At 41.2% G+C, this 57,671-nt stretch carries 57 protein-coding genes, 1 tRNA gene, 1 rRNA gene and 1 other RNA gene (1 of these 60 running past the window's edge); 54 read left to right on the top strand and 6 right to left on the bottom strand.

Going from position 1 to position 57,671, the window contains the following annotated elements:
* From ACRX5O_RS11980 to ACRX5O_RS11965, 4 genes are all read left to right on the top strand, one after another.
* A protein-coding gene (locus ACRX5O_RS11980; protein WP_433906162.1) for a beta-glucoside-specific PTS transporter subunit IIABC crosses the window boundary here: on the top strand, positions 1–879 show its 3' portion. Its footprint begins 1,035 nt before the window's first position; the window shows 879 of its 1,914 coding nt (coding positions 1,036–1,914); its start codon lies beyond the left edge, outside the window; the stop codon is at positions 877–879.
* A 67-nt stretch (positions 880–946) separates the two neighbouring features.
* Complete coding sequence (locus ACRX5O_RS11975; protein ID WP_433906161.1) at positions 947–2,368, top strand: 6-phospho-beta-glucosidase; 1,422 nt, start codon at positions 947–949, stop codon at positions 2,366–2,368.
* Between the two features lie 126 nt (positions 2,369–2,494).
* Complete coding sequence (gene licT, locus ACRX5O_RS11970; RefSeq protein ID WP_433906160.1) at positions 2,495–3,325, top strand: BglG family transcription antiterminator LicT; 831 nt, start codon at positions 2,495–2,497, stop codon at positions 3,323–3,325.
* A 61-nt stretch (positions 3,326–3,386) separates the two neighbouring features.
* Positions 3,387–3,524: a hypothetical protein gene (locus tag ACRX5O_RS11965; RefSeq protein WP_162927823.1), complete on the top strand. Its 138-nt coding sequence runs from the start codon at positions 3,387–3,389 to the stop codon at positions 3,522–3,524.
* Positions 3,525–3,660: 136 nt separating this feature from the next.
* Here ACRX5O_RS11965 and ACRX5O_RS11960 read toward each other — a convergent pair whose 3' ends face one another.
* Together ACRX5O_RS11960 and ACRX5O_RS11955 are read right to left on the bottom strand one after the other, a co-directional pair.
* Positions 3,661–4,572 carry a TIGR03943 family putative permease subunit gene (locus ACRX5O_RS11960; RefSeq protein ID WP_433906159.1) on the bottom strand — a complete coding sequence of 304 codons (912 nt, stop codon included), beginning with the start codon at positions 4,570–4,572 and terminating at the stop codon, positions 3,661–3,663.
* 13 nt (positions 4,573–4,585) lie between these two features.
* Positions 4,586–5,581, bottom strand: coding sequence for a permease (locus ACRX5O_RS11955; protein WP_433906158.1), 996 nt, complete (start codon positions 5,579–5,581; stop codon positions 4,586–4,588).
* A 212-nt stretch (positions 5,582–5,793) separates the two neighbouring features.
* Between ACRX5O_RS11955 and ACRX5O_RS11950 the strand changes: the two genes are divergently transcribed.
* From ACRX5O_RS11950 to ACRX5O_RS11935, 4 genes are all read left to right on the top strand, one after another.
* On the top strand, positions 5,794–6,213 hold the full coding sequence (locus tag ACRX5O_RS11950) for a universal stress protein (protein ID WP_433906157.1): 420 nt from the start codon (positions 5,794–5,796) through the stop codon (positions 6,211–6,213).
* Positions 6,214–6,368: 155 nt separating this feature from the next.
* Entirely contained in the window at positions 6,369–6,806 is a 438-nt protein-coding gene (locus ACRX5O_RS11945; RefSeq protein ID WP_433906156.1) for a MarR family winged helix-turn-helix transcriptional regulator, read from the top strand.
* A gap of 24 nt (positions 6,807–6,830) precedes the next feature.
* Complete coding sequence (locus tag ACRX5O_RS11940; protein WP_160549629.1) at positions 6,831–7,229, top strand: DoxX family protein; 399 nt, start codon at positions 6,831–6,833, stop codon at positions 7,227–7,229.
* A gap of 201 nt (positions 7,230–7,430) precedes the next feature.
* Positions 7,431–9,794, top strand: coding sequence for a sensor domain-containing protein (locus tag ACRX5O_RS11935; protein WP_433906155.1), 2,364 nt, complete (start codon positions 7,431–7,433; stop codon positions 9,792–9,794).
* A gap of 108 nt (positions 9,795–9,902) precedes the next feature.
* On the opposite strand, the gene ACRX5O_RS11930 is transcribed toward ACRX5O_RS11935, so the two are convergent.
* Entirely contained in the window at positions 9,903–10,184 is a 282-nt protein-coding gene (locus ACRX5O_RS11930; protein ID WP_433906154.1) for an alpha/beta-type small acid-soluble spore protein, read from the bottom strand.
* Positions 10,185–10,305: 121 nt separating this feature from the next.
* On the opposite strand from ACRX5O_RS11930, the gene ACRX5O_RS11925 reads away from it, so the two are divergent.
* The 28 genes from ACRX5O_RS11925 to ACRX5O_RS11790 all read left to right on the top strand — a co-directional run bounded on the left by ACRX5O_RS11925 (position 10,306) and on the right by ACRX5O_RS11790 (position 37,488).
* On the top strand, positions 10,306–10,533 hold the full coding sequence (locus tag ACRX5O_RS11925) for a CsbA family protein (protein WP_433906153.1): 228 nt from the start codon (positions 10,306–10,308) through the stop codon (positions 10,531–10,533).
* Between the two features lie 295 nt (positions 10,534–10,828).
* On the top strand, positions 10,829–12,808 hold the full coding sequence (gene uvrB / locus ACRX5O_RS11920; RefSeq protein ID WP_433906152.1) for an excinuclease ABC subunit UvrB: 1,980 nt from the start codon (positions 10,829–10,831) through the stop codon (positions 12,806–12,808).
* 7 nt (positions 12,809–12,815) lie between these two features.
* Positions 12,816–15,695: an excinuclease ABC subunit UvrA gene (gene uvrA / locus ACRX5O_RS11915; RefSeq protein WP_433906151.1), complete on the top strand. Its 2,880-nt coding sequence runs from the start codon at positions 12,816–12,818 to the stop codon at positions 15,693–15,695.
* A gap of 112 nt (positions 15,696–15,807) precedes the next feature.
* Positions 15,808–16,134 carry a magnetosome magnetite crystal formation protein family gene (locus ACRX5O_RS11910; protein WP_433906150.1) on the top strand — a complete coding sequence of 109 codons (327 nt, stop codon included), beginning with the start codon at positions 15,808–15,810 and terminating at the stop codon, positions 16,132–16,134.
* 21 nt (positions 16,135–16,155) lie between these two features.
* Entirely contained in the window at positions 16,156–17,262 is a 1,107-nt protein-coding gene (locus ACRX5O_RS11905) for a DUF4097 family beta strand repeat-containing protein (protein WP_433906149.1), read from the top strand.
* 15 nt (positions 17,263–17,277) lie between these two features.
* A complete protein-coding gene (locus tag ACRX5O_RS11900) occupies positions 17,278–17,640 on the top strand; it encodes a phage holin family protein (RefSeq protein WP_433906148.1) in 363 nt (120 codons plus the stop codon).
* Between the two features lie 515 nt (positions 17,641–18,155).
* On the top strand, positions 18,156–19,760 hold the full coding sequence (locus ACRX5O_RS11895) for an alkaline phosphatase (RefSeq protein ID WP_433906147.1): 1,605 nt from the start codon (positions 18,156–18,158) through the stop codon (positions 19,758–19,760).
* A 130-nt stretch (positions 19,761–19,890) separates the two neighbouring features.
* A complete protein-coding gene (gene hprK / locus ACRX5O_RS11890) occupies positions 19,891–20,829 on the top strand; it encodes an HPr(Ser) kinase/phosphatase (protein ID WP_433906146.1) in 939 nt (312 codons plus the stop codon).
* Positions 20,830–20,850: 21 nt separating this feature from the next.
* Complete coding sequence (lgt, locus tag ACRX5O_RS11885; protein ID WP_433906145.1) at positions 20,851–21,669, top strand: prolipoprotein diacylglyceryl transferase; 819 nt, start codon at positions 20,851–20,853, stop codon at positions 21,667–21,669.
* 117 nt (positions 21,670–21,786) lie between these two features.
* Positions 21,787–22,731, top strand: coding sequence for a nucleoside recognition domain-containing protein (locus tag ACRX5O_RS11880; protein ID WP_433906144.1), 945 nt, complete (start codon positions 21,787–21,789; stop codon positions 22,729–22,731).
* Positions 22,721–23,374, top strand: coding sequence for a pyrophosphatase PpaX (ppaX, locus tag ACRX5O_RS11875; protein ID WP_433906143.1), 654 nt, complete (start codon positions 22,721–22,723; stop codon positions 23,372–23,374). The genes ACRX5O_RS11880 and ppaX overlap by 11 nt, the downstream gene beginning before the upstream one ends.
* A complete protein-coding gene (locus ACRX5O_RS11870) occupies positions 23,371–23,910 on the top strand; it encodes an acyltransferase (protein ID WP_433906142.1) in 540 nt (179 codons plus the stop codon). Before ppaX ends, ACRX5O_RS11870 begins: the two co-directional genes overlap by 4 nt.
* Before the next feature lie 225 nt (positions 23,911–24,135).
* Positions 24,136–25,314 (top strand): ATP phosphoribosyltransferase regulatory subunit, encoded by a 1,179-nt coding sequence (locus ACRX5O_RS11865; RefSeq protein WP_433906141.1) that lies wholly within the window; start codon positions 24,136–24,138, stop codon positions 25,312–25,314.
* Positions 25,315–25,316: 2 nt separating this feature from the next.
* Positions 25,317–25,955 (top strand): ATP phosphoribosyltransferase, encoded by a 639-nt coding sequence (gene hisG / locus ACRX5O_RS11860; protein ID WP_119709982.1) that lies wholly within the window; start codon positions 25,317–25,319, stop codon positions 25,953–25,955.
* 5 nt (positions 25,956–25,960) lie between these two features.
* Positions 25,961–27,226 carry a histidinol dehydrogenase gene (hisD, locus tag ACRX5O_RS11855; RefSeq protein WP_433906140.1) on the top strand — a complete coding sequence of 422 codons (1,266 nt, stop codon included), beginning with the start codon at positions 25,961–25,963 and terminating at the stop codon, positions 27,224–27,226.
* A 116-nt stretch (positions 27,227–27,342) separates the two neighbouring features.
* On the top strand, positions 27,343–27,930 hold the full coding sequence (hisB, locus tag ACRX5O_RS11850) for an imidazoleglycerol-phosphate dehydratase HisB (RefSeq protein ID WP_433906139.1): 588 nt from the start codon (positions 27,343–27,345) through the stop codon (positions 27,928–27,930).
* On the top strand, positions 27,931–28,566 hold the full coding sequence (hisH, locus tag ACRX5O_RS11845) for an imidazole glycerol phosphate synthase subunit HisH (RefSeq protein ID WP_433906138.1): 636 nt from the start codon (positions 27,931–27,933) through the stop codon (positions 28,564–28,566).
* Entirely contained in the window at positions 28,563–29,291 is a 729-nt protein-coding gene (hisA, locus tag ACRX5O_RS11840) for a 1-(5-phosphoribosyl)-5-[(5-phosphoribosylamino)methylideneamino]imidazole-4-carboxamide isomerase (protein WP_433906137.1), read from the top strand. Before hisH ends, hisA begins: the two co-directional genes overlap by 4 nt.
* A gap of 1 nt (position 29,292) precedes the next feature.
* Positions 29,293–30,051 carry an imidazole glycerol phosphate synthase subunit HisF gene (gene hisF / locus ACRX5O_RS11835; RefSeq protein ID WP_119709977.1) on the top strand — a complete coding sequence of 253 codons (759 nt, stop codon included), beginning with the start codon at positions 29,293–29,295 and terminating at the stop codon, positions 30,049–30,051.
* Positions 30,048–30,689 (top strand): bifunctional phosphoribosyl-AMP cyclohydrolase/phosphoribosyl-ATP diphosphatase HisIE, encoded by a 642-nt coding sequence (gene hisIE, locus ACRX5O_RS11830; protein ID WP_433906136.1) that lies wholly within the window; start codon positions 30,048–30,050, stop codon positions 30,687–30,689. Before hisF ends, hisIE begins: the two co-directional genes overlap by 4 nt.
* Before the next feature lie 173 nt (positions 30,690–30,862).
* Positions 30,863–32,344 carry a tetratricopeptide repeat protein gene (locus ACRX5O_RS11825; RefSeq protein WP_433906135.1) on the top strand — a complete coding sequence of 494 codons (1,482 nt, stop codon included), beginning with the start codon at positions 30,863–30,865 and terminating at the stop codon, positions 32,342–32,344.
* A gap of 102 nt (positions 32,345–32,446) precedes the next feature.
* A complete protein-coding gene (trxB, locus tag ACRX5O_RS11820; RefSeq protein WP_119709974.1) occupies positions 32,447–33,397 on the top strand; it encodes a thioredoxin-disulfide reductase in 951 nt (316 codons plus the stop codon).
* 118 nt (positions 33,398–33,515) lie between these two features.
* Positions 33,516–33,659: a hypothetical protein gene (locus tag ACRX5O_RS11815; protein ID WP_433906134.1), complete on the top strand. Its 144-nt coding sequence runs from the start codon at positions 33,516–33,518 to the stop codon at positions 33,657–33,659.
* A gap of 195 nt (positions 33,660–33,854) precedes the next feature.
* Positions 33,855–34,313 (top strand): NUDIX hydrolase, encoded by a 459-nt coding sequence (locus ACRX5O_RS11810; protein ID WP_066058777.1) that lies wholly within the window; start codon positions 33,855–33,857, stop codon positions 34,311–34,313.
* A 12-nt stretch (positions 34,314–34,325) separates the two neighbouring features.
* Positions 34,326–35,219 carry an RNase adapter RapZ gene (gene rapZ / locus ACRX5O_RS11805; protein WP_433906133.1) on the top strand — a complete coding sequence of 298 codons (894 nt, stop codon included), beginning with the start codon at positions 34,326–34,328 and terminating at the stop codon, positions 35,217–35,219.
* The gene (locus ACRX5O_RS11800) at positions 35,216–36,199 is read left to right on the top strand and encodes a gluconeogenesis factor YvcK family protein (protein ID WP_119709971.1); all 984 of its coding nucleotides are present in this window, start codon (positions 35,216–35,218) and stop codon (positions 36,197–36,199) included. Before rapZ ends, ACRX5O_RS11800 begins: the two co-directional genes overlap by 4 nt.
* Before the next feature lie 37 nt (positions 36,200–36,236).
* Complete coding sequence (gene whiA / locus ACRX5O_RS11795) at positions 36,237–37,190, top strand: DNA-binding protein WhiA (RefSeq protein ID WP_433906132.1); 954 nt, start codon at positions 36,237–36,239, stop codon at positions 37,188–37,190.
* 40 nt (positions 37,191–37,230) lie between these two features.
* Positions 37,231–37,488 carry an HPr family phosphocarrier protein gene (locus tag ACRX5O_RS11790; protein ID WP_119709969.1) on the top strand — a complete coding sequence of 86 codons (258 nt, stop codon included), beginning with the start codon at positions 37,231–37,233 and terminating at the stop codon, positions 37,486–37,488.
* A gap of 51 nt (positions 37,489–37,539) precedes the next feature.
* On the opposite strand, the gene clpP is transcribed toward ACRX5O_RS11790, so the two are convergent.
* The gene (gene clpP, locus ACRX5O_RS11785; RefSeq protein ID WP_433906131.1) at positions 37,540–38,181 is read right to left on the bottom strand and encodes an ATP-dependent Clp endopeptidase proteolytic subunit ClpP; all 642 of its coding nucleotides are present in this window, start codon (positions 38,179–38,181) and stop codon (positions 37,540–37,542) included.
* Positions 38,182–39,030: 849 nt separating this feature from the next.
* On the opposite strand from clpP, the gene ACRX5O_RS11780 reads away from it, so the two are divergent.
* The 11 genes from ACRX5O_RS11780 (at position 39,031) to ACRX5O_RS11730 (ending at position 49,702) form a co-directional block, all read left to right on the top strand.
* Complete coding sequence (locus ACRX5O_RS11780) at positions 39,031–39,579, top strand: DUF6241 domain-containing protein (RefSeq protein ID WP_433906130.1); 549 nt, start codon at positions 39,031–39,033, stop codon at positions 39,577–39,579.
* 90 nt (positions 39,580–39,669) lie between these two features.
* Positions 39,670–39,741, top strand: a tRNA-Arg gene (locus tag ACRX5O_RS11775).
* 106 nt (positions 39,742–39,847) lie between these two features.
* Positions 39,848–41,161 carry an RNA polymerase factor sigma-54 gene (gene rpoN, locus ACRX5O_RS11770; RefSeq protein ID WP_433906129.1) on the top strand — a complete coding sequence of 438 codons (1,314 nt, stop codon included), beginning with the start codon at positions 39,848–39,850 and terminating at the stop codon, positions 41,159–41,161.
* A 13-nt stretch (positions 41,162–41,174) separates the two neighbouring features.
* Positions 41,175–41,423: a glutaredoxin family protein gene (locus tag ACRX5O_RS11765; protein WP_433906128.1), complete on the top strand. Its 249-nt coding sequence runs from the start codon at positions 41,175–41,177 to the stop codon at positions 41,421–41,423.
* 127 nt (positions 41,424–41,550) lie between these two features.
* Positions 41,551–42,570 carry a sugar-binding transcriptional regulator gene (locus ACRX5O_RS11760; protein ID WP_433906127.1) on the top strand — a complete coding sequence of 340 codons (1,020 nt, stop codon included), beginning with the start codon at positions 41,551–41,553 and terminating at the stop codon, positions 42,568–42,570.
* 51 nt (positions 42,571–42,621) lie between these two features.
* Positions 42,622–43,629, top strand: coding sequence for a type I glyceraldehyde-3-phosphate dehydrogenase (gene gap, locus ACRX5O_RS11755; protein ID WP_433906126.1), 1,008 nt, complete (start codon positions 42,622–42,624; stop codon positions 43,627–43,629).
* 154 nt (positions 43,630–43,783) lie between these two features.
* Positions 43,784–44,968, top strand: a complete 1,185-nt coding sequence (locus ACRX5O_RS11750; protein WP_433906125.1) for a phosphoglycerate kinase — start codon at positions 43,784–43,786, stop codon at positions 44,966–44,968.
* A gap of 23 nt (positions 44,969–44,991) precedes the next feature.
* Positions 44,992–45,753, top strand: a complete 762-nt coding sequence (gene tpiA / locus ACRX5O_RS11745) for a triose-phosphate isomerase (protein ID WP_119709961.1) — start codon at positions 44,992–44,994, stop codon at positions 45,751–45,753.
* Positions 45,746–47,281, top strand: a complete 1,536-nt coding sequence (gene gpmI / locus ACRX5O_RS11740; RefSeq protein ID WP_433906124.1) for a 2,3-bisphosphoglycerate-independent phosphoglycerate mutase — start codon at positions 45,746–45,748, stop codon at positions 47,279–47,281. The genes tpiA and gpmI overlap by 8 nt, the downstream gene beginning before the upstream one ends.
* A 143-nt stretch (positions 47,282–47,424) precedes the next feature.
* Positions 47,425–48,720 carry a phosphopyruvate hydratase gene (gene eno / locus ACRX5O_RS11735; RefSeq protein WP_066058826.1) on the top strand — a complete coding sequence of 432 codons (1,296 nt, stop codon included), beginning with the start codon at positions 47,425–47,427 and terminating at the stop codon, positions 48,718–48,720.
* Between the two features lie 154 nt (positions 48,721–48,874).
* Positions 48,875–49,702, top strand: coding sequence for an MIP/aquaporin family protein (locus ACRX5O_RS11730; RefSeq protein ID WP_433906123.1), 828 nt, complete (start codon positions 48,875–48,877; stop codon positions 49,700–49,702).
* Between the two features lie 343 nt (positions 49,703–50,045).
* On the opposite strand, the gene ACRX5O_RS11725 is transcribed toward ACRX5O_RS11730, so the two are convergent.
* The gene (locus ACRX5O_RS11725) at positions 50,046–51,002 is read right to left on the bottom strand and encodes a nuclease-related domain-containing protein (RefSeq protein ID WP_433906122.1); all 957 of its coding nucleotides are present in this window, start codon (positions 51,000–51,002) and stop codon (positions 50,046–50,048) included.
* Between the two features lie 195 nt (positions 51,003–51,197).
* Between ACRX5O_RS11725 and secG the strand changes: the two genes are divergently transcribed.
* The 5 genes from secG (at position 51,198) to ssrA (ending at position 55,750) form a co-directional block, all read left to right on the top strand.
* Positions 51,198–51,428 (top strand): preprotein translocase subunit SecG, encoded by a 231-nt coding sequence (gene secG / locus ACRX5O_RS11720; protein ID WP_433906121.1) that lies wholly within the window; start codon positions 51,198–51,200, stop codon positions 51,426–51,428.
* Positions 51,429–51,567: 139 nt separating this feature from the next.
* On the top strand, positions 51,568–52,314 hold the full coding sequence (locus ACRX5O_RS11715; RefSeq protein ID WP_433906120.1) for an alpha/beta hydrolase: 747 nt from the start codon (positions 51,568–51,570) through the stop codon (positions 52,312–52,314).
* Between the two features lie 19 nt (positions 52,315–52,333).
* Complete coding sequence (gene rnr, locus ACRX5O_RS11710) at positions 52,334–54,688, top strand: ribonuclease R (RefSeq protein ID WP_433906118.1); 2,355 nt, start codon at positions 52,334–52,336, stop codon at positions 54,686–54,688.
* A 99-nt stretch (positions 54,689–54,787) separates the two neighbouring features.
* Positions 54,788–55,252: an SsrA-binding protein SmpB gene (gene smpB / locus ACRX5O_RS11705; protein ID WP_433906117.1), complete on the top strand. Its 465-nt coding sequence runs from the start codon at positions 54,788–54,790 to the stop codon at positions 55,250–55,252.
* Between the two features lie 162 nt (positions 55,253–55,414).
* Positions 55,415–55,750: a transfer-messenger RNA gene (gene ssrA, locus ACRX5O_RS11700) on the top strand.
* Positions 55,751–56,348: 598 nt separating this feature from the next.
* Here ssrA and ACRX5O_RS11695 read toward each other — a convergent pair.
* Positions 56,349–56,489 carry an LAGLIDADG family homing endonuclease gene (locus ACRX5O_RS11695; protein ID WP_433906116.1) on the bottom strand — a complete coding sequence of 47 codons (141 nt, stop codon included), beginning with the start codon at positions 56,487–56,489 and terminating at the stop codon, positions 56,349–56,351.
* 250 nt (positions 56,490–56,739) lie between these two features.
* On the opposite strand from ACRX5O_RS11695, the gene ACRX5O_RS11690 reads away from it, so the two are divergent.
* Positions 56,740–57,120 carry a cupredoxin domain-containing protein gene (locus ACRX5O_RS11690; protein WP_433906115.1) on the top strand — a complete coding sequence of 127 codons (381 nt, stop codon included), beginning with the start codon at positions 56,740–56,742 and terminating at the stop codon, positions 57,118–57,120.
* Between the two features lie 380 nt (positions 57,121–57,500).
* A 16S ribosomal RNA gene (locus ACRX5O_RS11685) occupies positions 57,501–57,671 on the top strand; the annotation flags it as partial.

The raw sequence follows: 57,671 nt of genomic DNA, 5'->3' as shown, positions 1-57,671 counted from the left end.
TTTGCACAAACGGGTGCAGTACTAGCAATCCTATTAAAAACAAAGAACCAAAAGTTAAAATCTTTAAGTATCCCAGCATTTATCTCAGGTATCTTTGGTGTAACTGAACCAGCGATTTACGGAATCACACTTCCATTAAAGAAACCGTTTATCATCAGCTGTATCGCTGCAGCTATCGGTGGTGCTATTGCAGGTGCTACAAAAGTAACGGGTTACATTATTGGTGGTCTAGGGATTTTCGGAATTCCATCTTATATTAGCCCTGAAGGAATTGATTTCGGATTCTATGGTGCAATCATTTCTATCGTAGTAGCATTCATCGCAGGTTTAGTTCTAACATTATTATTCGGTGGAATTAACAAAGAACAACAAGCTTCTAAAGAAACAACGTCAGCAGCAAGTGAAGTAGCAGCAACAAAGGTTCAAAATGAAGAAGTAGTTAGTCCATTAAATGGTGAAGTTATCGCTTTATCAGAAGTAAAAGACGCAGCATTTTCATCTGGTGCATTAGGTCATGGTGTAGCAATTGAGCCAAGTGAAGGGAAATTAGTTGCTCCGGTAGCTGGAACAGTTTCCGCACTATTCCCAACAAAGCATGCAATTGGTATTACTACGGATGCAGGTGCTGATCTTTTAATCCATATCGGTATGGATACGGTTCAATTAGAAGGGAAATTTTTCACGGCTCATGTGTCTCAAGGTGATTACGTGAAAGTAGGTCAATTACTAATTGAGTTTGATATGGAGCAAATTAAAGAAGCTGGTAAGCCGTTAACAACTCCTATCGTTGTAACAAACCATAAAGAGTTCCATTTACAACTTGCTGATTCAAAACAAGTGAAAACGGGTGCTCCATTATTTACACTAGATAGTAAGTAATCAACATGTAGGAGAAAGGAAAATACGTTTCCTTTCTTCCTGCTGTTTTAAAAAAGGGAGGATATTTATGGCATTTCCTAAAGGATTTTTATGGGGTGGCGCGATTGCCGCAAACCAAGCAGAAGGTGCGTATTTAGCAGATGGAAAGGGTTTAACAACTGTTGATTTAATGCCAACCGGAAAATTACGTTGGGAGATCTTGCTCGGTAATTTGCCATCTTATGAACCACTTGAAGGCGAATTTTATCCTTCGCATGAAGCGATTGATTTTTACAATCGTTATAAAGAGGATATCGCGCTATTTGCAGAAATGGGCTTTAAAGCATTACGTTTATCGATCTCTTGGGCGAGAATTTTTCCCAATGGAGACGATGCAGAACCAAACGAAGCAGGACTAAAATTTTACGACAATGTATTTGATGAATTATTAAAGTATGGCATCGAGCCAGTTGTAACGATTGCTCACTTTGACGTACCAGTGAACTTGGTGAAAAATTACGGCAGCTGGAGAAACCGTAAGCTTGTTACTTTCTTTGAAAACTATGCGACCACTCTTTTCAAACGATATAAAGATAAAGTAAAGTATTGGATGACATTTAACGAAATCAATATGCTTTTACACTTGCCATTCGTTGGAGCTGGTCTTGTATTTGAAGAAGGCGAAGATAAGAAGCAAGTAAAGTACCAAGCAGCACACCATCAATTGGTTGCCAGTGCTTTGGCTGTAAAAGCGGGTCATGAAATCAATCCAGATATGAAAATTGGCTGTATGCTAGCAGCTGGTCAAACGTATCCATATTCTTGTAATCCAGATGATGTATTTGATGCAATGGAAAAGGATCGTGATTCATTCTTCTTTATCGATGTTCAATCTCGCGGCCAATATCCTGGATATGCGAAGAGATTCTTTAGAGACAATAATCTGAACATTGTGATGGAAGTAGGAGATGAAGAGCTTCTTAAGAACCATACAGTAGATTATCTCGGCTTTAGTTACTATGCGAGTCGTACGACAAGTACAGATCCAGAAATCAACAAGACTACAGCTGGAAATGTATTTGGTTCCATTGAAAATCCATATTTAGAGAAGTCCGAATGGGGATGGACGATTGATCCGAAGGGCTTCCGTATTACTGCGAATCAATTATACGATCGTTATCAAAAACCTCTTTTCGTTGTAGAAAATGGACTAGGTGCGGTTGACGTTCCAAACGAAAACGGTGAAGTGAACGACGATTACCGCATTGAATACTTACGCAAGCATGTGTCTGAAATGTCTGAAGCGATTGAAGACGGCGTAGAAATCCTTGGATATACGAGCTGGGGCCCAATCGACCTTGTTAGTGCATCAACGGGTGAAATGAAAAAACGCTATGGCTATATTTATGTTGACAAGGACAATGAAGGAAATGGAACATTGAAGCGTTCTAAGAAGAAGAGCTTTGACTGGTACAAAGAAGTTATTGCTTCAAACGGGGAAAAACTATAAGTTGGATAAAAGTGGGAAAGCTTGTAATTAGCTTTCCTTCTTTTGAATGTCTAAAAGATTTTATAACGCTCACTATTTCCATTATAATAATAGTAAGAGAACCATAATAAACTTATAGGTGGTCAAATGAAAATAGCCAAAGTATACAATAACAACGTCATCAGTGCGTTTAATGAAAAAAACGAAGAGTTAGTGGTTATGGGAAGAGGACTGGCCTTTCAAAAAAAGCCAGGAGATTCTGTAGACGAAGACAAGATTGAGAAGATTTTTGCTCTCAAAAATAATGATATGTCAGAGAAATTTAAAACTCTTTTATATGAAGTTCCGATTGAATATATGGAAGTAACCGAGGATATTATCAAGATTGCCAAAAGTAGATTAGGTAGAAACCTAAACGATAGCATCTATATTTCTTTAACCGATCATATTCACTTTGCGGTCGAGCGTAATCAAAAAGGGTACGACATTAAAAATGCTCTTTTATGGGAAATCAAGAGATTTTATAAGCAAGAATTTGTCATTGGTATGGAATCCTTGAAGATCATTCAGGAGAAACTCGGGGTCCTTTTACCAGAAGATGAAGCAAGCTTTATCGCAATGCATATCGTCAATGCTGAGCTTAATCAGGAAATGCCGAATGTCGCCAATATAACTAAAGTCATGCAGGATATTTTAAATATTGTTAAATATCATTTTAAAATGGACTTCGACGAGGAATCATTAAATTATTTTCGATTTATTACGCATTTAAAGTTTTTTGCCCAACGACTATATAGTAAAACATATATCGAAGATGACGACCCGTTCTTATTCGAAACGGTGCGTGAGAAGCATAAAGCAGCTTTTGAATGTACGGAGAAGATTAATGAATATATCGAAAATCAATTTGACTACAGCCTTACGAATAACGAGAAATTATACTTGATTATTCATATTCAACGAGTGGTGAACCGCTAATTGCATAATTGAGATCCCACATGGAAAAAATCTAATTATCACCATAGAAAGGGGTACTTAGATGAGTGTGTATGAAAATTTCCCTGTAGCCAATCTAGATAAAGGTCAATTAGACAAAATTACCTCACTTGAGAAGGAATTGCGGAAGGAAACAAACGAAAATATCGTGTTAATCGCCTATGATGAAAAAGATGAATAATATAAAAGGAGGGGAGAATGACTAATCGATGCCATTCTCCCCTCTTGTTTATTACATGGTTGATTGGAATGCATGAACGAGCCTTTATTACGTTAGGAATAACAGTGAAGTGAGGGCATTCCAATCAACCTTTCATTTATAAAATCCTCACATTTAACGGAAATAGATATGGTTCGGATGGTTCCTCAATCGTTTTCCAGTCGGTAATTTTGATCAAAGGCATCTCTGTACCATTGTAAGTCGTCACATCGAGTACACCAGTGGCTTCTACCCATGTGTCTTTTTCAAGAGTAGCTGCCTCATCAAATTGTGTTAAAAAACCGATAATGCTTGCATCAGCCACACAGTGAGTGATCAAGAAACGGGAGATAACGAGCTGATCCGATTGAAACCCATCCTCTTTATAAACGAACCCCTTTAAGGTAATTTCTTTTCCTTTATAAGATGCTACGTCCTTACTAATTTCTTCATAGTTTAAATAATATACATAATCATCCATGTCAATTGGATCACTTTGCTTTAGTTTTTGCACAAGAGAATTCATCTCATCCTGAGTGATTTCTCCATACGGATTCGGAAGTACCTCCGTATCGGATGGTTGAGTTACTTCTTCATTTGTTGACTCATCGGTTGAAGGTTTTTCACTTTTACCTGTAATCACCGCCATTCCCCCTTTTTTCTCTGCGATAGAGGAATCGAGCACTTTTGCTGGTATGGTAAAACCAGTAACGAGAGGAAAGGCAATAATGACGTACGAGACCACTTTTTTTAGTGTCATCGGTGTATTTCCATGGTCATGGTTATGATCGCAGTCGTGATTATGGTTGCACTCATGGTCATGATGATGGTGATGAGTCTTTTTCTCCCAAATTCGCGTAATCTGGATGAAGAACAAAATAAGGAACAGAACAGACGCAATCTGACTGAGTCCGATGTATTTCGGATTAATAAATTTTGTAATCTCACCCGTATAGTGAAATTTGAAAATTAATATCGTGAAAAAAAGCAATATGGCTGCACGTACAGCTTGTTGGGCTTGGAAGACCACCTATAATCCCTCCTTATAAAAAGCTCTGCACGAGCACAATGGATAGAAACACAGTCGTTGCAACAAAGAACAGTACACTAAACACAAATTTTGCACGAAACACACTTAGCATCATAAGCGTGTTTTTTAAATCGATCATCGGTCCGAAAATAAGAAAGGCTAGGACAGATGGTGTTGGAAAAATGCTATTAAAGGATGAGCCGATAAAAGCATCTGCTTCCGAACAAAGGGATAGTACATAAGCAAGACCCATCATGACAGCGATGGAGGAAAAAGGACCATCTCCTGCTTCTAATAGGGATTTTGCTGGCATATACGTTTGAACAGCGGCAGCAAGAAATGCTCCAAAAATTAAAAACTTCGCCATATCGAAAAATTCATCAATGGAGTGGGTAAGCATCGAGAAGAAACGCTTCGTAAAAGGTTCTTTTTTTCTACTTGCTAAAAGGGTTTGTGTGCTGACCAAAGCCTGCTTGAATTGATGTCCTCTAAAGAAAAAGCTCACTAGAAACGCAACAATGAGAGCAACCGCAAATCCAAGTCCCATTCTCCACCCAGCAATGGCCCCATTATTTCCAAAAGCCATATACGTGGATGCAATCACGATCGGGTTAATAAGTGGTCCAGTCAGCATAAAACCAATGGCTGCATAGAGAGGAACCCCTTTTGATACAAGTCGTCTAACAATCGGTACAATTCCACATTCGCAGGCAGGAAACAATGCACCGACTACACAACTCATGATAATGGCCTTCGTCCTGCTTTGAGGAATCCACCGCTGAATATGTTCTTCTGTTACAAAAATTTGAATCACACCTGCAATCAAAACACCAATAAGCACAAAGGGAAAAGCTTCTATTAATATACTTAGAAAAATGGTATTAAGATTTAAAAAGGAAGAGGGAAGAACGTCCCCAACGTCTAATTTTAATGATAGTAAAAGAAAAGCAGCTGCTAATAAAGTCAATCCAGTAATATCAAACAAGTTCGTTCGAACAATTCGATTCATATGTCCCTCCTATGTATTGGTTAAACCGTAACAATTACGTTTTATATTCTACCTTAAAATATATGGGCTTGTACATGGGAATATGTCTCTCTTTTTTGAATGACTCATATGTGAATATAGGAGAGGGTGCGGTGAGGAACATCACTGCGATAATGATGCATTTCACGCATAATTAACATATTAGACTGTTTTAAAAAGAAGGAGGTCATCCATTGTATAAAAATATCATCCTTGCCACCGACGGATCGGATCATGCGAAAAGAGCAGCAGAAAACGCCATGCATATTGCGAAATGCACTCCAGGGTCTTTAGTAGAGATTGTCTTTGTCGTTGATGCTGATAAAGTGAAATCAGAAGTACTGAGCCATTGGAACTCAGCAGATTTAGACGGAAAGCGTAAGGAACGAATAAGAGAAGTCGAAAAAATGGCCAGAACGTATGAGGTATCCTACAAGGTCACGATTCTTCAAGGTGATCCGGGCCCTGCGATTGTTGAATATGCAAACAATCATCACGCGGATATTATCGTGATTGGCAGCAGAGGATTAAGCGGCTTACAGGAATTTGTACTCGGAAGTGTGAGTCATAAAGTAGCAAAACGAGCAAACTGTCCGGTGTTAATTGTGAAATGAACATCAAGCATTTAAAAATGCTTGGTGTTTTTTGTATTAACGAAATTCATAAAAAAACTCTACAAACACCCATTGACAATATCTCGAATTCGTAATATTATTATCTCATATTCAAGATATTTGAATCAAAGATAAAGAGGCAAGGGGGTGAGCATATGGATAAGATTTGTTCTAATGAACCTTTTCTGCTCCTCATGCAAACAACAAAGGCGATTCAAGAATGTATAAAGGCAAATGTGACAAAACATGATCTAAGCGTGACAGAGTTTTCAGTTCTTGAAGTTCTTTACCATAAAGGGACTCAGACGATTCATCAAGTGGGGAGCAGCATTCTTGTTGCTAGCGGTTCGATGACGTATGTAGTTGATAAGCTGGTACAAAAGGGTTTTTTAGAGCGAAATATTTGTCCAGGAGATCGACGAGCCATTCATATTTCTTTATCGGATAAAGGGAGAATATTAATGGATTCCCTAATTCCAGAGCATCAAGTACTAATTGATTCCATGTTTGCTTCATTAGATCGTCATGAGGTAAACAGTTTAATAGATGTACTAAGAAAAACGAAGAAGAAAGTAGTAGAACTATCAAATTAACAAACAACTAGGAGGAATTACAAGATGTTAGATTTAGGATTATTATTGATTCGTGTGGTTATCGGGTTATTATTCATTGGTCATGGTGCACAAAAATTATTTGGATGGTTCGGCGGTTACGGATTGAAAGGAACAGGTGGCTGGATGGAGTCGCTTGGATTAAAGCCAGGTGTAACAATGGCTCTTCTTGCTGGATTAGCTGAGTTGGTGGGAGGATTATTCTTTGCTGCTGGATTCTTAACTCCACTTGCAGGTCTACTTATTGCTGCAACTATGGTCATGGCAATTGTAAAAGTTCATGCTGCCAATGGGTTATGGTCAACAGCAAATGGATATGAATACAACCTAACATTATTAGTCGTAGCCATTGGTGTTGCATTAACAGGTCCTGGAGCATACGCAATCGACGCATTTATTTTCTAAACTATCTCGACTTTGAGAATCATGAAAACAAGGCAAAGACCCTCCTCTAAAAAGGTGGGTCTTTCATTCGCTGGTCGAATAAATAATCCTTTTAACCTGCGAAAATAGTAGGATATTACTGTCGAATCGTGGTAAAATGGAGTCCACAGTAGGTAGGAAAAGGGCAGTCTACTGAATTTTGCTCTGGGATGAGGGGTTACTTTGCTTGGGTCTGCCACATTTTATGTGTTCAATTTAAGCGATGTGTTGATTGCTATCTTCATTTCGATAATATGCTGTACATTAGGGGCAGAATTTTGTCGTCGGTTGAAGCTAGAAAATTATACGTTTACGAGAAGATTATTATACTCGTTAATGCTAGGCTTTACTTTTTGGTTAGCATTGTTATTGGTTTGTTTTTCAATTGAATTACCGTACTCTACAGGGAATATCAATTTATACTTTCAATTAAGCTTTTATTTCTGTTTTATCGGATCTTATATTGCTCTTGGGGTAACGAAGCAGCGACTAAATAGTTCGATTCAATACCTATTTGCAGGCCTGTTCATTACGCTTTGTATTTTAGGTACACTTGGTCTTGGCTTTTATCTTCTTTACTCGGACCATCTTGATATAAAGCCGATGCTTGCGATCATGACTGCATTTCTCACATTAGCAACGATGTTCTCCTTGCTTCGGTTCCTAATTCAAATAACGAATTCGGATATTTATCAATTTCTGTCTAGATGGAAGCTTGTTGGCAGTATTCTTGGTGGAGCTGCTTTTGCGGGAATTCCTTTTATGGTCGTTGTATCCATGCTGAATCTTGAAGAAATTGGTGCGGGTAATACAAAACCATTGGTCATGCTTTTGCCTTTTACATATAGTGTCATTACGAATCTTGCCTTAATGCTTGTTCCTGACCTGTTTGGCGAACGTTTATTGATGCGTAACATTCAATCGTACTTATCGCTATTTAATCATAATCCTGATGCTGTATTTGCCGTAAATTTGTCAGGGAACATCATGCATGCGAATAAGGAAGCCTTTAAGCTTACGGGCTATGATCAAAAAGCGATTAAGGGTATGCATTTCAAAGAGCTATTAATCTACGACGAAGAGGAAATCAATCGCTATCTACAAAGTGTCCTTCAAGAAGAAATACAATCGGTAGAAGTAAAACTTCGACATCGAGATGGTTTTTTTATTGATGTTAGAATTACGCCTGTTCGAATCATTGTGAAAGAAGAACTGATTGGGGTCTATGGAATTGTCCGTGATATTACGGAGAAGACGCATGCGGAGGAGACGATTCGCTACCTTGCTTATCACGATGATTTAACCAACTTACCGAATAAACGGAAGCTTGAAAAAGTGGCAGCAGAGGCGATTGGTGAAAATAAACCTTTTTATCTTTTTTATATTGATTTTGATCGTTTTAAACGGATAAATGATACTTTTGGTCATTTTTTCGGTGATAAAATTCTTCAAGAAACCGGGAAAAAACTTGAGGAGCTTATGCCTGAAAATTGTACGATTGCAAGGCTTGGGGGAGATGAGTTTGCAGCTTTACTACCTCATCCAGCAGACTATGATGAGATTGCTCAAAAAATTATCAAAGGTTTTCGTACCCCCATCGTACTCGATGGCTTTGACTTTTTACTTACAGCGAGCATCGGTGTTGCTTATTTTCCAAAAGATGGAGAGTCGATTTTGGAATTATTAAAGGCAGCAGATCTTGCGATGTATCGAGCGAAAAATCAAGGGTCAAATCGATATGTGGTGTATGAAGCTACGATGAAGGAGCAATCACTAAATAAAATTAAGATAGAAAGTGATCTTCGCAGAGATATTGCGAATCGCAAGCTAACGGTGTATTACCAACCGAAATTTGATACAGGTTCAAACCAATTGGTTGGGTCCGAGGCACTTATTCGTTGGAAACATGAAGAGAACGGATTTATTCCACCAAGTAAGTTTATTCCTATCGCTGAAGAGAGCAATTTAATTATTGATCTCGAAAGATTTGTGATTACAGAAGTATTTGAGACGATTGGGGAGTGGAAGCGGAAAGGTATGCCGGTGCCAAGAACTTCTATAAATATTTCCGTCATTCATTTTTACCAAGAAGACTTTGTCGATTTTATCATTAAAAATCTAGCCACCTATGAAATTGTTGGTAGTGATATAGAGATTGAAATTACCGAAAGTGTTATTATGCGTGGGGAGGAACGAGTCAATCGAAACCTGCTTGCGCTAAGAGAAGTCGGGATTGAGATCAGTGTCGATGATTTTGGTACAGGGTATAGCTCCTTAAGTTATTTGCAAAAGCTATCTGTTGATCGTTTGAAAATTGACCAATCCTTCATCGCTGATTATGAAAGCAATAAAGAAATCATTTCTGCTATCATTTCAATGTCTCACAACCTAAATCTAAAGGTAATTGCGGAAGGCGTGGAAACGTCGAATCAAATCGGTTTCCTGCAAAACATGAATTGTTTCGAGGTTCAAGGTTATTTCTACTCACCTCCAGTCGAGCGTTCTAATTATGAAGATATTTTATCTAAATACGGTACTGCTAGCTAAAAATGCCTCTAGGTTTAGAGGCATTTTTTATGTGTTCGTCCTTACAAAAATATTAACTGCTTCTATTTGAATTTGAAATTATTCGTACTAATAGGAGCTTGCACTTTTCTATTCTGACGATTGATTTCTCATTCTTTCTTGTGCTAGTCGGACCATTTCTTTCACCATGCTTCCACCGATTTGACCACCGATCTTTCCTGCTTGATGGGAGGTGAGATTTCCGTTATTGCCTCTACTTAGTGGAATATGCATATCCGCTGCCACTTCGTATTTAACCTGGTCTGGGTTGTCCTTAGACACCACATATCCTTTCTGTTTCATGACATCTGCTTTTAACGAATCTAATGCCTCTCTAGCCTCCGGGATTAACGGACGTCTTTTTCTAGCCATATTCGTCATGCTCCTTTCATTTTTTTCTTAGTATGCACTTTCCTTAAGTGAAATACTTGTGCAACAGGAGTTGACCATATATTCTAGAAATATAAGTGGTAACAAAGAGGGGTTGAACGAGATGAAGTATGTATTGGGTCTTTTTATCCCTGGTGCTCTCGTTATTTTTTTCACAAGAGTTACATACAGCCATGTGATTGGTTTATTGCTTACAGTTGCACTAATTGCTGCATCGGTTTATAAGGGTTATACCGATTCCTTATCGCTCATTATTGTGGATGCATTGTCATTAACGGTTGGGTTTGCGTACTCGAAATTGGTTCGAGAGAGGGCAAAAAAGCGATCGTAGGTAGAAAGCTTGTCGATGAAATTTTCGACAAGTTTTTTTATGTGCTTTTTACTTATAGAGGGTGTTTGGGTCACTTCAATCAAACGTTTGATTGACCTTTTTTCGACTAGGACTGACAGACTTCATCGCTAAAAGAAAAAACATCGAATATTTGTTCGTATATTGTTGGTTTGTTTTCCCTTATTTGTGGTAGAATGATTAATATGAAAATATAGGTTTTTTGCTCAGCTAGGTCCGTCGCAGCTAGTTACTATAGATGAAATTCTAATTGATACTTTTAATAGGAGGAGTACTTGTGAAGGACCAATTTGAATTAGTCTCTAAATACTCACCACAAGGAGATCAGCCTGCAGCAATTCAAAGGATTGCTGATGGAATACATAACGGTGAAAAACGTCAAACGTTGCTCGGAGCAACAGGGACTGGAAAAACATTCACGATCTCCAATGTCATTAAAGAAGTGAATAAGCCGACACTTGTGATCGCTCACAATAAAACGCTTGCTGGTCAGCTTTATAGTGAGTTTAAGGAGTTTTTTCCGAATAATGCCGTTGAGTATTTTGTTAGCTATTACGATTACTATCAGCCAGAAGCGTATGTTCCTTCAACGGATACGTTTATTGAGAAAGATGCTAGCATCAATGACGAAATTGATAAGCTTCGTCACTCAGCTACATCCTCTTTGTTTGAAAGAAAAGATGTCATTATCATTGCAAGTGTTTCATGCATTTACGGTCTCGGTTCTCCTGAGGAATATCGAGATCTTGTGCTGTCACTAAGAACAGGGATGGAAATTGAGCGAAATCAACTCTTGCATCGCTTAGTAGATATTCAATATGAAAGGAATGATATTAACTTTCAGCGCGGAACGTTCCGTGTTCGTGGCGATGTGGTCGAGATTTTCCCGGCTTCACGTGATGAGCATTGCTTGCGTGTGGAGCTATTTGGTGATGAAATTGATCGCATTCGAGAGGTCGATGCATTAACAGGGGAGATTCTTGGAGAAAGAGAACATGTTGCTATTTTCCCAGCTTCCCACTTCGTTACACGTGAAGAAAAGCTGCTTGTTGCCATTGAAAATATCGAAAAGGAGCTCGAAGGATGTCTTGCGGACATGCGGGAAAACGGAAAGCTTCTTGAGGCACAGCGATTAGAACAACGAACACGTTACGATTTAGAAATGATGCGCGAGATGGGCTTCTGTTCGGGAATTGAGAACTACTCCCGACATCTAACTCTAAGACCACCTGGGTCAACTCCGTATACATTGATCGATTATTTTCCAGAAGACTTCTTGATTGTCGTCGATGAGTCGCATGTAACGTTGCCTCAAATACGTGGGATGTTCAACGGGGACCAAGCACGTAAGCAGGTTCTCGTGGATCATGGCTTCCGCCTGCCTTCAGCAAAGGATAACCGACCATTAACGTTTACTGAATTTGAGGAAAAGATCAATCAAATTGTGTTTGTTTCGGCAACGCCGGGACCTTATGAACTCGAACACACGCCAGAAATGGTTCAACAAATCATTCGTCCAACAGGATTGCTTGATCCAACGATTGATGTTCGTCCGATCGAAGGGCAAATTGATGACCTCATCGGCGAAATTCACGAACGAATCAAGAGAAATGAACGTATTCTTGTGACGACATTAACGAAAAAGATGTCCGAGGATTTAACAGATTACTTGAAAGAAATCGGCATCAAGGTACAATATCTACACTCTGAGGTAAAAACACTTGAAAGAATAGAAATCATTCGTGAGCTGCGACTAGGAAAATATGATGTTCTCATAGGGATTAACCTGTTAAGAGAAGGACTGGATATTCCTGAGGTTTCGTTAGTAGCGATTTTAGATGCGGACAAGGAAGGCTTCCTTCGTTCAGAACGTTCATTGATTCAAACCATTGGTCGTGCGGCGCGTAATTCCCGCGGTCATGTGGTTATGTATGCGGATCGAATGACCAATTCAATGGAGCTTGCAATCTCAGAAACGAAACGTCGTCGTGCCATCCAGGAAGAATACAATGAAAAGCACGGCATCACACCGATGACGATTCAAAAAGATATTCGAGATGCCATTCGTGCAACGCATGCGGCAGAGGATGAAGCAGAATATAAGACAACGGAAAAGCTTACAAAGCTTACGAAAAAAGAGCGTGATAAGCTGATTGAAAATATGGAGAAGGAAATGAAAGAAGCTGCGAAGGCGCTAAACTTCGAGAGAGCAGCAGAGCTTCGCGATTTAATATTAGAGTTGAAAGCGGAAGGATGACGAACCAATGGCAATGGAAAAGCTCATAGTTAAAGGGGCTAGAGCTCATAATTTAAAAGATATCGATGTGACCATTCCGCGAGATAAGCTCGTCGTACTGACAGGACTTTCAGGCTCAGGGAAATCCTCACTTGCATTTGATACCATTTATGCAGAGGGGCAAAGGCGGTATGTAGAATCACTATCAGCGTACGCAAGACAGTTTTTAGGACAAATGGATAAGCCTGATGTTGATATGATTGAAGGACTATCACCCGCTATTTCGATTGACCAGAAGACAACCAGTCGTAACCCTCGATCGACCGTCGGAACGGTAACGGAGATTTATGATTATTTACGTTTATTATATGCAAGAGTGGGCAGACCGACCTGTCCGAATCACGGGATTGAAATTAGCTCACAAACGATCGAGCAAATGGTCGACCGAATTATGGAGTATCCTGAACGAACAAAGCTTCAAGTGCTTGCCCCAATTGTTTCGGGTCGTAAAGGTACTCATGTAAAGGTTTTTGAAGATATTAAAAAGCAAGGCTTTGTTCGTGTACGTGTGGACGGAGAAATGCTCGATCTTTCAGACGAAATTGAGCTGGAGAAAAATAAAAAGCATACGATTGAAGTGGTAGTTGACCGGATTGTTGTCAAGGAGGGGGTCACTGCCCGTCTTGCAGATTCCCTTGAAACCGCTCTTGGTCTTGGTGAAGGAAAAGTGATTATTGATGTCATCGGCGAAGAGGAGCTGCTATTTAGCGAACACCATGCCTGTCCATTATGTGGCTTTTCAATCACGGAGCTTGAACCTCGTATGTTCTCCTTTAACAGTCCGTTCGGTGCATGTCCCGACTGTGATGGATTAGGATCAAAGCTGGAAGTGGATGTGGACCTTGTTGTTCCGAATAAAGAGTTATCTTTAAAACAGCATGCCATCGCACCGTGGGAGCCGACAAGCTCTCAGTACTATCCGCAGCTATTAGAAGCAGTATGTAACCACTTTGGAATTGATATGGATATTCCTGTGAAGGATATTCCAAAGCAGTTGTTTGAAAAAGTGCTATATGGATCCAAAGAAGACGATATATACTTCCGTTACGAAAATGACTTCGGTCAAATTCGTGAAGGCTATATCCAATTCGAAGGTGTAATTCGAAATGTGGAGCGCCGTTACAAGGAGACAAGCTCAGATTTTATTCGTGAGCAAATGGAAAAGTACATGGCTCAGCATCACTGTCCGACTTGTAAAGGGGACCGCCTGAAGAAGGAAACATTAGCGGTGCTAATCAACAATCATCATATTGGTAAAGTGACGTCCTTCTCGATTCAAGAAGCTCATCATTTCTTTGATCATCTCGATTTAACGGAAAAAGAAACAAAAATTGCAAACTTAATTCTTCGTGAAATTAAAGAGCGTCTTGGTTTCTTAATCAATGTCGGACTTGATTATTTAACATTGAACCGTGCGGCGGGAACTCTATCTGGTGGAGAGGCACAACGGATTCGCTTAGCCACACAAATTGGTTCTAGATTAACCGGAGTGTTGTACATTCTAGATGAGCCTTCCATTGGTCTTCACCAACGTGACAATGATCGCCTGATTGAAACGTTGAAAAATATGCGTGATATCGGAAACACCTTAATCGTTGTTGAGCATGATGAAGATACGATGCTTGCTGCGGACTACTTAATTGATGTTGGTCCAGGGGCAGGAGTTCATGGAGGACAAATTGTTTCTGCAGGAACACCGCAGGAAGTAATGGACGATCCAAACTCGCTAACCGGCCAGTATTTAGCAGGTAAGAAATTTATTCCGCTACCGATTGAGCGGAGAAAAAGTGATGGTCGATTCGTCGAGATTAAGGGTGCCAAGGAAAACAACTTAAACAATGTGAACGTAAAATTCCCGCTTGGCATGTTCATCGCAGTAACCGGTGTTTCCGGTTCAGGAAAAAGTACATTAATCAATGAAATTCTTCATAAGTCATTAGCTCAAAAGCTAAATCGTGCAAAAACAAAGCCTGGACAGCATCGAGAACTCAAAGGGATTGAGCACCTGGATAAGGTCATTGATATCGATCAATCACCGATTGGCCGAACTCCAAGATCGAACCCAGCGACTTACACAGGGGTGTTCGACGATATTCGTGATGTGTTTGCAGCAACCAATGAAGCGAAGGTTCGAGGCTATAAAAAAGGTCGCTTTAGCTTTAACGTCAAAGGTGGCCGTTGTGAGGCGTGCCGTGGAGACGGAATTATTAAAATCGAAATGCACTTTTTGCCGGATGTTTACGTCCCTTGTGAAGTGTGTCACGGCAAACGCTACAATCGTGAAACGCTAGAAGTAAAATATAAAGGCAAGAATATTTCGGATGTACTAGATATGACGGTGGAGGATGCACTCGTTTATTTCGAAAATATCCCGAAAATTAAGAGGAAACTTCAGACTATCTACGATGTGGGTCTTGGTTACATTACACTCGGTCAACCTGCCACAACTTTATCTGGTGGGGAAGCGCAGAGAGTAAAGCTTGCGTCTGAGCTTCATCGCCGTTCCACTGGTCGCTCGTTCTATATTCTCGATGAGCCGACCACAGGGTTACACGTGGATGATATTTCACGATTACTGGTTGTCCTACAGCGCCTAGTGGAAAACGGAGATACGGTGTTAGTCATTGAGCATAATCTCGATGTCATTAAAGCGGCTGACTATGTCATCGACCTCGGACCAGAGGGTGGCGATAAGGGAGGTACCATTATTGCTATGGGAACCCCAGAACAAGTATCAGAGGTACCAATATCGTATACAGGAAAATACTTAAAACCGATTCTCGACCGCGATCGTGAGCGAATGAAGAAGCAAATTCAACAAAAGGAAGAGCAAGTAACTAACGCTTAAGGGCGGGAGCAGTTCCGAATAGGGAATTGCTCCTTTTTGTATCCATCTCCTCAAAATTCATGAAACTTTTATTTATTAAGAACGTACATATGAGCAGAGGAGATGAAGGAAAATGAATACGAATAAAGTTTTGGCCGGTATGAGTTACTTGAGTATCTTTTTCGCTGGGTTTATTTTTCCATTGGTCGTATTTTTGGTTTCATCCAGTTCTTATGTCAAACAGCATGCGAAGAAAGCCTTTTTGTCGCATTTAATCCCAATTGTTCCCGTTCCGTTTCTAGTCGGTTCAGCGGTTTATCTAGATATGACCAACCAGTTAACAGACACAGCACCGATGGCTATTATTGTCGGCGCACTTTTAACTGGATTAATCGCCATCATCGTTACGATTTGGAATCTTGTAAAAGCGATCAAAGTCTTTGCAAATGAAGATTATTAGTTCATTGGGGAGGGTATAGACATGAAAGAAGAGAGAAAACGGATTTTACAGATGGTAGAGGAAGGAAAACTTAAGGTAGATGAAGCGTTGCTGCTATTAGAAGAGTTGGAAAAATCCAATACCTCCATGGAAGAAAAGCAACAAAAATTATACAATGAGCTTTCAACGGTTGTGAATTTTGAGGAAGGGAAAAAGTCGTCAGGTTTTTCTTATCAAAAGGCTCAATCTGCCAAAGAAAAAATACTAGAGTTTGTTGATGTCGCGTTTAAAAAGATTAAAGATTTTGATCTTGATTGGAATTTTGGTCAATCGGTAGATGTTTCTCATATTTATCAACAAACCCACGTAAGAGTAAAGGATATTGATATTGACGTGGCCAATGGCTCGGTGGCCCTTATTCCGTGGGATCAATCGGATGTTCGCGTCGAATGTGAGGCAAAGGTGTACCGTGTGGAATCACCAGAGGAAGCGAAAAGCCTTTTTATCAAAGATGTGTTATTTTCGGTGGAAGGGGATAAACTACGTTTCGGAGCACAACAAAAATGGATGAAGGTTCAGGCAAAGGTATACGTGCCTTCTACGGATTTTGACCATATTCGCATTCGCATGTTTAACGGGCCGATTACAAGTGAAAACCTTGTGGTGGCGTCGTTCAAAGCAAAAACAGCAAACGGAAAAGTGGATGTGTCGAACATTAAGGGGTCAAAAGCAGAACTGGAAACAGCGAATGGGCAGATTTCCGTTCAACACAGTCAAATCCTAGACTTGGAAGCGGAAACGATAAATGGAGCTATCAGGGCGGATGGTACTTTTAAAAAGCTCGACCTCCAATCCTTTAACGGTAATATTGAATGTGAGCTGGTTGGAGACCAAAGTGATGTGGTGGTAGCCAAAGCAACAACAGGCTCCATCAAGGTGAAGGTACCCGCTTCATGGGCATTAAGCGGTGAACTAAAGTCCAATCTTGGTGGCTTTCAAGTAGACGTTGACGATATTTCAGTTGTAGAAAATAAAAGTGAAGTCGTTCAAAAAATGTTTAGTTTTAAATCTACAAGACCGTTGGATACCTATACAACGATTCTTGCAGATACAAAGACCGGTTCGATTTCGTTGAAAAAAGTGAAATAAGAATGGATGATTGCGATGAGATGGCTTATAGGAATAGGAATTAATGCGATTTTGTTTATCGCACTGGCAGGCTATTTTGAAAACTCCTTTTATATAGAAAGCTTTGGGGCGGCATTGGCCGCGAGTTTCATATTAGCGATCCTAAATATGCTGGTAAGGCCTATTTTAATCATATTAACTCTGCCGATCACGATTGTGACCATTGGTGCGTTCTTGCTAGTAATCAATGCATTGACGCTTCTGTTCACCGATGAATTGGTCGGTTCCTCCTTTGAAATCGAAGGATTCTGGATGGCCTTCTTCATCGCGCTCATCATGTCGGTAGTAAATGTCATCCTTCAGAAAACTGTTTTTCGAGAAAAGAAGGAAAATAACTAAGTTTCCACCCTCCTTTTTAAAGCAAAGGAGGGTTTTTTATATGGAAAAGGGGGGATTTTAGTAGAAACAATGGTTTTATGTTCGCTTCAGAAGGTTATTGTTAATTTTACTTGCGATTGTGGAGATATTTTTGCTATTAAAAAGATTTATTTGCGATTCTAGAAATGTATTTGCTATTTTAAAGATATTTTTGCGATTCTAGAAATTTATTTGCTATTTTAAAAATATATTTGCGATTCAAGAAAATTACTTGCGATCCGAAGTGGATATTTGCGATTGTGAGGAATTACTTGCGATCATAAGAAGATATTTGCGATGATGAGGAATTACTTGCGATCCCAAGAAGATATTTGCGATGATGAGGAATTATTTGCAATCCCAAGTACATATTAGCGATTCTAAAAATTCATCCACTATTCCCCGAAAATTCAAGTTTTCCATCACGAATTTCTATTTTCCCGTTTACTTTCCAACAACATGAGTAAAATAAACAACGATTGGGAAAGGAGGCTTTTATGAGTAAGAAACTGCTGATCACAACCTTAGCATGTATCGTTTTACTTGGGAGTGTTGGTTGTACAGAGATGAAAGCCCAGCAGCCGCATACCGAGTCCCCGAGAAATGTAATTATGATGGTGATGGACGGAACAAGTTCGGGAGCGGTCGCATTAGCCCGCTGGTATAAAGGAAGAGATCTTGCGTTAGATCAAATTTTAACGGGAGGCGTGCGAACGTATTCGGCAGAGTCTGCGATCACAGACTCAGCCGCTGCGGCTACCGCTCTAGCGACTGGAAACAAAACAGATGAGCATTTTATTGGGCTTCTTCCTTCGAAAATTACGACACCAGGCAAGCAAGACGAGAACCCGAAGTATGCTTTCATGCCGGTAGCCAATGTCCTTGAAGGAGCAAAGCAAGTAGGGAAAGCGACGGGTATTGTTGCTACCTCTGAAATTCAACACGCCACACCGGCTGGATTTTCCACACATGTTCTGAGCCGAAAGCAACAAGAAGATATTGCTGAACAACAGGTGTATCAAGGAATCGATGTCGTACTTGGTGGCGGAACAGTTCATTTAACGAATCGTAAAGATAAGGAAAATCTACAAAAGGTTATTAAAGAAAAAGGATATCAATGGGTCGACACGAGAACTGAATTACAAAAGGCGAACGGTACAAAAATCTGGGGGAGTTTTGCGGAGGAGTCGCTTGCCTATGATATAGACCGTCCGGCAACCAAACCTTCAGAGCCCACTCTTGCCGAGATGACAAACAAGGCGATTCAAACCCTTTCAAAAGATAAAGATGGATTTTTCCTGTTTGTGGAAGGAAGCAAAATTGATTGGGCTGCACACAAAAATGATATTGTTGGTATGATTAGCGATGTGTTAGCCTTCGACGAGGCGGTAAAGGAAGCAGTTGCGTTTGCTGAAAGAGATGGAAATACGATGGTGATTGCCGTGACCGATCATGGAAATAGTGGAATCTCAATAGGTAATCGGCAAACGTCTAGATCATATGCGCATACTCCTGTTGAAAGCTTCATTCAGCCATTGAAAAAAGCCAAGCGCACGGTAGAGGGTGCACTAGAGGATCTAAAGGAGGATCGCTCCAATATTAAACAAGTGGCGAAGCTGTATGGTCTAGATGATTTATCAAACAACGAAGTAAAACTGCTGAAAAACTCCAATCATGTTGGTGCAGATCTATCGGCTTTGTTAGCGAAAAAAGCGAATCTTGGTTTTACAACAGGTGGACATACGGGAGAAGATGTATTTCTATACGCTTACGGTCCGTCTCATCCCAAAGGCTACTTGGAGAACACGGAATTACCTGAGATAATGTCAGAGTTCATGGGGTTCAACCTAGAAAAGTTGAGCCAATCGTTGTTCATAAATGCAAAGGAATCATTTGAGAAGCAAGGCTACGTCACAAAAATTGTTCAAAAAGAACAATATAACATTGTGTTTACGGCTACCAAAGGAGAGATATCCATTGAAATCCCTACTAATAAAAATATCATTACGGTTAACGGAAAGTCACATTCACTGAATGGGATATCGATTTTCAATGGAAGAGACTTTTTTGTAAGTGAACAAGTAAAAGAGTTTCTCTCTTAATTTCTAGCCCTTCTCAATTTTGAGGAGGGTCATTTTTTTGACAAAATATGAGGATCAAATTTGGTTCTTTAAAAAAAGATGGTAAAATAGATAGGAATTGTCTCTTTACATACAGAGGAGGAAGACGACCATGGCGAAAGTTCGTACGAAAGATATTATTGAAAAATTTGACCTTGAGTTAATTAGTGGAGAAGAAGGAATAAATCGCCCGATCACGATGAGTGATATCTCTAGACCGGGTATTGAAATAGCAGGTTTTTTCGATTATTATCCAGCCGAGCGGATTCAACTGCTTGGGAAAACAGAGCTAACCTTTGCGGAAAAATTGTCGCCAACGGAGCGTGCCATTCGTATGGAAAAGCTTTGTACGGATGTAACTCCTGGAATCATTGTGACAAGGGAGCTTGACGTACCTGAAGAGCTGATCGAAGCGTGTGAACGTGAGGCTGTGCCACTAATGCGTTCTAGACAGAAGACGACCCGTTTTTCTGGACGTTTGACGAACTTTTTAGAAAGTAAGCTTGCGCCTACAACTGCTGTTCATGGTGTTCTCATTGATATTTATGGAGTAGGGGTTCTAATCACGGGGAAAAGTGGAGTCGGGAAAAGTGAAACCGCCCTTGAACTCGTCAAACGTGGACATCGATTGGTCGCAGACGATTGCGTAGAAATTCGTCAGGAGGATGAAGACACTCTCATTGGTAATTCTCCGGAATTGATTGAGCATTTACTTGAAATCCGTGGGTTAGGAATCATTAACGTGATGACACTGTTCGGAGCAGGAGCGGTTCGAAGTCATAAACGAATAACTTTGGTAATTAACCTAGAGTTATGGGATCAAAACAAGCAATATGATCGCTTAGGATTAGATGAAGAAAAAATGCGTATCATTGACACAGATCTTACAAAATTAACGGTTCCAGTTCGACCTGGTCGTAACTTAGCCGTTATTATTGAAGTAGCAGCGATGAACTTCCGTCTAAAACGTATGGGAGTGAACGCAGCGGAGCAGTTTACGAATCGCCTAGCTGATGTGATTGAAGAAGGCGAGCATGACGAAGAACATTAATCCTAAGGAGGATGAGCTGTAATGGAATCAACTATTCAACCGATTGACCCAATTGCGGTGTCGCTCGGTCCAATCCAGATCCATTGGTACGGTGTGATCATTGGGGTGGGTATAGCACTTGCTTTATTTTTAGCGATGCGAGAAGGAGATAGAAGGGGACTACATAAAGATATTTTCCCTGATTTGATGCTTTGGGCGATACCCATTGCGATCATTTCGGCACGTATTTATTATGTGGCGTTTGAATGGGATTATTACTCGCAAAATCCAGGTGATATTATAAAGATTTGGAACGGTGGAATTGCGATTCATGGAGCACTAATCGGTTCGGTTATTACAGCGATTGTGTTTTCAAGGAAGAAAAATATTTCGTTTTGGAAGCTTGCAGATATCGCAGCACCGAGTATTATTCTTGGGCAAGCCATCGGTCGTTGGGGGAATTTTATCAACCAAGAGGCGCATGGTGGCGAGGTAACAAGAAGCTTTTTAGAAGGCTTATTCTTACCAGAGTTTATTATCAACCAAATGTATATTGATGGGGTCTATTATCATCCAACCTTCTTGTATGAATCGATTTGGAATCTAGTAGGATTTGTTCTATTAATGTCACTAAGAAGGGTGAATCTACGACAAGGAGAGATTTTCCTTTCGTATGTGATTTGGTATTCGATCGGCCGCTTCTTTGTGGAAGGAATGCGTACGGACAGCTTGATGCTAACAGAATCTTTACGCATTGCCCAAACGATTTCGATCGCCTTAATTCTTTTAGGTGTTGGTTTAATCGTTTATCGAAGAGTAAAAGGATACTCGAAGGTTCGGTATTTAGACCAGAGTGTGTAAAATATAGAGAGAGAAAAGGGTGTAATTTCTCCTTACGAAAGCTGGTGTTGCTATGCAACAAAGGCTTTCTTCCGGAGAAACTCCACCCAATATGATATAAGGGAGCACGGAGAGAAGATGCTACAATCTACGAAAGCAGGGTTTTTCGTCGGTTTAAAGACCGTTTGGGCATTGGGGAAAATTATATTTCCGGTTGCCCTTATTGTTGCTTTACTGCAGCACACCCCTGTTCTGCCATGGGTGATTCAATTGATTACTCCTTTGATGGGGATTTTTGGACTTTCAGGTGACGCAGCGATTCCTCTCGTACTAGGAAACTTTCTAAACCTGTACGCGGCAATTGGTGCGATGCTTACGATTGATTTATCGGTAAAAGAAGTGTTTATCATCGCAGTTATGCTTTCTTTTTCACACAATATGCTCGTGGAATCGAGTGTTGCGATAAAAGTGGGAGTGAAGCTTTGGATTGCGCTAACCGTGAGAATTGGGTTGGCCATTTTTTCAGGAATTGTCATTAATCTAGTATGGCAAGGTGGAAGTGAACGTGCCCAATACGGGTTGGTGGCAGCGAAAGAAGAAACGGTGAGTGGCGTCATTCCGGTCCTTCTCGATGCTTTGCAAACAGCCGCGCTTGGAATTGTTCAATTAGCCATGATTGTGATGCCGTTAATGATTGTGATTCAAGTATTAAAGGACTTACAATGGCTTCAAGTGTTTTCTCGATGGATGGCACCAGTGACAAGAGCATTAGGAATGAAGGAAAATACGTCAACGACTCTTGCGGCAGGATTGATTTTTGGCCTTGCGTATGGAGCCGGCGTCATGATTCAGGCCGTAAAAGAGGATGGAGTAAGCAAGAAGGATGTAACGATTGCGTTTATTTTCCTCGCAGCCTGCCACGCCGTAGTGGAAGATACCCTCATCTTTTTACCATTAGGAATTCCTGTCCTTCCTCTACTACTCATCCGCTTAGTGTTAGCGATCGTACTGACCGCTATCGTGGTGAATATATGGAAGCGAGTCGAGTTCTCAAAACGAAAGGAAACAGTCTATGACCACTAAAACAACAACTATCTTATTTGATTTAGACGGAACATTAATTGATACAAACGAACTGATCATTCAGTCCTTTCTACACACCTTGCAGCACTACTATCCTGACCAATACAAGCGTGAGGATGTGATCCCGTTTATGGGACCAACGCTTGTAGAAACGTTTGGTGGAATGAATCCGGATAGTGTCGAGGAAATGATAAAGACGTATCGTACTTTTAACATTAGCAATCATGATTTGCTGGTAAAAGAGTTTGAGGGTGTAAAAGAAACCGTTATTGCCTTAAAGGAAAAAGGTTATAAAATTGGAATCGTGACGTCCAAAATGTCTGACGTTGTTATGAAAGGGTTGAAGCTAACAAAGCTAGATCCTTATTTTGAAATCGTCGTGGCACTTGATCACGTGGAAAAAGCAAAGCCAGACCCAGGTCCGGTACGAATGGCTTTAGAAAAACTGCATTCTTCTCCAGAGGAAGCGATCATGGTTGGGGATAACCATCATGATATTTTAGGAGGGAAAAATGCGGGAGTAAGAACTGCTGCGGTTGCCTGGTCGATTAAAGGTCGTGACTATTTAGCCAAGTATGATCCAGACTATATGCTTGAAAACATGACCGATTTATTGGCTATTTTAGAGGCAGAAGGTCAATGAGAAGGACTACTCGCTACCCAGTCGAAGGAGCGAACTCTCTCTGGCATGTATACAAGACCGTCCCATTTGTAAAAGTCGTTAAAAACTTCATTGTCATCCAACTTGCACGATATACACCGTTTTTAGGAATGAAAAATTGGTTGTATCGAACATTTCTAAAAATGAATATTGGTGACCAAACCTCGTTTGCTCTTATGGTCATGCTCGATATAATGTTTCCGGAAAAAATCAGTGTGGGCAAAAATACCGTCATCGGTTATAACACCACGATTCTAGCACACGAATACTTAATCAAAGAGTATCGGTTAGGAGAAGTGCAAATCGGAAGCGAAGTAATGATCGGAGCGAATACGACGATTTTACCTGGCATCACCATTGGGGATGGTGCAATTGTGTCAGCAGGAACGCTTGTTCATAAGGATGTTCCCGCGGGAGCGTTCGTTGGTGGCAATCCCATGCGTGTGATTTACACAAAAGAAGAACTCGCAACAAGATGGGAAGAAGATCCGATTTACGGAAATAATAAGCTTCATTAACGCAAGTTAGTGAAGTTTTTTTGTATATCATTGTCGATTGGTGTACATAATCGAGCCTTTATTGCTCTAGCAATAACAGCGAAGAGAATGGACGCCAATCGACTTTGTTACCAATTTTTCAGTTGACGACCTCCTTATGAAAGGAGTAAACTACATATAACTTCAATTTGCTAACATATTAGCGAACTAAAGGATTCGGAACATTTAGATATAGAGGTGATTGTCTTGAGTCGTTTATTTATGTTCGAAAAACCGCTTGGAATGAGGGATACCCTTCCAGGATTGTATGAAACGAAAAGCATTGCTAGAAATGCGATAAAATCAGAAATGAAGCGTTGGGGCTTTCAGTTTATTGAAACGCCTGCACTGGAATATTATGAAACGGTCGGAACGGCTTCAGCTATTCTTGACCAGCAGTTGTTTAAACTATTAGATTCACAAGGACATACACTTGTGCTGAGACCGGATATGACCGCACCGATCGCGCGTGTGGCAGCGTCAAAACTGTTGAAGGAAGACTTGCCGCTACGTTTAGCCTACTCGGCGAATGTATACCGTGCACAGCAAAGAGAAGGGGGCAGACCTGCAGAGTTTGAGCAAATCGGTGTGGAGTGTATTGGCGACCATACGATTAGCGCAGATGGAGAGGTCATCGCTCTATTAATCTCGTCATTACGCGAGGCTGGACTACCAAAGTTCCAAATTTCCGTTGGCCATATCGGCTTTGTACAGACGCTGTTCCAACAGATTCTTGGAACGGAAGAGCGCGCCCAAGCATTAACGAAATTTTTATATGAAAAAAATTACGTAGGATACCGTGAGCATGTGAAAAACCTCGCGTTATCTTCCATTGATAAGCAAAGATTATTAGATTTCCTAAAGCTTCGCGGAGGCGAGGAGGTTCTAAGCTTTGCCAATGATATTATCGAAAACGAAAGTGGTCGTGAAGCACTTTCTCAGCTGCAGCAATTGTGGGAGATTATCGTAGCCTTCGGTGAGGAAGATAAGCTGAAGTTTGACCTGACGCTTATTAGTCATATGAGCTACTACACGGGAATCGTGTTTGAAGTATACTCCCATGCAGTAGGTACACCGATTGGAAACGGTGGCAGATACGATCTTCTTTTAGAAAAGTTCGGGAAGGCAACGGGAGCGACCGGATTTGCTTTATACTTAGACCGCCTAATCGAAGCGCTTGGTGGAGTATCAGAAGAAACACCAATGACATGTATTTTATTCAGTGATGAACGACGACAGGAAGCGTACGAGGTAGCAAAAGAAAAGCGCGCCATCGGAGAAAAAGTCGTGTTACAAGATATCAATGGTGTGAAAAATATTGATGCATGCACGAATCAATATACAGATATCGTCTTTTTAATCGGAAAAGCAGGCAGGGGGTCTTAACAGTGAAGGAAATGCTAACAATTGCAATGCCGAAGGGGCGGATTTTTGACGAAGCAGTCGAGCTTCTTCGTCAAGCGGGCTTCAATCTTCCACCAGAGTTTGAAGACTCTCGCAAGCTTATTATCGATGTGGAACAAGAACAGTTTCGCTTTATTTTAGCAAAGCCGATGGACGTCCCTACTTATGTAGAACACGGCGTGGCTGATTTAGGAATTGCAGGGAAAGATGTTATGCTTGAAGAAGAGCGTGACGTGTATGAACTATTAGATTTGAAAATTAGTGCCTGCTACTTGGCGGTTGCAGGTTTACCAAATACAAAGATGAACGATGTGGCTCCAAAGGTGGCTAGCAAGTATCCGAATGTGGCAGCAGCCTACTTCCGTGAGCAAGGGGAGCAGGTAGAAATCATTAAGCTAAATGGTTCGATCGAACTTGCACCGATTATCGGATTATCTGATCGCATCGTAGATATCGTGTCTACAGGAAAAACATTGGTCGAAAATGGACTAGTAGAATACGAGCGTATTGCCGATATTACCTCTCGTCTGATCGTGAATCCGGTCAGCTACCGAACAAAGGATGAGCGAATTAGTGAGATCGTTGATAAGTTAACAGACGTGATTCACGGTGTAAGGAGCTGAACAGGATGAACATTCAAAAGGTGAGTGAGGCGGTTTCGATTAAGCGTTCGGTGGATGCGGGAACCGAGGAGCAACGCCAAACGGTAAAGGCGATTATTGAAGAAGTACGAAAAAATGGAGATACGGCTCTATTTGCCTATACAGAAAAATTTGATCGTGCCACGTTAACATCGATGCTCGTTTCTGAAGAAGAAATCCGTGAAGCATACGAAGAAACAGGTGCGGAATATGTGGCGATTATTAAGGAAGCAGCTGAGAATATTCGCTCGTTTCACGAAAAGCAGGTTCGTAATTCATGGCTGACAACAGAAGCAAACGGCACAATTCTTGGTCAAAAGGTAACACCGCTTGATTCAGTTGGCGTGTACGTGCCAGGTGGAACAGCGGCATATCCATCGTCTGTCCTTATGAATGTGATGCCAGCAAAAGTGGCTGGGGTTGAGCGCATCGTTATGGTGTCTCCTCCAGGTGCCAATGGAAAGTTACCTGCAGCCGTCGTTGTTGCGGCTCAAGAAGCTGGTGTGAAGGAGATTTTTAAGGTAGGGGGAGCGCAAGCAGTGGCTGCTCTTGCTTATGGAACAGAAGCGATTAAGCCGGTTGATAAAATCGTCGGACCGGGAAACATCTATGTGGCCCTTGCCAAGCGTGAAGTTTTCGGTGACGTGGATATTGATATGATTGCAGGTCCGAGTGAAATTGCTGTTTTAGCAGATGACACGGCTCGAGCAAGCGAAGTGGCTGCAGACCTACTATCTCAGGCGGAGCATGATGAGAGAGCGTGTTGTGTGCTTGTTACAACCTCGCAAAAGTTAGCTGAACAGGTTTCTGAGGAGGTTGTTCGTCAGCTAGAAACACTTCCTCGTAAGGAGATTGCCGAACAATCAATCGCTGATTACGGAGCGATTTATGTAGCGGACACATTAGAAGAAGCGATTGCTACCATTAACACATTGGCGCCAGAGCATTTAGAAGTGATGACGGCTAACCCGATGGAGTTACTAGGTCAAATCAAGCATGCAGGTGCGATTTTTATCGGTCGATTCAGTTCCGAACCAGTCGGAGACTATTTCGCAGGTCCAAACCACGTGCTTCCAACAAACGGAACCGCCCGCTTCTCAAGCCCATTAAACGTAGACGATTTCCAAAAGAAATCAAGCATTATCTCATACAGTGAAAAAGCATTACAACAAAACGTCGAGAAAATCGCCGCATTCGCAAGACTCGAAGGCCTAGAAGCCCATGCTAGAGCGGTAGAATCGCGATTTAAATAGTAGAGATAAAGGGGTCGTTTCCGCCCGTAGAAAGCCTTAGTTGCAAAGCAACACCAGCTTACGAAGGGTGAAACGACACCTTGGTAAACACTTGGATATGAACAGGAGGATTCGGGATGACAAGGTCAGCAAGCATTACAAGAAAAACAGGTGAAACAAATATTGAACTTGCTTTAACGATTGATGGTGAAGGAAAATCAGAACTAGAGACTGGCGTTCCTTTCATGACGCATATGCTTGACTTATTTACAAAGCACGGTCAATTTGACTTAACCATCAACGCCAAGGGTGACACAGAGGTGGACGATCACCACACAACAGAAGACATCGGCATCTGCTTAGGACATGCCCTTCGTGAAGCATTAGGCGATAAAAAAGGAATCAAGCGCTACGGTAATGCCTTTGTACCAATGGATGAGACACTTGCACAAGTAGTCGTTGACTTAAGCAACCGTCCGCACCTAGAAATGCGCGCGCACTTCCCAAGTCAAAAGGTTGGAACCTTTGACACAGAGTTAGTTCACGAATTTCTTTGGAAGCTTGCCCTTGAAGCACGAATGAACCTCCATGTGATCGTTCACTATGGTCAAAATACACACCATATCATTGAGGCCATTTTTAAAGCATTAGCTAGAGCATTGGATGAAGCAACAACAATTGACCCAAGAATAAAGGGCGTTCCATCAACGAAAGGAATGTTGTAAATGATCGGAATTATTGATTACGGGATGGGGAATTTGTTCAGTGTTTCGAAAGCCCTCGAACGGCTCGAAGCCCCTTATTTCATTTCAGAGGATGCTAGCGAACTGCTACAAGCTGATAGCTTAATCTTACCAGGGGTTGGATCGTTTAAGGATGCCATGGAAAAGCTGAACGAATCAGACCTGACTGCGATGATAAAGGAATACGTGAAAACAGGAAAGCCATTGCTAGGTATCTGCCTTGGGATGCAGCTGTTATTTGAAGAAAGCGAAGAGAACGGCCTAACGAAGGGGTTGGCGTTTCTACCAGGAAACGTGATTCGTTTTCCAGGAGTAACTCCTGAGGGAGAGGCGTACAAAGTCCCGCATATGGGCTGGAACAACATTCACTTCTTCCGTTCGTCGCCGATTTTAGAAAATATCCATGAGGACTTTGTGTATTTTGTTCACTCGTACTACGTGAATACGCCGGATCATGAGGTCGTAATTGCTAGCTGCGATTATGACGTTGAAGTACCTGCTGTAGTAGGCCGTGGAAATGTATTTGGAATGCAATTTCACCCGGAAAAAAGCAGCAAGCTAGGCATGGAGCTATTGCGCAATTTTACTGAGCTAACGAAAGAAAGGGTGGCACGATGAGCTTTACTATTTATCCAGCGATTGATATGCGCGGAGGCAAATGCGTTCGCCTTCTACAAGGAGATTATAATCAAGAAACAGTGTATGGGGATTCACCATTTGATATGGCGAAAAGCTTTGCCGACGCAGGAGCCGAGTGGATACATATGGTCGACCTTGACGGAGCAAAAGATGGAAAGCGTGTGAACGACCGCTTTGTCATCGAGGCTGCCCAAAAGCTTGATGCGAAAGTGCAAATTGGTGGAGGTATTCGTACCGAGGAAGATATTCTTCATTACTTAAATAATGGCGTGTCACGTGTCATTATCGGGAGTGTGGCAGTGTCGAACCCAGAGTTCGCTATTGAAATGATTCAAAAGTACGGAGCAAAGATTGCGATTGGACTCGATGCGAAGGATGGCTATGTGGCAACGCACGGCTGGCTGGATACCTCTTCTGTCACAGCGGTTGAGCTTGGAAAGCGACTTGCTGAAGCGGGTGCAGAGACGTTTATTTTTACAGATATCGCAACAGATGGGATGCTTTCTGGCCCGAACTTATTAGCTGTGGAGAAACTTGGGGTTGAAACTGGTAAAAGCGTCATCGCCTCTGGTGGAGTAAGTGAGTTGGCAGATTTACGGGCATTGAAGGAGCTTGTAGGAAAAGGCGTGAGCGGTGCAATTGTCGGAAAAGCAATTTATGAAGGACGATTCTCTGTTCCTGAAGCATTGAAAGAGGTGAAGTAACATGCTAACAAAGCGTATTATTCCTTGCCTGGATGTGAAGGACGGTCGTGTGGTAAAAGGAATTCAGTTCGTACAGCTGCGCGATGCAGGAGACCCTGTGGAACTGGCTCGTTTTTATGATGAGCAGGGAGCAGATGAGTTAGTCTTTTTAGATATTTCTGCTTCGCATGAAGGCCGCGGCACGATGGTGGATGTGGTAAAATCTGTTGCTTCCGAGCTAGCGATTCCGTTTACTGTAGGTGGAGGGATCAATTCCCTTGAAGATATGAAGCGTATTTTACGTGCGGGTGCAGATAAAGTGTCATTGAATACAGCAGCTGTGCTAAATCCTGAGCTTATCACTGAAGGAGCGAACTTCTTTGGAACACAATGTATTGTCGTTGCTATTGACGCAAAATACGATGAAGAGCTTGGTTCGTGGCGTGTTTTCACCCATGGTGGTAGAAAAACTACCGAATATGAAGTTATACAATGGGCAAAAGAGGCGGTTCGCCGCGGGGCAGGAGAAATTCTGTTAACAAGCATGGATAGTGATGGAGAGAAAAAAGGCTTTGATGTGGCACTAACTCGTGCTGTGAGCGAGGCGGTATCGGTGCCGGTCATTGCTTCTGGTGGAGCAGGAAACTCTGAGCATTTTGCGGAAGCCTTTTTAGAAGCAAAGGCAGATGCAGCATTAGCGGCATCAATTTTCCACTACAAGGAAACATCAGTTGAAGAAGTGAAATCATTTTTAAAAGAAAAAGGGGTGAATGTACGATGAATGTAAAATTTGATGAAAACGGCTTGCTGCCGGCAATCGTTCAGGATGCAGTGACGAAGGAAGTATTAACACTTGCGTATATGAACAAGGAATCTTTAGATAAATCCATTGAAACGTGTGAAACATGGTTTTACAGTCGTTCACGTCAGGAGCTTTGGCATAAAGGAGCAACAAGCGGGAATACACAGAAAATCGTTGATATGAAGTTCGATTGTGACCAAGATGCAGTGGTTGTATTGGTAGAACCAGCTGGTCCTGCGTGCCACAACGGAACAACAAGTTGTTTTACAGAGAGTGTGTTCACAGGTGAGGAAGCAGCGTCTGGTGCGGAAAGCCTAGCAGACTATCAAATATTGTTTGAGCTTGAGCAGTTGATACGCAACCGTGAAAAGGAACGTCCAGAGGGTGCATACACGACGTACCTGTTTGAAAAAGGCGTTGATAAGATTTTGAAAAAGGTCGGCGAAGAAGCATCTGAAGTGATCATCGCTGCGAAGAACCGTGATGCCGAGGAGCTAAAGTGGGAAGCAGCCGATTTGCTGTACCACTTATACGTACTGTTGGTAGAGCAAGGCTTGCCAGCTCGAGACGTATTATCTGTATTAAATAAACGACATGAAAAATCATCAGCGAAATAACCAGCCGAGGGGCTGGTTATTTGTTTTTGGACAAAGCTTCCTTGATAGCCTTTCACATTCATGGTTTCAGCCACATAGGACTTATGATATAATAATTAGGTTAAACATATTTTTTTATATATTACTTCATTACATCTAAGAAGTGCTTGTAAACACGTTAAATGGAGGATTTCATGAGCAAAGACTCTAAAGCATATCAACCTAAAGGTAAATTGTTGTCTTTTCATCCAACTGGTGAATACTACTTTGCGAAAGGCTTAAAGGCGTATCAACGGAGGGATTTTTATAAATCAAAAAAATATTTGGAGCGTGCGATTCAGCTAGAGCCGGGCGAGCCGATGATTTATTGTCAGCTGGCGATTGTTTGTACGGAGCTTGGTGACTATCAGCAGTCCAATCGCTATTTGCACGAAATTTTAGAAGAGCTGGATGAGCATATGCTGGAGTGCCATTATTTCTTGGCTAACAACTACGCACATCTCGGTCTTTTTAAAGATGCATACACACACGCGTCGCTGTATTTAAAGCTGGACCAAGACGGAGAGTTTGTCGAGGATACGGAAGAATTAATCGACTTACTAACTCTTGAAGCGGAGGAGCTTGAAGAGGACCTGTACGAAGAGGACGATCTTATAGTAAAGCAGGATGAGGCGCGCCGTTTATTAGAATCGGGACATTTTCCAAGAGCCGTTGACCTATTAGAAGAGGTGATCGAGGAATTTCCTGAATATTGGTCAGCCTACAACAATCTTGCCCTTGCTTATTTTTATTTAGGTGAAACCAATAAGGCTGACGACATTCTTGAAGATGTACTCACGAAAAACCCAGGCAACCTGCATGCGCTGTGCAACAAGCTTGTGTTTGCTTTTTATCTGAAGGATAAAGAGGAAGTGAACAGCCTTAAGGAAGTGTTGAAAAAGATTAAGCCGATGCTGCACGAACATCAATTTAAACTTGGTGCAAGCTTTGCGCTTGTTGGAGAGTATGAGCTGGCTTACGGTTGGCTAAGAAAGCTGCAACGAGTAGGCTTTGAAGGGGACGGCCCTTTTTATTACTGGCTATCCTACTCTGCGTATCATACGAATCGTCAATCCATGGCTGAGCAAGCATGGAAAAGAGTTCTTGAATTCAGCCCTGAAAAAGAAGGACATGAGCCATGGGAAAAGAATAAGCCAGAAGCGGCTGGCTTTGAGCATATTCCAAAAGCCATTCATCAAAAGCTAGAAAGCAGCTTTATTGAAGAGCGTTTATTCGGGTTATTCCTTGCCTCTTTATCGGGAGAAAAAGAGAAACTTTTAACTTCTATGAAGCCGAAGTACTCAATAGAAAAGGAATATGTCGATCTTTTAAGCATGGAAACATGTGAAAAACCTATCATGCGTTCCGGTCACGAGACAGCAATGGAGCTTTATAAACAGCATCAACCGATTGGAACGACACAGTCGAGCTTGTTTTTATTATGGTTTACCATTTTGCCAGGTCTTATGAAAGAAAATGTGCAAGCAAACAACTCGAAGGCTTTGGCAGCTGCGACCGAATATATGTGGAGAAAGCAACGTGGGGAGCGAACGTCACAGCAACAGGTAGCAAAGCTGTACAGTCTATCCAGCTCCACCCTCCAAAAATATGTCAAAATTGTAAAAGGGCTCATTTAGTGAGCATATATTTGGACTCCACTCACTTTGTTTTATAGGATAAGGGTAACAAGGAAATACTAATACAAGTATTGTTTCTTTTTTTAAAAGGAGTGAATAAACGTGTCTGAAGAAAAAATTTATGATGTCATTATTGCTGGTGCTGGTCCTGCTGGGATGACGGCTGCTGTGTATACATCACGTGCGAATCTTTCTACATTAATGATCGAGCGCGGTGTGCCAGGTGGACAAATGGCGAACACAGAAGAGGTTGAAAACTATCCAGGTTTTGACCATATTTTAGGACCTGAGCTTTCTACAAAAATGTTTGATCACGCGAAAAAGTTTGGTGCTGAGTACGCGTATGGCGATATAAAAGAAGTAATTGATGGTGAAGAGTATAAAACGGTTGTTGCTGGTTCGAAGCAGTACAAAGCTCGTGCAGTGATTATTACAACTGGTGCTGAATATAAGAAAATTGGCGTTCCTGGTGAAAAAGAGCTTGGTGGCCGTGGGGTTTCTTACTGTGCGGTTTGTGATGGCGCATTTTTCAAAGGAAAAGAGCTTGTCGTTGTTGGTGGAGGAGACTCTGCTGTTGAAGAAGGAGTATATTTAACACGCTTCGCTTCTAAAGTAACGATTGTTCACCGTCGTGACGAGCTTCGTGCCCAAAAAATTCTTCAGCAACGTGCGTTTGACAATGAAAAAATTGATTTCATCTGGAATCACACAGTGAAGCAAATCAATGACAAGGACGGCAAGGTAGGAAGTGTTACTCTTGTGTCAACACAAGATGGTGCAGAGCAGGAATTCCAAGCAGATGGCGTATTCATCTACATCGGAATGGTTCCTCTATCAAAACCGTTTGCGAACCTTGGTATTACTAACAGTGATGGATACATTGAAACAAATGACCGCATGGAAACAAAAGTTCCTGGTATTTTCGCAGCTGGAGATATTCGTGAAAAAACACTTCGTCAAATTGTTACTGCAACAGGTGACGGAAGTATCGCCGCTCAAGCTGCGCAACACTATGTAGAAGAATTAATGGAATCATTAAAGCAAAAAGCATAACATAGGAAAAAGCTAGCCTTTTGGGGTTAGTTTTTTTGCTTTTTTGGGAATAAAGGATCTAGGGAAATGAAGTTCATCGAGCCTATGAAGATCGAAAGTGATGAAGATTTAGGGTGAAATGAAGTTCATTGAGCCTATGAAGATCAAAAGGGACGAGGATATAGGAAGAAATGAAGTTCATCGAGAAACATCTATGAATCAAATTGGTGCATCACTTCAACCATTCTTAACAAAACGTAATCTCCAATTAATTATACTGTAACAGTAGTGAAACATTGTTCGTGTAGAATAAGAATTGAAATTGACCCCCTTTTAAGATATATATCTTTGGCACAGGAACATGTCCTGTGCTCTTTTTTTATATTTGTCCATTTCCTATTCATTGTGAGCCCATTGTAAAAATAGTATAATAGTAAGAATAAAAGTCGTTAATTCTAGTCCCTGAGGTGATTGAAGCGTGCAACGAGTGACAAATTGTGTATTGGTAAAGGATAATAAAGTCTTGCTGCTCCAAAAGCCTAGACGTGGCTGGTGGGTGGCACCCGGTGGAAAGATGGAGCCTGGTGAATCAGTGAGAGACTGCTGTATTCGAGAGTACCGTGAAGAGACAGGTATTTACTTGAGAAACCCAAATATTAAGGGCATTTTTACATTTATCATGAAAGATGGAGACCAAGTCGTTTCTGAGTGGATGATGTTCACCTTCTTTGGAACAGAAGCCGATGGAATCAATCTGGATGAGTCAGAGGAAGGAAAGCTTGCTTGGCATGACTTTCATCAGATTAAAGATTTACCGATGGCAGAAGGGGATTATCATATATTGGACTACATGATCCACGGTCAAGGAATCATCTATGGCACTTTTACATATACAACCGATTTTCAGTTAATTCAATATCGTCTTGATCCTAGCTAAGGAGGAATTTTTATGAGTACTGGAGCGACACAAGATACACAAATGGTGATTATAACGGGGATGTCTGGTGCAGGGAAAACAGTCGCCATTCAAAGCTTTGAAGATCTAGGTTTTTTCTGTGTGGATAACCTGCCACCAACCTTATTGCCAAAATTTCTTGAACTTATGAAAGAGTCCGGAAATAAGATGAATAAGGTAGCGCTTGTAATGGATTTAAGGGGGAGAGAGTTTTTCGACCACTTATTCAAGGCGCTCGATGATCTTGCAGAAACATCATGGGTGACTCCGCAAATTCTATTCTTAGATGCGGACGATTCCACGCTTGTTCGTCGCTACAAGGAAACTCGACGTACTCATCCGCTTGCTCCGTCCGGACTTCCATTAGAAGGTATTCAGCTGGAGCGAGAGCTGCTTGAGGAATTAAAGGGAAGAGCACAGCTAATTTACAATAGCTCGGAAATGAAGCCGAAAGAATTACGCGAGAAAATTTTAACAGAGTTTTCAGCGAATAAGCAAACGATCTTTACGGTCAATGTGATGAGCTTTGGATTTAAGTACGGAATTCCGATTGACGCAGACTTAGTTTTCGATGTTCGATTTTTACCGAACCCGCACTATATTGAGTCGATGAGACCAAAAACGGGTCTTGATGAGGATGTTTCAAAGTATGTACTGAAGTGGAATGAGACGACGAAGTTCTTAGAAAAAGTAACGGAGCTGTTAGCCTTTATGCTTCCTCATTACAAACGAGAGGGGAAAGCGCAACTCGTGGTGGCCATTGGATGTACAGGTGGGCAGCATCGATCGGTGGCATTGACTGAATACATTGCACACCACTTCAAAAAAGACTATGAAACTCGAATCACTCATCGTGACATCGAAAGGAGAAAGGAACAAACTAAATGACGAAGATTCGACAGCCTCGAATTGTGATTATTGGAGGAGGAACAGGGCTACCGGTGTTGCTTCGCGGATTAAAGAAGTTTCCCGTTGATATTACGGCCATCGTTACGGTTGCTGACGATGGCGGTAGCTCAGGACGCCTTCGAGATGAAATGGACATTCCTCCTCCGGGAGATGTTCGCAATGTGCTAGCGGCATTATCTGATGTAGAACCGTTAATTGAGGAAATGTTTCAGCACCGTTTTGCAACTGCCAACGAATTATCTGGTCATTCACTTGGTAATTTAATTTTGGCAGCGATGACATCCATCACAGGGAATTTTACTCATGCCATCCAAGAGATGAGCAAGGTATTAAATGTGCGAGGGAAGGTGCTTCCAGCTGCCACGCAAAGTGTGGTGTTGCATGCAGAAATGGAGGACGGTACGATCGTTTCAGGCGAATCGAAAATTCCTTACTCCGGAAAACGGATCAAGCGAGTGTTTTTAACACCTGGTGATGCGACTCCGCTGCCAGAGACTCTTCAAGCCATTCGAAAAGCGGACTTAATCGTAATTGGACCGGGAAGCTTATATACTAGTATCTTACCTAATCTTCTTGTACCAAAGCTTGGCGAGGAAGTGTGCCGTGCAAAGGCGAAGAAGGTGTATATTTGTAACTTAATGACTCAAGCAGGTGAGACGCTTGATTATTCCGCAAGCGATCATGTGAAAGCGATTTACGATCATATGAAGAGTGATTTTATGAACACCATTTTAGTAAATAGGGAACATATCCCAGAAGAGGTTCTTACTCGCTATAGCGAAGAGTTAGCAAAACCTGTACACTTTGATTTAACTACTCTATATGATTTAGGACTCGAAGTGGTAGAGGGAGAAATCATGAGCCTTGAAAATGGAGTAATCCGCCATGACACAAGGGAAGTAGCAAATATTTTATATTCTCTATTAATAAATGAAACCCGCAAGCGGTCTAAAGCGTAGAAGAACTTAAGCAACCGTTTGTGTAGGAGGTGAAGATGTGTCATTCGCTTCGGAAACGAAAAAAGAGTTAACGAATATTGAAGGAAAAGAATGCTGCGGGAAAGCGGAGCTGTCCGCTTTGATTCGAATGAATGGCTCATTGTCCTTCTCTAATCGAAAACTAGTGGTCGATATCCAAACGGAAAATGCTGCGATTGCACGAAGAATTTATACGTTGGTAAAACGATATTACGACGTTCAAGTAGAACTTCTCGTTCGAAAGAAAATGAGATTGAAAAAGAACAATGTGTATATTGTAAGGCTATCACAGGATGCAAAGATCATCTTAGAGAATTTATTTATCCTAGAAGAAGGATTTGTATTTGCCCACAATATCGCTGAGGTACTTATTAAAAAGAAATGCTGTAAGCGCTCCTATTTACGTGGAGCATTTTTAGCAGGAGGTTCGGTGAACAATCCGGAAACTTCCTCTTATCACCTCGAAATTTTTTCTCTTTATAAAGAGCATAACGACTCTTTATGTGAATTGATGAATACATTTGGTTTAAACAGCAAAACGCTGGAAAGAAAAAAGGGCTTCATCACGTATTTAAAGGAAGCTGAAAAAATCACCGAATTCCTAAATATTATTGGTGCTCATAATGCGCTGCTAAGGTTTGAGGACATTCGGATCGTACGTGACATGCGTAACTCGGTGAACCGGTTAGTCAATTGTGAAACGGCGAACTTAAACAAGACGATTGGTGCGTCTTTACGACAGGTTGAAAATATTCGGTTTATACAAGATACCGTAGGTCTTCATATTTTACCTGAAAAGCTCAGAGAAATTGCAGAGCTTCGTATTGCATACCAAGATGTAACGTTAAAGGAGCTAGGGGAAATGGTATCTGGAGGGACTATTAGTAAATCAGGTATCAATCACCGTCTTCGTAAAATTGACGAAATTGCCGAAAAGCTCCGAGTCGGGGAAAACGTGAGTAAAACCATGTAATTATATAGATAAAAGATAAGGATAGGGGAGGAAAGCAAGTATGGTGGAAAAACAAGTGGTAGTAAAGTTGAAGACTGGTTTACAGGCACGACCTGCAGCGTTGTTTGTACAAGAAGCAAATCGTTTTTCGTCAGAAGTATTTTTAGAGAAAGACGGCAAAAAGGTAAATGCAAAGAGCATCATGGGTCTTATGAGCTTAGCTGTTAGCTCAGGTTCATCTGTGAACTTGATCGTTAACGGAACTGATGAAGAAGCAGCTCTTGAAGCATTAGAAAAATACGTTCAAAAAGAAGCATAATAAAGAAAACTCGCTCCAGTATATGAGAGCGAGTTTTTTACTGTTGAAATATTATTTTTCTTCCTTCTTCGTTTCAAGCGTGTTGCGTGAAATGATATGGTCAACTAGGCCATATTCCTTTGCACGGTCCGCTGTCATGAAGTTGTCGCGGTCTGTGTCTTTAGAAATGACTTCCATTGATTGACCAGTACGCTCAGCAAGAATGCCGTTTAACTTTTCACGAAGGAAAAGAATGCGCTTCGCAGCGATTTCGATTTCTGTTGCTTGACCTTGTGCTCCACCAAGCGGTTGGTGAATCATTACTTCTGCATTTGGAAGGGCATAACGCTTTCCTTTTGTACCAGCAGCAAGAAGGAATGCACCCATAGATGCCGCCATACCGATACAAATCGTTTGAACGTCAGGCTTAATGAACTGCATTGTGTCGTAGATTGCCATACCAGCCGTAATGCTGCCGCCTGGTGAGTTAATGTAGATGGATATGTCTTTTTCAGGATTTTCCGCTTCTAAAAATAATAACTGAGCGACGATTGAATTAGCCACATTATCGTCAATTCCACTTCCAAGCATGATAATGCGGTCTTTTAATAGGCGTGAGTAAATATCGTATGCACGCTCTCCACGGTTCGTTTGCTCAATAACTGTAGGGATTAAATTCATTTCTTTTTCCTCCTTTAAATGAGAGTCAAACATACAATTGGTTAAGTATGTTTAAAGTGTAACTGTATGTATTTTTATGATACACTCATGGTCAATAAAGGTCAAACAAATAGCTGTAGAATTGTTCGACACAAATTGCTATGTACTTTTAAACCCACTTTCCATCATACCCACTGGGCAGTTTTTTAAACAAGAAGTTGAGCTTTTCCGCTATACTGGAAATGGGAACTGTTGTAAAATGTAGGGTAATGATAATGGGGGAATTGGTTAGTGCTGGATGGGTTTGAGGGTCGTGGGATCGGCTGAATGCGAATGAGGGTTGGTAATCGCAAATATTGTCTGGGAATCGCAAGTAACTTTTGTGAATCACAAATAAAATCTGAAAATCGCAAGTAAATTCTCAGAATCGCAAATAAAGTCTGAGGATCGCAAGAAAAATTCCAGAATCGCAAATAAAATCTGAGAATCGCAAGTAAAATTTCAGAATCGCAAATAAAATCTGAGAATCGCAAGTAAAATTTCAGAATCGCAAATAAAATCTGAGAATCGCAAGTAAAATTTCAGAATCGCAAATAAAATCTGAGAATCGCAAGTAAAATTTCAGAATCGCAAATAAAATCTGAGAATCGCAAGTAAAATTTCAGAATCGCAAATAAAATCTGAGAATCGCAAGTAAAATTTCAGAATCGCAAATAAAATATGAGAACCGCAAGTAAAATTCCAGAATCGCAAATAAATTCATAGAATCACCAAACAAACTCTATGAATCTGCAAGAAAAACCCTCTTATTCGCTAAAAAGACATCAAAAACACCCTCATCCCCACGAAATCCATCAATTCAACATCACAAATGCAGAAAAAGTTAGCAGAGGAGTGGGAAACGTGGAAACGAAAAAGACCTTCAAACTCAACAAAATACAAATCGTAGCAATTAGTGCAGGCCTCGTAATCATGGCTGGTTTTGGTGTGTTTTCGTATTGGACAAATGCCACTCCATCAAGCGGAGGAACGGACAGGGTGCTCAAGCAGGCAGAGGAAGCGGAGGCATCCGTTGAAGAAGGAGGACTTGAAATCCAAATTGACGAAAACGTGGAGCAAGTATTTCCAAGTGACTTAAAAGAATTCGAAGTGCAATCTGCCATTCACCATATGTCACATCAAAAGGTGGAAGCAGAAAAGAAATGGGGAGCCATTCTTATTACGGAAGAGCGGGTCAAGCGCCTTTACGATGTGGTGGTCGCTAATCAAAATGAATATAAGTATTCTAACACGTACATCAAGATTCTTGAAAGATGGCTTGAAGGGGATTTTTCACAAGCAGTCAGTGACCATAACGCGATATGGGAATTACAGGACGGAAATGTTGGAAAAGCGACTGGCCTGTTAAGTATGAAAGAGGAAGAGAAATTTATAGAGAAGTATATGAAGTAGAGCGGAAACAGGGGACGACTAGTCGTTGACAGCATTACGAATCATCTAGTATGATGTAAGAGCGCTTATTTTGCATATAAGCACTTTTCTGCCCTCGTGGTGCAACGGATAGCACGTAAGATTCCGGTTCTTGAGATGTGGGTTCGATTCCTGCCGAGGGCGTCATTTATATAGAGAAACACTTGTCACTATAGACAGGTGTTTTTTTATTTACTAACCATTCAATTCCTTCTTATCTTCATGTAAAATAGATAGTGGGGGTGAGAAGATGAATTTAAAAGCAGGTTTGTGGCAACAGCAGACGTTAAAATTAAAGATGACGCAAGAGCTTTCTCAGGCGATTACACTACTTCAGTATTCTTCCCAGGAGCTTACGGCTTTTTTAGAAAGCAAAGCATTGGAAAATCCCCTTATCCAGATTGAAACCTCCCATGTTAAAACGATGGATCCCCGCAAAGACCGTCCGAAAAAAACGAGAGTGATAGATAAAGATCAGCAAAACTGGATTGAGCAAATTGGTAAAACTACCACTACCTTATATGACCATCTATACGCTCAAGTGGTGAACCACCCGGATGTGAAGCTACTTAAGGCTTTTTTAGAATATATCGATGGAAACGGTTACATCGTGGTGAGCGATGAATCTCTTGCTGCTGCATTAGGCGTTTCACACGAGAAAGTAGACTCAGTAGTTGCTATCATCCAAGACCTTGAACCAGCAGGAGTAGGTGCGAGGTCATTAGGGGAGTGTTTATACTTACAGCTAATCCGTATGCCGAACCGAAATCCTTTAGCGGAAAAATTGGTCAGTGATCATTTTGAGGAGTTTGCAGAAAAGAAATGGAAAACATTATCTAAACAACTATACGTAAGTCTTTCTGATATTCAAGCGGCTTTTGACTTGATTCAAACATTAAACCCGCGCCCAGGAGCTGACTTTCATGAAGAAGCATCGTCCTATGTGATACCAGATGTATCGGTCAAATGGGACGGGAAACATTTTGAGATCAGTGTGTTCGATGACGTGCTCCCTAAGCTTACGTTCCAGCAGGAGTATTATCAGCAATTTTCATCCGTAAAAGATGCAAGTCTCAACAAATACTTGCAGGAAAAGCAACAGGACTACTCGTGGATTGTCAGAAGCTTAGAGCAACGAAAGGAAACAATTACAAAGGTGTCGCTTGCAATCGTACAAAGACAGCAGGACTTTTTCGAAAAAGGGCCCTTGCACTTAAAGCCGATGACGATGAGAGAGATTGCAGAGGAAATAGAGGTTCATGAGTCGACCGTTAGCCGGGCGGTCCGTGAAAAGTATATGCAAACTCCGTTTGGAACGTTTGAGCTAAAATCGTTTTTTACTAACATGGTTTCCACGACCAACTCAGAGTCCACTTCGTCAAACCAGGTGAAGGATGCCATTAAGAAATTGGTTGATGGGGAATATAAAGCAAAGCCTTATTCCGATCAGGAAATTTTAGATATATTAAAAGAAAACGATGGATTTGTGATATCAAGAAGGACGGTAGCCAAATACCGGGACCAGCTCGGAATTCCATCTTCATCTAAGCGAAAGAGATTTTAAAGGAGATTGTCTAATGATTATTGAGTTTTATACTAGAAAAAGATGTCCTTTATGCGAAAAGGGAAAAGCGATCCTAACCGAACTCCAAGAAAGTTGGGAGTTTGAAATCATCGAGAAGGATATTGATACGAAGGATGAATGGACAGAGCAGTATGGATTAATGATCCCTGTCGTTGTTTTGGACGGAGAGGAGCTTCAATATGGACAGTTAGACAAAATGTTCATAAACGAAGCGCTTACAAAAAAAATACACCGTATATGAGTTGAAAAGGGAAATCGCACCTGTTAGAATAAGTTTTGTAGCAGGGGTGATTTTTTTTACCTTCAGCGGGACACATTATGTCTACGAGGGACATATAATGTCCATATAGGATGAAGGAGACATCAATATGCAGTCGATCATTGATATCCAAAAAAGATTATTACCTGATTTGCTCTCTGTTATGCAGGAACGGTTTCACATTTTACAGTACATAGGTTCCATGGAGCCAGTAGGTCGTCGAAGCTTATCTGTCAGTCTCGGTGTAACAGAACGGGTCCTCAGAAGTGAAGTTTCCTTCTTAAAAGAACAGGATTTAATTACTATATCAAGTGTAGGAATGAGTCTAACTGAAGATGGAAGGGAATTACTAGAGGGATTAGAATCTGTCATGCGTGAGATATCAGGTATCGACACAATGGAAGAAAGACTCCGACGGAAACTTGGTATTCAAAAAGTTATCATTGTAACGGGTAACAGTGATGAATCACCTTGGGTTAAAAGCGAATTAGGAAGAGCTTGTGCTCTTCGTATGAAAAATTCGTTACAGGGAAAGAATATCATCGCAGTTACTGGTGGTACAACAATGGCAACTGTTGCAGAAATGCTAACTCCAGACCTCGGCAAAGATCTTCTTTTCGTACCGGGACGCGGGGGAATTGGGGAAGATGTTCAAAATCAAGCCAACACCATTTGTGCCAAAATGGCTGAAAGAACTAAATCAAGCCACAAGGTGCTCTATGTCCCTGATCAAGTAAGCAGTGAAACGTACCACATGATGTTGAAGGAACCTCATATTAAAGAAGTTCTTGGTTTAATCAAATCTGCAAGCATGGTTTTACACGGAGTAGGAGACGCTATGACAATGGCTCAACGCCGGCGCACAAGCGTGGAGGACTTACGTAAAATCGAAGAAAGGCAAGCGGTTGGTGAAGCATTCGGGTATTACTTTAACGAAGCTGGAGAGGTAGTCCACAAAGTAAGAACAGTTGGACTTCAACTTGATGATTTAGCAAAGACAGAGCATGTGCTCGCCGTTGCTGGAGGAGCTTCAAAGGAAAAAGCAATTCGCTCTTATATGAAGCAAGCTCCAAAGAACACCGTATTAATAACGGATGAAGGAGCCGCAAAACAGTTATTACAGGGTTAACCCCCTTAAATAAAAAATAATCCTTATTCAATTAAAGGAGGAAAACAAATCATGGCAGTAAAAGTTGGTATTAACGGATTTGGTAGAATTGGACGCGTGGTATTCCGCGCAGCACTTAAGAACCCTAACGTAGAGGTTGTAGCAGTAAACGACTTAACAGATGCAAACACACTTGCTCACCTTTTAAAATATGACTCAGTTCACGGTAAGCTTGATCAAGACGTAACTGTTGATGGCGAGTACCTAGTAGTAGGTGGAAAGAAAGTAAAAGTTATCGCTGAGCGCGACCCAGCTCAACTTGGATGGGGAGACCTTGGAGTTGAAGTAGTAGTTGAATCTACTGGTCGTTTCACTAAGCGTTCTGACGCTGCTAAGCACTTAGAAGCTGGCGCTAAGAAAGTAATCATCTCTGCTCCTGCAACTGAAGAAGATATCACAATCGTAATGGGTGTTAACCATGACAAGTACGATGCAGCTAACCACCACGTTATCTCTAACGCATCTTGTACTACAAACTGTTTAGCTCCATTTGCTAAAGTTCTTAACGACAACTTCGGTGTTCGTCGCGGTATGATGACAACAGTTCACTCTTATACTAACGACCAACAAATCTTAGACTTACCACACAAAGATTTACGTCGTGCTCGTGCAGCTGCTGAAAACATCATCCCTACAACTACTGGTGCTGCTAAAGCTGTATCTTTAGTTCTTCCTGAACTTAAAGGTAAGTTAAACGGTGGAGCTATGCGTGTTCCAACTCCAAACGTTTCTTTAGTTGACTTAGTTGTTGAGCTTGAAAAAGAAGTAACTGTTGACCAAATCAACGAAGCACTTAAAGCAGCTGCTGAAGGTGAATTAAAAGGAATTCTTGCATACTCTGAAGAGCCACTTGTTTCTGGTGACTACAACGGAAACCCAGCTTCTTCTACAATCGATGCTCTTTCTACTATGGTTATGGAAGGCAACATGGCGAAAGTTATCTCTTGGTATGACAACGAGTCTGGTTACTCTAACCGCGTAGTTGACCTTGTTGATTACATCGCTTCTAAAGGCCTTTAATCTAAAGGGATAAAATCTTCAATTGCGACAATAAATGGTTTTTGGGTTTAACTCTTTCCATTTTGAAGCAAAATAGGTGTAAAAAGGGGAGAGGGGAACAAATCCCCCTCCTTTTCTAATGTTCAAAGCTTATGCTAAATAGGAGGATTTTCCGATGAACAAGAAAAGCGTAAAAGACATTGATTTAAAAGGTAAAAGAGTATTTTGCCGTGTGGATTTCAACGTACCTATGAAGGATGGACAGATTACTGACGAAACTCGTATTCGTGCAGCTCTTCCAACAATCCAATACCTAACTGAGCAAGGCGCAAAAGTTATCCTTGCTAGCCACCTTGGTCGTCCAAAGGGTGCAGTAGTAGAAGAAATGCGTTTAACTCCAGTGGCTGGTCGTTTATCTGAGCTTCTTGGTAAAGATGTGAAGAAGGCGGACGAAGCTTATGGAGATAGCGTAAAATCTTTAGTTTCTGAAATGGCTGAAGGCGATGTTCTTTTATTAGAAAACGTTCGTTTCTATGCTGGGGAAGAAAAGAATGATCCAGAATTAGCAAAAGCATTTGCTGAGTTAGCTGACGTATACGTGAATGATGCATTCGGAGCTGCACACCGTGCTCATGCTTCAACAGAAGGGATCGCTCACCACCTACCAGCTGTATCGGGTCTATTAATGGAAAAAGAACTTGATGTTCTTGGGAAAGCTCTTTCTAATCCTGAAAGACCATTCACTGCAATCATCGGTGGAGCAAAAGTAAAAGACAAGATTGGTGTAATTGACAATCTTTTAGATAAAGTAGACAACCTAATCATCGGTGGTGGCTTAGCTTACACATTCATTAAAGCTCAAGGTCACGAGATTGGTAAGTCACTTTTAGAAGCTGACAAAATGGATTTAGCTCTTTCTTTCATTAAGAAAGCAGAAGAAAAAGGCGTTAAGTTCTATATGCCAGTTGATGCAATCGTTGCTGACGACTTCTCTGATAGTGCAAACAAAAAAGAAGTAGGAATCGATGAAATCCCTGCTGATTGGGAAGCACTTGATATCGGACCAAAAACAGCTGAGCTTTACAGCAATGTAATTAAAGAGTCTAAGCTTGTCATTTGGAACGGACCAATGGGTGTATTCGAATTAGATTCGTATGCAAACGGAACGAAGGCAGTAGCAGAAGCATTAGCAGCATCAGAAGGTACATATTCTGTTATCGGTGGTGGAGATTCAGCTGCAGCAGTTGAAAAATTCAACCTTGCTGATAAGATGAGCCATATCTCTACTGGTGGCGGAGCTTCTCTTGAGTTCATGGAAGGTAAAGTTCTTCCTGGAGTCGTTGCGTTAAACGATAAGTAATATTTTTAGAGAGGATGAAAACCATGCGTAAACCTATTATTGCAGGTAACTGGAAAATGCATAAAACTCTTTCAGAAGCAACGAGCTTTTTGAATGAAGTAAAGTCAATCGTTCCTTCTTCTGAAAAAGTGGATTCTGTAATCTGTGCTCCAGCATTATTTTTAGAGCGTTTAGTTGACGGAGCAAAAGGAACAGAAGTTAAAATCGGTGCTCAAAACATGCACTTTGAAGAAAGCGGAGCATTCACAGGTGAAGTTTCTGCACCAGCTCTTGCTGATCTTGGTGTTCAATATGTGATCATCGGTCACTCTGAGCGTCGTGAAATGTTCAATGAAACAGACGAGTCTGTAAATAAGAAAACTCTTGCTGCATTTAAGCATGGAATTACACCAATCGTTTGCTGTGGGGAAACTTTAGAGCAACGTGAAGCTGGTGAAACTAACACGCTTGTGGGCGATCAAGTGAAAAAAGCACTTGTTGGCTTAACAGATGAGCAAGTAAAGCAAACGGTTATCGCTTATGAGCCGATCTGGGCAATTGGAACAGGTAAATCTTCCACTGCTGAAGATGCAAACGAAGTATGTGCACATATTCGCCAGGTAGTTGCAGACAACTACTCTAACGAAGTAGCAGCTGCTGTTCGCATTCAATACGGCGGAAGTGTAAAACCAGGTAACATCGCTGAGTATATGGCACAGCCAGATATCGACGGCGCATTAGTTGGTGGAGCTAGCTTAGAAGCTGATTCGTTTGTACAATTATTGGAGGCAGGTAAGAATGAGTAAGTCTCCTGTTGCGTTAATCATCCTTGACGGCTTTGCACTTCGCGGCGAGCGTATGGGTAATGCAGTTGCACAATCGAACAAACCGAACTTTGATCGCTTTTGGAACAGCTATCCACACGCACAGCTAACTGCTTCTGGGGAAGCGGTAGGATTACCTGAAGGTCAAATGGGTAATTCCGAAGTGGGCCACTTAAACATCGGTGCAGGACGTATTGTGTACCAAAGCTTAACACGTGTGAACGTATCCATTCGTGAAGGCGAATTTGAACGTAATGAAACGTTTTTAAATGCCATTAATCACGTAAAAGAAAAGGGAACAAACCTTCACTTATTCGGATTATTATCTGATGGTGGAGTTCACAGTCATATCCAGCATTTATTCGCGCTACTTAAGTTAGCTGCTGGGGAAGGTGTGAAGAACGTATACGTTCACGCATTCTTAGACGGCCGCGACGTAGCACCTCAATCTGCTGGTGACTTTATCAAGCAAACAGAAGAAAAGATGAAAGAATACGGTGTTGGTCAGTTTGCAACGATCTCTGGTCGTTACTACTCGATGGACCGTGACAAGCGTTGGGAACGTGTAGAAAAGTCTTACCGTGCAATGGTGTACGGAGAAGGTCCTGCCTACTCAAACGCTATGGATGTCGTAGAAGACTCTTACAACAACGGAATCTTCGACGAATTCGTTCTTCCATCTGTTTTGAAAAAGGAAAACGGAGAGCCGGTTGCAACGATTTCTGATAACGATGCAGTTATTTTCTATAACTTCCGTCCAGACCGTGCGATTCAAATTTCTAACACGTTTACAAATAAAGATTTCCGTTCGTTCGATCGCGGTGATAAGCATCCACAACACTTAAACTTCGTGTGTTTAACACACTTTAGTGAAACGGTTGATGGATATGTTGCCTTTGCGCCAACGAACCTTGATAACACACTCGGTGAAGTGTTATCTCAAAACAATCTGTCACAGCTTCGTATTGCTGAAACAGAAAAATACCCACACGTAACGTTCTTCATGAGCGGTGGACGTGAGGCAGAATTCCCTGGTGAAAAGCGTATCTTGATCAACTCACCAAAGGTGGCAACATACGACCTGCAACCAGAAATGAGTGCGTACGAAGTAACAGATGCGTTAGTAAAAGAAATCGAAGAGGATAACTTCGATGCCATTATCTTGAACTATGCGAACCCTGATATGGTTGGACACTCTGGAATGTTAGAGCCTACAATCAAAGCGATTGAAACTGTGGATGAATGCCTAGGACGTGTCGTTGATCTCATCATTAAAAAAGGTGGAACAGCGATAATCACGGCGGATCATGGGAATGCTGATGAAGTAGTCACTTTAGCAGGCAACCCAATGACTGCTCACACCACAAACCCAGTTCCAGTTATCGTAACGAAGGAAGGCGTGGAGCTTCGTGAAGACGGAATCCTTGGCGACCTTGCACCAACGATGCTTGAACTATTAAAAGTAGCACAACCAGCTGAAATGACTGGAAAAACATTAATCAAGAAGTAAAAGTTCGCATGTAGAAGCCGGACCTGCTAGCACATGGCGGAAGCAAGCGTTACTGACCATTTTTTCAAAAATAAAATGCAGTTTACGTCTTTGACGAAACTGACCATAACTATTAAAAAACCATTTTAAGGAGAGATTTTATCATGCCATATATTCAACATGTATACGCTCGTGAAGTATTAGATTCTCGCGGAAACCCAACTGTAGAAGTAGAAGTAATTACGGAGTCTGGTTCATTCGGACGCGCTATCGTTCCATCTGGTGCATCAACTGGTGAGCACGAAGCAGTAGAACTACGTGATGGTGACAAGTCACGCTACCTTGGAAAAGGTGTTCAAAAAGCTGTAGATAACGTAAACAACATTATCGCTGAAGAAATCATTGGTATGGACGTAACTGACCAAGTTGGAATCGACCGTACAATGATCCAATTAGACGGGACTGAAAACAAAGGTAAGCTAGGCGCTAACGCAATCCTAGGTGTTTCTATGGCTGTTGCTCATGCTGCTGCTGAATTTGTAGGTCTTCCATTATACCGTTACCTTGGCGGATTCAACGCGAAGCAACTTCCAACTCCAATGATGAACATCATCAACGGTGGATCACATGCTGACAACAACGTTGACTTCCAAGAATTCATGATCTTACCAGTAGGAGCTCCTACTTTCAAAGAAGCAATCCGTATGGGTGCTGAAATTTTCCATTCATTAAAGAAAGTTCTTTCTGACAAAGGTCTTAACACAGCTGTAGGTGACGAAGGTGGATTCGCTCCAAACCTTGGTTCTAACCGTGAAGCTCTACAAGTTATCATGGAAGCAATCAAAAACGCTGGTTACGAGCCTGGAAAAGACATTTTCTTAGGTATGGACGTTGCTTCTTCTGAGTTCTTCAACAAAGAAACAAAGCAATATGACCTAGCTGGAGAAGGCCGCACTGGTTTATCTTCTGAAGCAATGGTTAACTTCTACGAAGAATTAGTAAACGAATTCCCAATCATCTCAATCGAAGATGGTTTAGACGAAAACGACTGGGAAGGCCACAAGCTATTAACTGAGCGCATCGGTGACCGCGTTCAATTAGTTGGTGACGACCTATTCGTTACAAACACAAAGAAGCTTGCTGAAGGTATCGAAAAAGGAATTGCTAACTCAATCCTTATCAAAGTGAACCAAATCGGTACACTTACTGAAACTTTCGAAGCAATCGAAATGGCGAAGCGCGCTGGTTACACAGCAGTTGTTTCTCACCGTTCTGGTGAAACTGAAGATGCTACAATCGCTGACATCGCAGTTGCAACAAACGCTGGTCAAATCAAAACTGGTTCTATGAGCCGTACAGACCGTATTGCTAAGTACAACCAACTTCTTCGCATCGAAGACGAGCTTGGCGAACTAGCTGTATATGATGGAATGAAATCACTTTATAACTTAAAGAAGTAATTTGATTAAAAAAGGAGCAGCCTTGTGCTGCTCCTTTTTTGTCGTGCCCATTTCTTTTTCCGTAGGATAACGGAAAAAGAACATCTGTAGACTCCATTATTATTGTAGTAGATTAAAACTATACAAGCTTAATTACTTGAAGAGGTGTTTTGACATGACTGCTTTTATTGGGGAAATAGTGGGTACAGCCATTTTAATATTTATAGGATGTAGTGTGTGCGCGGGAGCCTCACTGAAAAAATCATATAGTTATAATCCGGGATGGTTTTCGATTCAATTTGCTTGGGGATTTGCTGTAGCGTTAGCGATCTTTACGGTTGGAAAATATAGTGGAGCTCACTTAAATCCAGCTGTCACCTTGGCTTTTGCTTTTACAGGAGCATTCTCCTGGAGTCTTGTCCCAGCTTATATGGTTGGCCAGTTTTTCGGAGCGATGATTGGGGCGGTAGCGGTATTTTTGCATTATATGCCTCATTGGCAAGAAACAGATGACCCAAATGTAAAGCTTGGAATATTTGTTACAGGACCAGCGATTCCACATCCGTTCGCCAATGTATTAAGCGAGATTTTTGCTACATTCGTTTTAGTGCTTAGCTTGCTCTCAATTGGAGCTTCCGAATTTACGGAGGGTCTTCAACCCATTATGGTGGGCTTTTTAATTATTACATTAGGTTTGGCTTTTGGTGGGACGACTGGATCCGCCATGAATCCTGCCCGTGATCTAGGACCAAGAATTGTTCATTTTCTGTTGCCGATTCCGGGAAAGGGGTCATCGAATTGGAAATATGCTTGGGTTCCAGTCGTAGGACCGCTTCTTGGAGGGTGCTGTGGTGGATTCTTTTATCAAGCCGTTTTTCTAGGTAAAATGGTTCCTCAGCTCTTCTTTACGATTGGACTTATTATTATTGTGTTGGTAGTTGCTCAAGTTGCAGGTATAAATACTCAAAAAAAATTGTTATTAGAAATGAATGCTCAAGTATAGGGACAGCCCGCAGCCTGAAGAGGGGATGCGGTTTATTGTTTTTGTGTGGTTGGCAGTTGGTTCATTCGGGTTGGGAGCTTTACAGTGTTCGCGGATAAAAGTGAGATTTCGCGGATAAACCGGAAATATCGAGGATAAAAATGAGATTCCGCAGATAAAGAGAAAATATCACGGATAAAATTAAAATACCGCGGATAAAACGAAAATATCACGGATAAAATTAAAATACCGCGGATAAAACGAAAATATCGCGGATAAAATAAAAATTCCGCAGATAAATTGGAAATATCGCAGATAAACCCAAAATACCGCGGATAAAATCCAAAGCCTCTTCAAAAACGTTCTATATTTTTCTGAGAGATGTTATTTTTTCAGGTGCAAAGTAGATCTTTCCTTTATTTTTTCCAGTACTAAAGACATTTAGTCCTTTGAATAATCGATTTACTACATCTGGAGAATCAACTTTCAGGAACTCTCTGCATTTTTGGTTAGATATAGATCGAGAGATAAGTAAAAAATAATCTATTAAGGCCTGGATATGAGCATCATGACTGACATGGCTACATTCATTGCAAATCCAAGCCCCGTGCTTACGAGACATGCCAATAAACTGACAGGTAGGACACTGTACTCCTTTAACTAAATCTTTCTCCGTTAAACCAAACCTACCTAACGCATAATAATCTAGCGGTACATGATCCTTTAATAGCTTATTTTTAATTCTCTTCATCATTTTAGAATCTAATAGTTCGGTCTTGAACTTAGAAGAACATTCTTTAAATTGAAGTGGGAATTTATTAGCGTGAATGACTTTTTTATATAGATGAGCTTTTCCGGGGTCTGTACTGATGAGAGTGGATGAATTACTGACTACAACTAGGTAATCTAAGGGGATGTTGAACCCTAGTGATTGTATTAACCAATCATTAAAATGCCATCGCTGACGTTCAACCTGAACTAAAGGGTCAGGGAAGGATTCCTTTTTCTCATTCCTTGTGCGTATCAACTGACCAAATGTAGAGTCAAAGTATATTTCACCAGCAAAGTTTTTCGTTTCTGTGATTAACGCAAAAGCACTTGTTAATACTAAAAGATCGATTTCAAAGAAAGAGTTGTTTCGGGGAATCCTTATATTATGAAATACAAAAGTAGTTTCTGGGAGTTGCTGAAGGTAATAACTAACATTCTTCTCCCCTTGATAACCAGCCTTTCTTTTAGCGAGTTCAATAGATATACTACCTAACTGACTATGACCGGGCATAATTCTCCTTTCTAATGCCTCAAGCTTCTCTATTGCCAACGGCACCTCCAACATCTTAACAATCAAAACCAAATCACTCCAATCAAAATAATCTACTCTATCTTTTCTCCCAAAACCCCGTCACTTCCTCCCAAAACCCCGTCACTTCCTCCCAAAAGGAAAACTATTGTTTATAAACTTGTGTTATGGTACATTTAAACTACTGCAATGTGCGTTTTAGGAGGTGGACTTTTTATGGAAACATTAGTTACTGTATTACTTGTGGTCGTTTCGATCGCTTTGATTGTGGTTGTGCTTCTTCAGTCTGGAAAAAGTACAGGTCTTTCTGGTGCTATCTCGGGTGGAGCGGAACAGTTATTCGGGAAGCAAAAGGCACGTGGACTTGACCTATACCTCCACCGTGCGACGATCGTTCTGTCGGTATTATTCTTTATCTTAACGATCTTACTAGCGTACGCTTTATAAGAGTCTACAAACCTGGCCACTTTCGGGGTCAGGTTTTTTTGTGGCTGTTGTGACAAGTTCGAACATATCATTGGAATGTCGTTGCAAACTATGATTACAATAATTAAATAGATATGAACAGTTTAAAGGAGTTTTACATATGAAAATCGCAATGCCAAAGCCATTTACGTTTGAAGGGGGACCACGAGCGGTACTTCTCCTGCACGGTTTTACAGGTAACAGTGCAGACGTCCGAATGCTAGGTCGTTTTTTAGAAAAAAGAGGCTACACCTGTCATGCCCCGCACTACAAAGGACATGGTGTTCCACCGGAAGAGCTTGTCCATACGGGACCAGAAGACTGGTGGCAAGATGTTACTGAGGCGTATGAATACCTTAAAAATAAAGGACACAAGGAAATTGCTGTGGCCGGGCTCTCTCTAGGTGGCGTATTTTCACTGAAATTGGGTTACACTGTACCTATTAAGGGAATTGTTCCAATGTGTGCCCCGATGTACATAAAAAGTGAAGAAGTCATGTATGAGGGAATACTTGATTACGCTCGTGAATTCAAAAAACGTGAAGGAAAATCAGCCGAGCAAGTCGAAGCAGAGATGGATGACTTTAAAAAGACGCCAATGAACACGTTGAAGGCACTGCAAAACCTAATTTCTGATGTTCGTGATCATGTTGATCATATTTACGCTCCAACCTTTGTTGTTCAAGCGCGCCATGATCATATGATCAATACAGACAGTGCCAATATTATTTACAACGGAATTGAATCTGATGAAAAGTTTATTAAATGGTACGAAGAATCTGGACACGTCATCACACTAGATAAAGAAAAAGAACAGTTACACGATGACGTTTTTCAGTTTTTAGAAAGTTTAAATTGGGAAGAATAAATGAAAAGGAGGGTTTACTATGGACGAAAGTATTAAACAACACGTCGATAAACTTCTTCATTATATGAAGGATGAAGCCTACAAGCCTCTAACCGTACAGGAGCTGGAAGAAGCATTTGGGATCCAGGACTCTGGTGATTTTAAAGATTTCGTTAAAGCACTTGTACATATGGAAGAAAAGGGACTTGTCGTCCGAACAAGAAGCAATCGTTACGGCCTGCCAGACAAGATGAACCTGATAAGAGGAAAATTAACAGGTCACTCGAAGGGATTTGCATTTGTTATTCCTGAAGAACCAGGAATGGATGATATTTTTATCCCGCCAAATGAAACAAATAATGCGATGCACGGTGATACCGTTTTAGCACGTGTAAACTCAGAAACATCTGGCCAGAGACGAGAAGGATCGATCGTAAGAATTCTTGAGCGTGGGATTCAGCAAGTGGTTGGAACATATACAGAAAGCAAGCATTTTGGCTTTGTTATTCCAGATGATAAAAAGTTTACGAGTGATATTTTTATTCCAAAAGCTGCTGCAAAAGGGGCAGTGGAAGGACATAAGGTTGTCGTGCATCTCACGATGTATCCAGAAGGAAGAAAAAGTGCAGAAGGTGAAGTTATTGAAATTCTTGGTCATAAAAATGATCCAGGGGTTGATATTCTTTCTGTCATTCATAAGCATGGGCTTCCAGGACCATTCCCGGAAGAAGCCATCAAGCAAGCAAATGAGACACCAGATGAAATTGATGAAAAGGATCTTGTAGGTCGCCGCGATCTTCGTGACCAAGATATCGTTACCATTGACGGTGCTGATGCAAAAGACCTAGACGATGCTGTAACGGTTACAAGGCTTCCTAATGGAAATTACAAACTGGGCGTACATATTGCTGACGTATCACATTATGTAACGGAGGAGTCTCCGATTGACCGTGAAGCAGCGGATAGAGGGACGAGTGTGTACCTTGTGGACCGAGTAATCCCGATGATTCCGCACCGCCTGTCAAACGGAATCTGCTCTTTGAATCCACAGGTTAACCGTCTAACGCTTTCTTGTGAGATGGAGATAACATCGACGGGGGAAGTCGTTAATCACGAAATTTTCCAAAGTGTGATCAAAACAAAAGAACGTATGACCTATAGTGACGTGAATAAAATCTTAACCGACAAAGACGAGGAGCTCTTGAAGCGTTACGAGCCACTAATCCCAATGTTTGAGATGATGGAAGAGCTGGCAGCTATTCTACGTAATAAGAGGATGACTCGAGGAGCCATTGACTTTGACTTTAAAGAAGCAAAGGTTCTTGTTGAAGAGGATGGCAAACCAACGGATGTGGTCATTCGTGAGCGTTCCGTTGCTGAAAGGTTAATAGAAGAATTCATGCTTGCGGCGAACGAAACAATTGCTGAGCATTTCCACTGGTTGGATGTGCCATTTATCTATCGTATCCACGAAGATCCAAAGGAAGATAAACTGCGTAAGTTTTTCGAGTTTATCACGAATTTTGGCTATATCGTAAAAGGAACAGCGAATTCAGTTCACCCTCGTGCGCTTCAGGAAATCATTGAAGAAGTACAAGGGAAGCCGGAAGAGATGGTTGTTTCAACCGTCATGCTTCGCTCGATGCAGCAGGCGAAGTACGATCCAGAAAGTCTTGGTCACTTTGGACTATCAACGGAGTTCTATACGCACTTTACGTCACCGATACGTCGTTACCCAGACTTAATCGTTCACCGTCTCATTCGAACGTATCTTATTGAGGGCAAGCTTGATCAAGCAACGCGTGAAAAATGGGATGCACGCTTACCAGACATTGCAGAACATACATCTAAGATGGAACGTCGTGCGGTTGATGCCGAGCGTGAAACAGATGAGCTGAAAAAAGCGGAATATATGATGGATAAAATCGGTGAGGAATACGATGGCATGATTAGTTCGGTGACAAACTTTGGAATGTTTGTTGAGCTGCCGAATACGATTGAAGGTTTAGTTCACGTTAGCTATATGACGGATGATTACTATCGCTTTGATGAGCGTCACTATGCGATGATCGGTGAGCGTACCGGGAAGGTATACCGAATTGGAGACGAAATTACCGTACGTGTCGTAAAGGTTGATAAAGATGAGCGTTCCATCGACTTTGAAGTCGTTGGTATGAAGGGAGCTCGTCCAGTTGATCGCGATCGTACACCAAGGGTATTTAAAACTGGCAGTACCGAGAAAAAGCCTCGCAGAAAAGCAGGTGCTGGGGAATCAAGAGGCGGATCTGGTGGGACGAAGCCGCGCGGTGGATCAGGTTCTGGCCCTGGCTCTGCCCGTAAGAAAAAGAAGCATTTTGAAAATGCACCAAAAGCGAAGCGTAAGAAAAAACGGTAAATATACAGAGAGAGCCATTCAGCATGGCTCTCTTCTTCCCTCTATTGGGGAATTTTGCTACAATAGAGAAACAGACGAGCACGAAAGGAGGAGAATATCGTGCCAAAAGGAATGGGGAAGGTCGTTGCCCAAAACAAAAAGGCAAACCACGACTACTTTATTGAAGAAACATATGAGGCAGGAATGGTTCTCCAAGGAACGGAAATTAAGTCGATTCGTAATGGTCGTATAAACTTAAAAGATTCGTATGCAAGAATTCAGAACGGGGAAATCTATCTATTAAATGCCCATATTAGCCCATACGAGCAAGGAAATCGCTACAACCATGACCCTCTTCGCCAACGTAAGTTATTGCTTCATAAAAGAGAAATTGATAAACTATTAGGCGAAACAAAGGAAGCGGGTTACGCGCTAGTTCCTCTAAAGGTATACTTGAAAAATGGCTATGCAAAGATTTTAATCGGTCTTGGTAAAGGGAAGAAGAACTACGATAAGCGTGAAGATCTGAAAAAGAAGGAAGCAAAGCGTGATATCGAACGAGCTTTCCGAGATAGACAGAAATAAGTCTCTTACAAAAACTTACAATTGAAATCATGAAGAAGTATGCTATAATAACTTATGTCGGGTAACTGACAAACATAATCTTAGCTCTGAAGCTTACCTTCAGACTTTCCTAACGTACGCTAGCGTGAAATACCAATAGCGCACCTTTAATTGAGGGGACGTTACGGATTCGACAGGGGTAGTTCGAGCTTAGGTTGCGAGTCGAGGGGATCGGCCTCGTTAAAACGTCAAAGCCTATAACTGGCAAAACAAACAACAACTTAGCTTTCGCTGCTTAATAGCGCGTAGCTGTTCCTCCCTCCATCGTCCATGTGGTAGGGTAAGGGACTCACTCTAAGTGGACTACGCCGGATCCCACCGTCTGAGGGTGAAGGAAGAGAACAACCAGACTAGCTGACCGGGCGCCTGTCGATAGGCAGATGGCTCAGCGAAATACGAATATGTCGACTACACTCGTAGACGCTTAAGTGGCGATATCTTTGGACGTGGGTTCGATTAGTTCATAGTCGCCTTGTGTGGTAACATACAAGTGAAAATTCGGCTTTATCGGTGAAACCTAAGTCGCACTCGTGGCGATAAGGCAATGCCGAGCGGTATGTGAAGCAATTCAACAGCCGTGTATCGACTTATAGGCTGCCAACATGGTAGTACTAGGATGCAGCATCCTGCTTGTGAAGCAAGCAAAACTACGATCTGCATAATACGCCGAAGAACCTGTAACTTACAGGTTCAAGATATAGTCAGTGCCATCTCGAAAGAATGGAATAGCACGTCCCACCGTCTCCACCAAATACATATTTGGTGGTTTTTATTTTGTCTAAAAAGCAAAGCTATAACCGAAAAAAATCCTCTTCAAATTGAAGTTTTTGTTTTAATAATGTGGGAGTATATTTCCCATTTCTTGGACTAACATTTTCATAATATCTAAGAATCCAAAGGGCACGTTCTCGTTTTTTGCTAATCCTTAAATAGCGATGTATTTTTTTCAATACTTCAAACACCTTTTCTTTTTTCTTAATAGTTAAAGTGTAGGAGTCTTTATGTCTTGCAGGATTATAATTTTTTTTATTGTTTATTACTCCATCTGTTAAGCTTTTTATGTAAATAATAATTCTCTATCAGTAGAGGAGATCGATATACAAGGTCTCCTAAATTCTCCTTTATGCATTCTTGTTAAAGTTATAGAACCTTCACCATCAATAATTCCAGCTATATATGAAGCTTCCCATTCCTTCAATTAGCTCCCCTTCTCTTATAGAACAAATGTTCCTATATTATTATATAGCATTGTAAAGATGTTTGACTTAACGAAATAAGTACAATTTATTAAATAATGAAATAGTGCTGTGTGAAGTTGATTCATAAGTCGATCTATAATCTTTATCTCAGTTATTGTAAAAAGCTCTATTTAGATGGAAGTTGGAAAACAAATTTAAAGTGATAATATTTTATGGATTTGAAGAAAATAGTTCTTAGGAAAGGAGGGATTGTCTGTGAAAAAGCTGTTAACCTTATTGGTCGTTTTGCTTTCGATGATGGTTATGACAACACCATTCGGTGTGTTTGCCAAAGTCGGTGACTTGACGCAACCTATGGAAATGGAGAAAGCGATTGAGGTCGAGTTAAACGATGATTACTTTAATCCGAAAGCCATTACTATTCCCAATGGAAAAACGACAACGTTGATATTGAAAAACAAAGGTAAGAAAGAGCATACCTTTACAGTGGAAAAGCTCGGAATTGACGCAGAAGTTCAGCCGGGAAAAGAAAAAACAATAACTGTAAATCCGAAAAACCCCGGTACATACGAACTAATATGTAGGTACCATGTCAAGGAAGGGATGGTTGGAAAAGTAATAGTCAATTAACTAGCAGGGCATTCGTGCCTTGCTTTTATATTTGACAACTGTCGCTGTTTTTTATTTTAGTTGTACAAATATATGATAAACCTCTTGTTTTTTATAAAAGAATTATGTAATATGTAATCCTTGGCTTCAGATGTTGAAGCTTCTTGAAAAAATAATTTTAAAACAGAAGTTGACTTCTGCGAATCAAAATGATATAGTATTACATGTAGCCGACAACAACGACTTGAAAATAACTTTAAAAAAGTTTTTTCGCAGAAGTTGACAACGGTGAAAAGATATTGTAAGATAATCAAGTGCTTAATTGAACCTTGAAAACTGAACAAGACAACAAACGTCAACGTTAATTCTAAGTTTTAACTTTTAAGAGCTAATCTTACTCTTTATTGGAGAGTTTGATCCTGGCTCAGGACGAACGCTGGCGGCGTGCCTAATACATGCAAGTCGAGCGGATCTTTGGGAGCTTGCTCCCAAAGATTAGCGGCGGACGGGTGAGTAACACGTGGGCAACCTGCCTATGAGACTGGGATAACTCCGGGAAACCGGGGCTAATA

It is taken from the genome of Robertmurraya mesotrionivorans, from assembly GCF_050971805.1.
Classification (GTDB): Bacteria; Bacillota; Bacilli; order Bacillales; family Cytobacillaceae; genus Robertmurraya_A.
This window is presented reverse-complemented; position numbering and strand designations above follow the sequence as displayed.

Coding starts and splice junctions, on each gene's coding strand:
- hisF (WP_119709977.1), top strand. CDS start 29,293: ATGCTAACAAAGCGTATTATTCCTTGCCTGGATGTGAAGGACGGTCGT.
- ACRX5O_RS11930 (WP_433906154.1), bottom strand. CDS start 10,184: ATGGCTAGAAAAAGACGTCCGTTAATCCCGGAGGCTAGAGAGGCATTA.
- ACRX5O_RS11870 (WP_433906142.1), top strand. CDS start 23,371: ATGAGAAGGACTACTCGCTACCCAGTCGAAGGAGCGAACTCTCTCTGG.
- hprK (WP_433906146.1), top strand. CDS start 19,891: ATGGCGAAAGTTCGTACGAAAGATATTATTGAAAAATTTGACCTTGAG.
- hisIE (WP_433906136.1), top strand. CDS start 30,048: ATGAATGTAAAATTTGATGAAAACGGCTTGCTGCCGGCAATCGTTCAG.
- hisD (WP_433906140.1), top strand. CDS start 25,961: ATGAACATTCAAAAGGTGAGTGAGGCGGTTTCGATTAAGCGTTCGGTG.
- ACRX5O_RS11975 (WP_433906161.1), top strand. CDS start 947: ATGGCATTTCCTAAAGGATTTTTATGGGGTGGCGCGATTGCCGCAAAC.
- hisB (WP_433906139.1), top strand. CDS start 27,343: ATGACAAGGTCAGCAAGCATTACAAGAAAAACAGGTGAAACAAATATT.
- ACRX5O_RS11730 (WP_433906123.1), top strand. CDS start 48,875: ATGACTGCTTTTATTGGGGAAATAGTGGGTACAGCCATTTTAATATTT.
- ACRX5O_RS11905 (WP_433906149.1), top strand. CDS start 16,156: ATGAAAGAAGAGAGAAAACGGATTTTACAGATGGTAGAGGAAGGAAAA.
- ACRX5O_RS11965 (WP_162927823.1), top strand. CDS start 3,387: ATGAGTGTGTATGAAAATTTCCCTGTAGCCAATCTAGATAAAGGTCAA.
- lgt (WP_433906145.1), top strand. CDS start 20,851: ATGGAATCAACTATTCAACCGATTGACCCAATTGCGGTGTCGCTCGGT.
- gpmI (WP_433906124.1), top strand. CDS start 45,746: ATGAGTAAGTCTCCTGTTGCGTTAATCATCCTTGACGGCTTTGCACTT.
- ACRX5O_RS11765 (WP_433906128.1), top strand. CDS start 41,175: ATGATTATTGAGTTTTATACTAGAAAAAGATGTCCTTTATGCGAAAAG.
- rpoN (WP_433906129.1), top strand. CDS start 39,848: ATGAATTTAAAAGCAGGTTTGTGGCAACAGCAGACGTTAAAATTAAAG.
- ACRX5O_RS11800 (WP_119709971.1), top strand. CDS start 35,216: ATGACGAAGATTCGACAGCCTCGAATTGTGATTATTGGAGGAGGAACA.
- ppaX (WP_433906143.1), top strand. CDS start 22,721: ATGACCACTAAAACAACAACTATCTTATTTGATTTAGACGGAACATTA.
- licT (WP_433906160.1), top strand. CDS start 2,495: ATGAAAATAGCCAAAGTATACAATAACAACGTCATCAGTGCGTTTAAT.
- rapZ (WP_433906133.1), top strand. CDS start 34,326: ATGAGTACTGGAGCGACACAAGATACACAAATGGTGATTATAACGGGG.
- rnr (WP_433906118.1), top strand. CDS start 52,334: ATGGACGAAAGTATTAAACAACACGTCGATAAACTTCTTCATTATATG.
- ACRX5O_RS11910 (WP_433906150.1), top strand. CDS start 15,808: ATGAATACGAATAAAGTTTTGGCCGGTATGAGTTACTTGAGTATCTTT.
- ACRX5O_RS11940 (WP_160549629.1), top strand. CDS start 6,831: ATGTTAGATTTAGGATTATTATTGATTCGTGTGGTTATCGGGTTATTA.
- ACRX5O_RS11750 (WP_433906125.1), top strand. CDS start 43,784: ATGAACAAGAAAAGCGTAAAAGACATTGATTTAAAAGGTAAAAGAGTA.
- ACRX5O_RS11900 (WP_433906148.1), top strand. CDS start 17,278: ATGAGATGGCTTATAGGAATAGGAATTAATGCGATTTTGTTTATCGCA.
- ACRX5O_RS11715 (WP_433906120.1), top strand. CDS start 51,568: ATGAAAATCGCAATGCCAAAGCCATTTACGTTTGAAGGGGGACCACGA.
- ACRX5O_RS11815 (WP_433906134.1), top strand. CDS start 33,516: ATGAAGTTCATTGAGCCTATGAAGATCAAAAGGGACGAGGATATAGGA.
- hisH (WP_433906138.1), top strand. CDS start 27,931: ATGATCGGAATTATTGATTACGGGATGGGGAATTTGTTCAGTGTTTCG.
- ACRX5O_RS11760 (WP_433906127.1), top strand. CDS start 41,551: ATGCAGTCGATCATTGATATCCAAAAAAGATTATTACCTGATTTGCTC.
- ACRX5O_RS11790 (WP_119709969.1), top strand. CDS start 37,231: ATGGTGGAAAAACAAGTGGTAGTAAAGTTGAAGACTGGTTTACAGGCA.
- eno (WP_066058826.1), top strand. CDS start 47,425: ATGCCATATATTCAACATGTATACGCTCGTGAAGTATTAGATTCTCGC.
- gap (WP_433906126.1), top strand. CDS start 42,622: ATGGCAGTAAAAGTTGGTATTAACGGATTTGGTAGAATTGGACGCGTG.
- ACRX5O_RS11925 (WP_433906153.1), top strand. CDS start 10,306: ATGAAGTATGTATTGGGTCTTTTTATCCCTGGTGCTCTCGTTATTTTT.
- ACRX5O_RS11945 (WP_433906156.1), top strand. CDS start 6,369: ATGGATAAGATTTGTTCTAATGAACCTTTTCTGCTCCTCATGCAAACA.
- secG (WP_433906121.1), top strand. CDS start 51,198: ATGGAAACATTAGTTACTGTATTACTTGTGGTCGTTTCGATCGCTTTG.
- ACRX5O_RS11955 (WP_433906158.1), bottom strand. CDS start 5,581: ATGAATCGAATTGTTCGAACGAACTTGTTTGATATTACTGGATTGACT.
- uvrA (WP_433906151.1), top strand. CDS start 12,816: ATGGCAATGGAAAAGCTCATAGTTAAAGGGGCTAGAGCTCATAATTTA.
- hisA (WP_433906137.1), top strand. CDS start 28,563: ATGAGCTTTACTATTTATCCAGCGATTGATATGCGCGGAGGCAAATGC.
- clpP (WP_433906131.1), bottom strand. CDS start 38,181: ATGTTTGACTCTCATTTAAAGGAGGAAAAAGAAATGAATTTAATCCCT.
- ACRX5O_RS11825 (WP_433906135.1), top strand. CDS start 30,863: ATGAGCAAAGACTCTAAAGCATATCAACCTAAAGGTAAATTGTTGTCT.
- ACRX5O_RS11895 (WP_433906147.1), top strand. CDS start 18,156: ATGAGTAAGAAACTGCTGATCACAACCTTAGCATGTATCGTTTTACTT.
- ACRX5O_RS11880 (WP_433906144.1), top strand. CDS start 21,787: ATGCTACAATCTACGAAAGCAGGGTTTTTCGTCGGTTTAAAGACCGTT.
- tpiA (WP_119709961.1), top strand. CDS start 44,992: ATGCGTAAACCTATTATTGCAGGTAACTGGAAAATGCATAAAACTCTT.